This is a genomic window from Pseudomonas sp. MYb193 (genome assembly GCF_002966775.1).
Lineage (GTDB): Bacteria > Pseudomonadota > Gammaproteobacteria > Pseudomonadales > Pseudomonadaceae > Aquipseudomonas > Aquipseudomonas paracarnis.
In genome coordinates this window covers 1-56724 of record NZ_CP023269.1, presented here as the reverse complement: position 1 = coordinate 56724, position 56724 = coordinate 1, and the positions used below count along the sequence as shown (strand labels likewise).

At 60.3% G+C, this 56724-nt stretch carries 54 protein-coding genes (1 of these 54 only partly in view); 22 read left to right on the top strand and 32 right to left on the bottom strand.

Annotated elements, in window-relative coordinates; genetic code table 11:
- The 8 genes from CLM72_RS00270 to prlC all read right to left on the bottom strand — a co-directional run.
- Nucleotides 1-465, bottom strand: the 5' end (the start) of a protein-coding gene (locus tag CLM72_RS00270) for a SulP family inorganic anion transporter (RefSeq protein ID WP_105225288.1). Its footprint begins 1077 nt before the window's first position; 465 of the gene's 1542 nt are visible here — the first part of the coding sequence; the start codon lies at nucleotides 463-465; its stop codon lies off the left edge, out of view.
- 85 nt (nucleotides 466-550) lie between these two features.
- Nucleotides 551-1282, bottom strand: coding sequence for a carbonic anhydrase (locus CLM72_RS00265; protein ID WP_003187331.1), 732 nt, complete (start codon nucleotides 1280-1282; stop codon nucleotides 551-553).
- Between the two features lie 228 nt (nucleotides 1283-1510).
- Nucleotides 1511-2569, bottom strand: coding sequence for a PA0069 family radical SAM protein (locus CLM72_RS00260; protein ID WP_105225287.1), 1059 nt, complete (start codon nucleotides 2567-2569; stop codon nucleotides 1511-1513).
- A gap of 82 nt (nucleotides 2570-2651) precedes the next feature.
- Nucleotides 2652-3950 (bottom strand): cytochrome c, encoded by a 1299-nt coding sequence (locus CLM72_RS00255; RefSeq protein ID WP_105225286.1) that lies wholly within the window; start codon nucleotides 3948-3950, stop codon nucleotides 2652-2654.
- Between the two features lie 12 nt (nucleotides 3951-3962).
- A complete protein-coding gene (locus tag CLM72_RS00250) occupies nucleotides 3963-5747 on the bottom strand; it encodes a GMC family oxidoreductase (protein WP_105225285.1) in 1785 nt (594 codons plus the stop codon).
- Nucleotides 5748-5749: 2 nt separating this feature from the next.
- A complete protein-coding gene (locus CLM72_RS00245) occupies nucleotides 5750-6502 on the bottom strand; it encodes a gluconate 2-dehydrogenase subunit 3 family protein (RefSeq protein ID WP_105225284.1) in 753 nt (250 codons plus the stop codon).
- 302 nt (nucleotides 6503-6804) lie between these two features.
- Nucleotides 6805-7080 (bottom strand): YheV family putative zinc ribbon protein, encoded by a 276-nt coding sequence (locus CLM72_RS00240; RefSeq protein ID WP_105225283.1) that lies wholly within the window; start codon nucleotides 7078-7080, stop codon nucleotides 6805-6807.
- Entirely contained in the window at nucleotides 7077-9128 is a 2052-nt protein-coding gene (prlC, locus tag CLM72_RS00235; protein WP_105225282.1) for an oligopeptidase A, read from the bottom strand. The genes CLM72_RS00240 and prlC overlap by 4 nt, the downstream gene beginning before the upstream one ends.
- A 101-nt stretch (nucleotides 9129-9229) precedes the next feature.
- Between prlC and CLM72_RS00230 the strand changes: the two genes are divergently transcribed.
- Both CLM72_RS00230 and CLM72_RS00225 read left to right on the top strand, forming a co-directional pair.
- Nucleotides 9230-9772 (top strand): gamma carbonic anhydrase family protein, encoded by a 543-nt coding sequence (locus CLM72_RS00230; RefSeq protein ID WP_044270245.1) that lies wholly within the window; start codon nucleotides 9230-9232, stop codon nucleotides 9770-9772.
- Nucleotides 9769-10428 (top strand): HAD family hydrolase, encoded by a 660-nt coding sequence (locus CLM72_RS00225; RefSeq protein WP_105225281.1) that lies wholly within the window; start codon nucleotides 9769-9771, stop codon nucleotides 10426-10428. The genes CLM72_RS00230 and CLM72_RS00225 overlap by 4 nt, the downstream gene beginning before the upstream one ends.
- A gap of 95 nt (nucleotides 10429-10523) precedes the next feature.
- Here CLM72_RS00225 and CLM72_RS00220 read toward each other — a convergent pair whose 3' ends face one another.
- Nucleotides 10524-11567 carry an aminopeptidase gene (locus CLM72_RS00220; RefSeq protein ID WP_105225280.1) on the bottom strand — a complete coding sequence of 348 codons (1044 nt, stop codon included), beginning with the start codon at nucleotides 11565-11567 and terminating at the stop codon, nucleotides 10524-10526.
- A 110-nt stretch (nucleotides 11568-11677) separates the two neighbouring features.
- Here CLM72_RS00220 and CLM72_RS00215 point away from each other — a divergent pair, with 110 nt between their 5' ends.
- Entirely contained in the window at nucleotides 11678-12100 is a 423-nt protein-coding gene (locus tag CLM72_RS00215) for a hypothetical protein (protein ID WP_054920967.1), read from the top strand.
- A gap of 1 nt (nucleotide 12101) precedes the next feature.
- On the opposite strand, the gene CLM72_RS00210 is transcribed toward CLM72_RS00215, so the two are convergent.
- Both CLM72_RS00210 and CLM72_RS00205 read right to left on the bottom strand, forming a co-directional pair.
- The gene (locus CLM72_RS00210; RefSeq protein WP_047712795.1) at nucleotides 12102-12341 is read right to left on the bottom strand and encodes a DUF1161 domain-containing protein; all 240 of its coding nucleotides are present in this window, start codon (nucleotides 12339-12341) and stop codon (nucleotides 12102-12104) included.
- 211 nt (nucleotides 12342-12552) lie between these two features.
- Nucleotides 12553-12984: an OsmC family protein gene (locus tag CLM72_RS00205; RefSeq protein WP_003187311.1), complete on the bottom strand. Its 432-nt coding sequence runs from the start codon at nucleotides 12982-12984 to the stop codon at nucleotides 12553-12555.
- A 217-nt stretch (nucleotides 12985-13201) separates the two neighbouring features.
- On the opposite strand from CLM72_RS00205, the gene CLM72_RS00200 reads away from it, so the two are divergent.
- Entirely contained in the window at nucleotides 13202-14203 is a 1002-nt protein-coding gene (locus CLM72_RS00200) for an LLM class flavin-dependent oxidoreductase (protein ID WP_034129211.1), read from the top strand.
- A gap of 137 nt (nucleotides 14204-14340) precedes the next feature.
- On the opposite strand, the gene CLM72_RS00195 is transcribed toward CLM72_RS00200, so the two are convergent.
- Together CLM72_RS00195 and CLM72_RS00190 are read right to left on the bottom strand one after the other, a co-directional pair.
- Nucleotides 14341-14568, bottom strand: coding sequence for a DUF1161 domain-containing protein (locus CLM72_RS00195; RefSeq protein WP_105225279.1), 228 nt, complete (start codon nucleotides 14566-14568; stop codon nucleotides 14341-14343).
- A gap of 116 nt (nucleotides 14569-14684) precedes the next feature.
- Nucleotides 14685-14900, bottom strand: coding sequence for a dodecin (locus CLM72_RS00190; RefSeq protein ID WP_005783406.1), 216 nt, complete (start codon nucleotides 14898-14900; stop codon nucleotides 14685-14687).
- A 157-nt stretch (nucleotides 14901-15057) separates the two neighbouring features.
- Between CLM72_RS00190 and CLM72_RS00185 the strand changes: the two genes are divergently transcribed.
- A complete protein-coding gene (locus CLM72_RS00185; RefSeq protein ID WP_003187304.1) occupies nucleotides 15058-15384 on the top strand; it encodes a YqjD family protein in 327 nt (108 codons plus the stop codon).
- Between the two features lie 8 nt (nucleotides 15385-15392).
- Here CLM72_RS00185 and CLM72_RS00180 read toward each other — a convergent pair whose 3' ends face one another.
- Complete coding sequence (locus CLM72_RS00180; RefSeq protein WP_105225278.1) at nucleotides 15393-16289, bottom strand: LysR family transcriptional regulator; 897 nt, start codon at nucleotides 16287-16289, stop codon at nucleotides 15393-15395.
- A 108-nt stretch (nucleotides 16290-16397) separates the two neighbouring features.
- On the opposite strand from CLM72_RS00180, the gene trpB reads away from it, so the two are divergent.
- The 3 genes from trpB (at nucleotide 16398) to CLM72_RS00165 (ending at nucleotide 20279) form a co-directional block, all read left to right on the top strand.
- On the top strand, nucleotides 16398-17624 hold the full coding sequence (gene trpB / locus CLM72_RS00175; protein ID WP_014716306.1) for a tryptophan synthase subunit beta: 1227 nt from the start codon (nucleotides 16398-16400) through the stop codon (nucleotides 17622-17624).
- Nucleotides 17624-18433: a tryptophan synthase subunit alpha gene (gene trpA / locus CLM72_RS00170; RefSeq protein WP_014716305.1), complete on the top strand. Its 810-nt coding sequence runs from the start codon at nucleotides 17624-17626 to the stop codon at nucleotides 18431-18433. The genes trpB and trpA overlap by 1 nt, the downstream gene beginning before the upstream one ends.
- Before the next feature lie 187 nt (nucleotides 18434-18620).
- Nucleotides 18621-20279: a BBE domain-containing protein gene (locus CLM72_RS00165; protein WP_105225277.1), complete on the top strand. Its 1659-nt coding sequence runs from the start codon at nucleotides 18621-18623 to the stop codon at nucleotides 20277-20279.
- 33 nt (nucleotides 20280-20312) lie between these two features.
- Here CLM72_RS00165 and CLM72_RS00160 read toward each other — a convergent pair whose 3' ends face one another.
- From CLM72_RS00160 to CLM72_RS00135, 6 genes are all read right to left on the bottom strand, one after another.
- The gene (locus CLM72_RS00160) at nucleotides 20313-21617 is read right to left on the bottom strand and encodes an MFS transporter (RefSeq protein ID WP_032894350.1); all 1305 of its coding nucleotides are present in this window, start codon (nucleotides 21615-21617) and stop codon (nucleotides 20313-20315) included.
- Between the two features lie 162 nt (nucleotides 21618-21779).
- Nucleotides 21780-22928: a galactonate dehydratase gene (gene dgoD, locus CLM72_RS00155; protein WP_105225276.1), complete on the bottom strand. Its 1149-nt coding sequence runs from the start codon at nucleotides 22926-22928 to the stop codon at nucleotides 21780-21782.
- A 48-nt stretch (nucleotides 22929-22976) separates the two neighbouring features.
- Complete coding sequence (locus tag CLM72_RS00150; protein ID WP_105225275.1) at nucleotides 22977-23597, bottom strand: 2-dehydro-3-deoxy-6-phosphogalactonate aldolase; 621 nt, start codon at nucleotides 23595-23597, stop codon at nucleotides 22977-22979.
- Between the two features lies 1 nt (nucleotide 23598).
- Nucleotides 23599-24558, bottom strand: coding sequence for a 2-dehydro-3-deoxygalactonokinase (locus tag CLM72_RS00145; RefSeq protein WP_105225274.1), 960 nt, complete (start codon nucleotides 24556-24558; stop codon nucleotides 23599-23601).
- Between the two features lie 176 nt (nucleotides 24559-24734).
- Nucleotides 24735-25061: a DOPA 4,5-dioxygenase family protein gene (locus CLM72_RS00140; RefSeq protein WP_014716300.1), complete on the bottom strand. Its 327-nt coding sequence runs from the start codon at nucleotides 25059-25061 to the stop codon at nucleotides 24735-24737.
- Between the two features lie 30 nt (nucleotides 25062-25091).
- Complete coding sequence (locus tag CLM72_RS00135; RefSeq protein WP_105225273.1) at nucleotides 25092-26042, bottom strand: LysR family transcriptional regulator; 951 nt, start codon at nucleotides 26040-26042, stop codon at nucleotides 25092-25094.
- A 103-nt stretch (nucleotides 26043-26145) separates the two neighbouring features.
- Here CLM72_RS00135 and betC point away from each other — a divergent pair, with 103 nt between their 5' ends.
- The 3 genes from betC (at nucleotide 26146) to CLM72_RS00120 (ending at nucleotide 30314) form a co-directional block, all read left to right on the top strand.
- The gene (gene betC / locus CLM72_RS00130) at nucleotides 26146-27660 is read left to right on the top strand and encodes a choline-sulfatase (protein ID WP_105225272.1); all 1515 of its coding nucleotides are present in this window, start codon (nucleotides 26146-26148) and stop codon (nucleotides 27658-27660) included.
- Between the two features lie 18 nt (nucleotides 27661-27678).
- Nucleotides 27679-28593, top strand: coding sequence for a choline ABC transporter substrate-binding protein (gene choX, locus CLM72_RS00125; RefSeq protein ID WP_105225271.1), 915 nt, complete (start codon nucleotides 27679-27681; stop codon nucleotides 28591-28593).
- Nucleotides 28594-28745: 152 nt separating this feature from the next.
- Nucleotides 28746-30314 carry a SulP family inorganic anion transporter gene (locus CLM72_RS00120; protein ID WP_105225270.1) on the top strand — a complete coding sequence of 523 codons (1569 nt, stop codon included), beginning with the start codon at nucleotides 28746-28748 and terminating at the stop codon, nucleotides 30312-30314.
- 18 nt (nucleotides 30315-30332) lie between these two features.
- Here the strand turns inward: CLM72_RS00120 and aroE are convergent, their stop codons facing one another.
- A complete protein-coding gene (gene aroE / locus CLM72_RS00115) occupies nucleotides 30333-31151 on the bottom strand; it encodes a shikimate dehydrogenase (protein WP_105225269.1) in 819 nt (272 codons plus the stop codon).
- Complete coding sequence (gene hemF / locus CLM72_RS00110; RefSeq protein ID WP_105225268.1) at nucleotides 31151-32083, bottom strand: oxygen-dependent coproporphyrinogen oxidase; 933 nt, start codon at nucleotides 32081-32083, stop codon at nucleotides 31151-31153. The genes aroE and hemF overlap by 1 nt, the downstream gene beginning before the upstream one ends.
- A gap of 178 nt (nucleotides 32084-32261) precedes the next feature.
- On the opposite strand from hemF, the gene CLM72_RS00105 reads away from it, so the two are divergent.
- On the top strand, nucleotides 32262-33239 hold the full coding sequence (locus CLM72_RS00105) for a quinone oxidoreductase (protein WP_105225267.1): 978 nt from the start codon (nucleotides 32262-32264) through the stop codon (nucleotides 33237-33239).
- 93 nt (nucleotides 33240-33332) lie between these two features.
- Here the strand turns inward: CLM72_RS00105 and CLM72_RS00100 are convergent, their stop codons facing one another.
- The 3 genes from CLM72_RS00100 to CLM72_RS00090 form a co-directional block, all read right to left on the bottom strand.
- Complete coding sequence (locus CLM72_RS00100) at nucleotides 33333-33890, bottom strand: L-threonylcarbamoyladenylate synthase (protein WP_105225266.1); 558 nt, start codon at nucleotides 33888-33890, stop codon at nucleotides 33333-33335.
- A 74-nt stretch (nucleotides 33891-33964) separates the two neighbouring features.
- The gene (dprA, locus tag CLM72_RS00095) at nucleotides 33965-35068 is read right to left on the bottom strand and encodes a DNA-processing protein DprA (RefSeq protein ID WP_105225265.1); all 1104 of its coding nucleotides are present in this window, start codon (nucleotides 35066-35068) and stop codon (nucleotides 33965-33967) included.
- 63 nt (nucleotides 35069-35131) lie between these two features.
- Nucleotides 35132-35908, bottom strand: a complete 777-nt coding sequence (locus CLM72_RS00090; protein ID WP_105225264.1) for a peptidoglycan-binding protein — start codon at nucleotides 35906-35908, stop codon at nucleotides 35132-35134.
- Nucleotides 35909-36043: 135 nt separating this feature from the next.
- On the opposite strand from CLM72_RS00090, the gene def reads away from it, so the two are divergent.
- The 5 genes from def to CLM72_RS00065 all read left to right on the top strand — a co-directional run bounded on the left by def (nucleotide 36044) and on the right by CLM72_RS00065 (nucleotide 40723).
- Entirely contained in the window at nucleotides 36044-36550 is a 507-nt protein-coding gene (gene def, locus CLM72_RS00085) for a peptide deformylase (protein ID WP_105225263.1), read from the top strand.
- Between the two features lie 69 nt (nucleotides 36551-36619).
- Entirely contained in the window at nucleotides 36620-37573 is a 954-nt protein-coding gene (gene fmt / locus CLM72_RS00080; RefSeq protein ID WP_105225262.1) for a methionyl-tRNA formyltransferase, read from the top strand.
- Nucleotides 37570-38880, top strand: coding sequence for a 16S rRNA (cytosine(967)-C(5))-methyltransferase RsmB (gene rsmB / locus CLM72_RS00075; protein WP_105225261.1), 1311 nt, complete (start codon nucleotides 37570-37572; stop codon nucleotides 38878-38880). The genes fmt and rsmB overlap by 4 nt, the downstream gene beginning before the upstream one ends.
- Before the next feature lie 22 nt (nucleotides 38881-38902).
- The gene (trkA, locus tag CLM72_RS00070) at nucleotides 38903-40276 is read left to right on the top strand and encodes a Trk system potassium transporter TrkA (protein WP_014716287.1); all 1374 of its coding nucleotides are present in this window, start codon (nucleotides 38903-38905) and stop codon (nucleotides 40274-40276) included.
- A 135-nt stretch (nucleotides 40277-40411) separates the two neighbouring features.
- Nucleotides 40412-40723, top strand: a complete 312-nt coding sequence (locus CLM72_RS00065) for a lipopolysaccharide assembly protein LapB (protein WP_105225260.1) — start codon at nucleotides 40412-40414, stop codon at nucleotides 40721-40723.
- 131 nt (nucleotides 40724-40854) lie between these two features.
- Here CLM72_RS00065 and CLM72_RS00060 read toward each other — a convergent pair whose 3' ends face one another.
- Together CLM72_RS00060 and CLM72_RS00055 are read right to left on the bottom strand one after the other, a co-directional pair.
- Entirely contained in the window at nucleotides 40855-41742 is an 888-nt protein-coding gene (locus CLM72_RS00060) for a lysophospholipid acyltransferase (RefSeq protein WP_105225259.1), read from the bottom strand.
- A gap of 40 nt (nucleotides 41743-41782) precedes the next feature.
- Nucleotides 41783-42340 (bottom strand): DNA-3-methyladenine glycosylase I, encoded by a 558-nt coding sequence (locus tag CLM72_RS00055; protein WP_003187266.1) that lies wholly within the window; start codon nucleotides 42338-42340, stop codon nucleotides 41783-41785.
- A gap of 81 nt (nucleotides 42341-42421) precedes the next feature.
- Between CLM72_RS00055 and glyQ the strand changes: the two genes are divergently transcribed.
- From glyQ to CLM72_RS00035, 4 genes are all read left to right on the top strand, one after another.
- Entirely contained in the window at nucleotides 42422-43375 is a 954-nt protein-coding gene (glyQ, locus tag CLM72_RS00050; RefSeq protein WP_003187265.1) for a glycine--tRNA ligase subunit alpha, read from the top strand.
- Nucleotides 43372-45426 carry a glycine--tRNA ligase subunit beta gene (glyS, locus tag CLM72_RS00045; RefSeq protein ID WP_105225258.1) on the top strand — a complete coding sequence of 685 codons (2055 nt, stop codon included), beginning with the start codon at nucleotides 43372-43374 and terminating at the stop codon, nucleotides 45424-45426. The genes glyQ and glyS overlap by 4 nt, the downstream gene beginning before the upstream one ends.
- 2 nt (nucleotides 45427-45428) lie before the next feature.
- Nucleotides 45429-45965 carry a D-glycero-beta-D-manno-heptose 1,7-bisphosphate 7-phosphatase gene (gmhB, locus tag CLM72_RS00040; protein ID WP_161793233.1) on the top strand — a complete coding sequence of 179 codons (537 nt, stop codon included), beginning with the start codon at nucleotides 45429-45431 and terminating at the stop codon, nucleotides 45963-45965.
- Nucleotides 45966-46047: 82 nt separating this feature from the next.
- Nucleotides 46048-46818 carry a 1-acyl-sn-glycerol-3-phosphate acyltransferase gene (locus CLM72_RS00035; protein WP_003187258.1) on the top strand — a complete coding sequence of 257 codons (771 nt, stop codon included), beginning with the start codon at nucleotides 46048-46050 and terminating at the stop codon, nucleotides 46816-46818.
- A gap of 181 nt (nucleotides 46819-46999) precedes the next feature.
- Here the strand turns inward: CLM72_RS00035 and CLM72_RS00030 are convergent, their stop codons facing one another.
- Nucleotides 47000-49279, bottom strand: a complete 2280-nt coding sequence (locus CLM72_RS00030; RefSeq protein WP_105225257.1) for a CHASE2 domain-containing protein — start codon at nucleotides 49277-49279, stop codon at nucleotides 47000-47002.
- Nucleotides 49280-49691: 412 nt separating this feature from the next.
- Between CLM72_RS00030 and CLM72_RS00025 the strand changes: the two genes are divergently transcribed.
- Nucleotides 49692-50414, top strand: coding sequence for a response regulator transcription factor (locus CLM72_RS00025; RefSeq protein ID WP_073526337.1), 723 nt, complete (start codon nucleotides 49692-49694; stop codon nucleotides 50412-50414).
- Between the two features lie 104 nt (nucleotides 50415-50518).
- On the opposite strand, the gene gyrB is transcribed toward CLM72_RS00025, so the two are convergent.
- The 4 genes from gyrB to dnaA are packed head-to-tail and all read right to left on the bottom strand — an operon-like array spanning nucleotide 50519 to nucleotide 56724.
- Nucleotides 50519-52936, bottom strand: coding sequence for a DNA topoisomerase (ATP-hydrolyzing) subunit B (gene gyrB, locus CLM72_RS00020; RefSeq protein ID WP_017528682.1), 2418 nt, complete (start codon nucleotides 52934-52936; stop codon nucleotides 50519-50521).
- A 4-nt stretch (nucleotides 52937-52940) separates the two neighbouring features.
- Nucleotides 52941-54044 (bottom strand): DNA replication/repair protein RecF, encoded by a 1104-nt coding sequence (recF, locus tag CLM72_RS00015; RefSeq protein WP_020302573.1) that lies wholly within the window; start codon nucleotides 54042-54044, stop codon nucleotides 52941-52943.
- A gap of 20 nt (nucleotides 54045-54064) precedes the next feature.
- Nucleotides 54065-55168, bottom strand: a complete 1104-nt coding sequence (dnaN, locus tag CLM72_RS00010; protein WP_003187250.1) for a DNA polymerase III subunit beta — start codon at nucleotides 55166-55168, stop codon at nucleotides 54065-54067.
- A gap of 38 nt (nucleotides 55169-55206) precedes the next feature.
- The gene (gene dnaA / locus CLM72_RS00005; RefSeq protein WP_105225256.1) at nucleotides 55207-56724 is read right to left on the bottom strand and encodes a chromosomal replication initiator protein DnaA; all 1518 of its coding nucleotides are present in this window, start codon (nucleotides 56722-56724) and stop codon (nucleotides 55207-55209) included.

Sequence of the window (56724 nt, the reverse complement as noted above, 5' to 3'; positions counted from 1 at the left end):
CGCTGCCGGGAAGCCGGCCAGGTTATCCAGCCCTGATGGCTTGGGCGCGCCGTCGAGCATCACATGAACCTGCGACAGCACGATCAACACGCCAATCCCGGCCAACATGCCGTAGACCACCGCCGGCGCGGTGACGCGAAACCAGCAGCCCAGGCGCAAACGCCCGGCCACCAATTGCAGGAAGCCGGCCAACAACAGGATCGGCCCCAGCATCAGCATGCCGTGCTGGCGCACCAGCTCGAACACCAGCACCGCCAGACCCGCCGCCGGGCCGCTGACCTGCAGCGGCGAGCCGGCCAACCAGCCCACCACCAGGCCGCCGATGATGCCAGTGATCAGGCCCTTGGCCGGCGGCATGCCGGACGCAATCGCGATGCCCATGCACAGTGGCAAGGCGACCAGAAAAACAACCACCGAGGCAAGCAGCTCCCGTGGCAATACAGCTTTCAATTGAGCAGCACGCATGATGACTCTCCCGAGGCATTCGCCGGGCGCGGTAAAGCCTGGCTGCATCCATGGCAGCCACCGCATTACCCGGCAGGGAAGTGTTTTAGAAGCGCGCTTTAGGCGTCGCTGAAGGGATCGGCTCGGTGCCGTTCAGCGGTCGGAACGCCGCTTTGTCCGCATCGTAGGCCCGAATTTCGCTGGTCTCGATGTTGTAGATCCAACCATGGATAAACAAATGACCATTGGCCATGCGCGAAGCCACGGAGGGGTGTGTGCGCAAGTGTTGCAGTTGGGCGATGACGTTTTCTTCGGTCAGCACCGCCATGCTCTCGCCTTCGTTGGCGCAGTCGCAGTTGTCATGGACCATGGTCTTGGCGACCTCGGCGTGACGCAACCAGGCCTTGACCGTTGGCATCTTTTCCAGACTGTCGGGGTTGAGCACGGCACGCATGGCGCCGCAGTCCGAATGCCCGCACACGATGATGTGCTGTACGCCAAGGGCGAGCACAGCGTATTCGATAGCCGTGGAAACACCGCCGTTCATCTGGCCGTAGGGCGGCACCACGTTACCGACGTTACGGGTCACGAACAGGTCGCCTGGGGAGCTCTGGGTGATCAGCTCGGGCACGATGCGCGAGTCGGCGCAGGTGATGAACATCGCCCGTGGGCTCTGGGCGGTGGCGAGTTTCTTGAAGAGTTCTTCCTGCTGGGGGAAGACGTCGTGATGGAAATGCAAAAAGCCGTCAACGATATGCTGCAGCGCTGCATCGGCGGATTCCGCCACCTGAGGGGCTGAAGCCGACGCAGCCAACGGCTGTTTATCCTTGTCACTCATGATTCATCCTCTTGATCAATGCAGGGGAGGGTTCAGGTCAGTTCGACGCCATGGCGGTGAAATAGTTGTAAAACAAGCACCGGCCAGGCCGCCGACTCATCAGTCACTCGCTGAACAAGGTAACCGTCGAAACTTAACTCAAACTGAATGAACCGCTCTAGAACGCGGGTTTCAGTGATGTCAAAACGCGACTATTCCTACAGCAAAGGTGCACATCTCTCCCTCAGTCTACAACAAAGCCATCTGCCTGCCCGGTGGGCAAAACGCCGTGCAATCAAGGTTGAACCCTTCCCGCCGATTCAGCCCCAGACGCTTGATCGCCTTGCTGAAACGCTGCGCCAGCAAATCGGCAAACGGCCCTTCACCGCGCATACGCACGCCAAACCGGCTGTCATACACCTCACCCCCGCGTACTTGACGCACCAGGCTCATCACATGGGCGGCTCGCTGGGGGTAATGGGCCGCCAGCCACTCCTCGAACAACGGCGCCACCTCCAACGGCAGGCGCAGCATCATATACGCCGCGCTTTGTGCGCCGGCCGCGTGAGCTTCGGTAAGCAGGCTCTCCAGCTCGCTGTCGTTGATCATCGGGATCATTGGCGAACAAAGCACGCCCACCGGGATACCTGCGTCGCGCATTACCCGAATCGCCCGCAGCCGTGCCTTGGGGGCCGCCGTGCGCGGTTCCAGGATGCGCTTGAGCTCGTCGTCCAGGCTGGTGAGGCTGATCATCACCGCCACCAGCCGCTGGCGGGCCAACTCGGTCAGCAGGTCGAGGTCGCGCAGGATCAGCGAGCCCTTGGTGATGATCGTCACTGGGTGGCGGTAGCGCAGCAGTACTTCAAGGGTTTGCCGGGTGATCCGGTATTCGCGCTCGATTGGCTGGTACGGATCGGTATTGGAGCCCAGGTTGATCGGCGCACACACGTAGCCCGGCTTGGACAGCTGCTGTTCCAGCACATCGGCCGCATTGCTCTTGGCAATCAATCTGGTTTCAAAGTCCAGCCCGGGCGACATGTCCCAATAGGCATGGCTGGGCCGCGCATAGCAGTAGATGCAACCATGTTCACAACCACGATACGGGTTGATCGATCGATCAAACGGCAAGTCCGGCGAGTTGTTGCGGGTGATGATGGTCTTGGCCGTTTCGATACGCACTTCGGTGCCTTGGGTCGGCGGCACTTCCTGGTACCAACCGTCGTCCTCGGCCACGCTGACGGTGGGTGCAAAGCGATTATGCAGATTGGTGGCCGTACCCCGGCCACGGGGCGGCAGCGCAGTAGACATGAAAACGCCTCGATACTGTTTTTATATACAGTATCGAGGCGCGAGGTTTCTGACCAGTGCCGTTGGGCGGCCAGCGAACTTATCAGTGCTTTTGCGTCACCTGCCCCAGGTCATCGCCCGAGGTGGTGTGCAGATCGTTTTTGCGCAGGTCCGCCACATCGCTCGCCTTGACCGGCGCGCCCTGGTTGCCCCAGCTGCCACGGATAAAACTGACCACATCCGCCACTTCCTGGTCCGACAGACGCCAGGCGAACGCCGGCATGGTGAAGGTTGACGGCGCCGCATGGGTGGCCGGCAAGGTGCCGCCGTTCAACACAATGTTGATCAACGACGTGGCATCTGCCGTCTGCAACACCGGGTTGCCCGCCAGCGCCGGGAATACCCGCGTATAGCCATGGCCGTCGGTACGGTGGCAGGCCGCGCAGTTGTCGATATACACCGAGGCGCCCGGCTTGCTGTCATCACCTTTCCAGAGCGCTTCGGCTACCTGCTTGTCGTACTGGTGCGGCTGGTCCTTGGGATCGACCGCCGGCAGGCTCTTGAGGTATCGCGCGATAGCGGTCAGGTCATCTTCCGACATGTACTGCATGCTATGGACGACCACATCGCTCATACCGCCGAACACCGCACTGCGGTCACTGCGGCCGGTCTTGAGAAACTGCACCAACTGCTCCTCGCTCCAGCTGCCGAGGCCGTCCTTGTGGTCGCCGCGCAGGCTTTTCGCAATCCAGCCTTCCAACGGCGCACTGCCAGAGAGGAAAGCGCTGCCGTCCGTGGCACTCAGGGCTTTTTCCTGCATGGTCAGGGCACGCGGCGTATGGCAGGCGCCGCAATGTCCGAGACCTTCCACCAGGTAGGCACCGCGATCAATCACCGGGTCGGCAGCGGCTTGCGGCTGATGCGCCTCGACTGCCGGGGCAAACATCCAGCGCCAGGCCGCCAACGGCCAACGCATGCTCAGGGGCCAGGGAATATCGCTGTCCTTGTTTTCCTGGGCAACCGGTTCGACCCCCTTCATGAAGTACGCATACAGCGCTTGCATATCGCTGTCGCTGACACGTGCGTAAGACGGGTAGGGCATCGCCGGGTAAAGCGTACTACCGTTCTTGGCGACGCCATGGCGCACGGCCTTGTCGAAATCCTCGAAGCTGTAGTCGCCCAGACCGGTCTTGTCCGGGGTGATGTTGGTGGAGTAGATCACGCCAATGGGCGTTTCCATCGGCAGGCCGCCAGCGAAGGGCTTTCCACCCTTGGCGGTATGGCAGGCGACACAGTCGCCGGCGCGCGCCAGGTATTCACCCTGCTTGATCAGATCGGTTTCGGCGGCGCTGATCGAGCAGCTGCTGAACAGCGCCAGGGAGGCGATAACGAATGCTTTCATGGTCATCGCTCCTTATGCCTGAACCAGTGGGCCGGGGTTTTTGAGGTACTGCTCGCGAATCGCTCGTGCCGACCAATAGGTCAACGCTGCCACCAGGCCGGTCGGGTTGTAGCCCAAGCCTTGTGGGAAAGCGGAAGCACCAGGGACAAAGACGTTGTGCACATCCCAGCTCTGCAAGTAGCGGTTCAACGCACTGGTTTTCGGGTCGGTGCCCATGATCGCGCCGCCGTTGAGGTGGGTGGTCTGGTAGGAGGCGGTATTGAAATGCTCACCCACCTTTTTACCCAGCACGGCGATGGCCTTGGGGTTCATGGCCTGGGCCACTTTGCCCATTTTTTCCATCATGAAGCGGTTCATCTTGATGTCGTTTTCTTGCCAGTCGAAGGTCATGCGCAGCAGCGGCAGGCCGTAGGCATCGCGGTAAACCGGGTCCAGATCCAGGTAGTTGCTCCGGTAGGATTGATGGGCACCGTGAGAATCCATTGAGACCTGATGGGTGTAGTAATCGGCGGTGGCGCGCTTCCAGGCACTGCCCCAGGCCGGCGTACCCGGCGGGTTGGACGTACCGGCAATCGGCCGGCTGCCGGCCTGGTTGACCCACATCGGCGAACCACCCACGAAGCCGTGGGGGCCATGGTCAAAGTTGTCGGCGTTGAAGTCGTCGATGGCCACGCCATTGCCGCCCGCGCCGATAAAGTTGTTGGTGTGGGTGTCCTTGTCGAAGAACGCCTTGATGGTGCCCATGTTCTGGTAGGCGAAGTTGCGGCCTACCACACCCTCGTTGGTAATCGGGTCGTAGGGTTTGCCGATGCCGGACAGCAGCATCAGGCGCACGTTATGGAACTGGAAGGCGCCAAGAATCACCAGGTCGGCCGGTTGTTCACATTCGCGGCCCTGGGCGTCGATGTAGGTCACGCCGGTGGCTTTCTTCTTGGTGCTGTCGAGGTTGACCTTGAGCACGTGGGAATTGGGCCGCAGCTCGAAGTTGGGCACCTGCCGCAAGGCCGGCAGGATGTTCACGTTCGGCGAAGCCTTGGAGTACATGTAGCACACGTAGCCACTGCAAAACCCGCAGAAGTTGCACGGGCCCATCTGCGCACCATAGGGGTTGGTGTACGGCCCCGACGTATTGGCCGAAGGCAGGTTGTAAGGTCTGTAACCTACGTCGGTCGCCGCTTTCTGAAACAGCTGGGCGGAGACAGTATTTTTCTGCGCCTCCAGCGGGAACGGGTTGGAGCGATCCGGCGCGTAGGGGTTGCCGCCACGGCCTTCACCGACCAGTTGGCCCTTGACCGTCCAGGCTTGACCGGAGGTGCCAAAGACTTTTTCCGCATAGTCGAAAAACGGCTCCAGCTCTCCATAGCTGACGCCGAAGTCCTGGATGGTCATGTCCTTGGGAATGAAGTTCTTCCCGTAGCGCTCTTCGTAATGGCTGCGCATGCGCAGTTCGATGGGATCAACGCGAAAATGCACGCCCGACCAGTGCAGCCCCGCACCACCAACGCCATTACCCGGCAAGAACGCGCCCAACTGACGATTGGGCAGGGCGACGTCATTCACGCTGTGGCGAATGGTCACCGTTTCTTTGGAGATGTCTTGGAACAGCTTCTTACGCACGCTGTAGGTCAATTCATCGATGACCTGGGGATAGTTGCCGTCTGGGTAAGTGTCCTGCATCGGGCCGCGCTCCAGCGCTACCACGTTGAGGCCCGCTTCTGTCAGCTCTTTGGCCATGATCGCGCCCGTCCAGCCGAAGCCCACAATCACTGCATCCACTTTCTTCATGATGGTCGCCACGTTTACGCCCTCTCGCCGCGAATGGAAACAGCCGGGAAGGGGTATTGCTCGTTGCGTTCCACCCAATCCATGAAATCGGCGCGGGCGCCGGGAAAGCCGATCATGGTCCAGCCGACCATGCCTTTATTACCGCCGTGGATAGGGTCGCAGAAGAAACCTTCCTTGGTATTTTGCAGCAAAAGGTTAAAGAACATCTTGGGCGGCACGGCGTCGAAGTGCGCCGCCACTTCGCTGCCGCCCGCCTCAAGACGTCGCAGCATATCGTCTCGGGTAGCGCTGTCTTGCGCAGCAAAAGCTTTGCCGTTGAACGCTTTCGACCACGCATCCGTAGCAGCAATACCCAGGCGATAGATCTCCTTGGGCACCAATTTGCTCTGCCAGCCCATCTCCGGCGGTGCATCGGCGTTGAACGGGCCTTGCATGAACCACAGGGCGCCACTGGCGTAAGGGGTGCTCATCTGGCGGTCGATGTATTCCGGCGCGCCAGCCTCCAAGGCACCGGGGCCCTGGGCGTCAGCGGGAATCAAGCGCTCGACGGCGGCGTTGATAAACGCCCATTCCTCGGCCGTGAAATAGCTTGGCTCGTAGGCTTTGTCGCTGACCGCGGGTTTGGCCGGCTCGGCCTGGGCCGGTTCCGGCGTGGCCATCAACATCGAACCGCCAAGGCCGGTGCTGGCAACCGTGACCACCGGGATCAAGGTCAAGGATTTGCGTAAAAAGTCACGCCGGGGGTTGTCTTGATCTTGATCAGACATGGGTACACCTCATCATGTGGTCACGGGTTTGGCAGCCGCTTCTGGAGAGTGGCTTGTCTTTTTGAGCTGGCGCATTGGATCCAACCGATGCAAAGGATAGCTTGCAGCGGCAATCAACAGTTACAAATGATAGCAGGCTAATCATTCCCAGAAACAATTCTGCTGGGATATGAGACAAAACGCGGGCAAAAAAAGTGGGAGCGGGCTTGCTCGCGAAGGCGGTGGTCAGGCAATCATTCCATGACTGACATACCGTCTTCGCGAGCAAGCCCGCTCCCACATTTTCAGATTGCTTACGAGCGCTAGACTTTCTTGAGCTTGGGGTTCGGGAAGAACTGCACCGCTTGCACCTTAGGATCGGCCGGCGCTTTCAACGCGGAAGTATTGACCCTAGTGCCCAATTCCTTGGGCACCGACAGGCCTTGATCATTCAGCGTATCGGTATACCCGCAGGCCACGCATTCGCGGTGCGGCACGCTGTCTTCGGTCCACATCTTCAACTTGTCCGGCTCGCTGCACGCCGGGCAGACCGCCCCGGCGATAAATTGCTTTTTGGTAATCACAGGCCCTTCACTCATGCTGCCGCGTCCTCACTCAAACCGCTGTGGCGCAAGAGTGCGTCAATCGACGGCGCGCGTCCGCGGAAATCGACGAACAGCACCATCGGCGCCTGGGAGCCGCCACGGGCCAGGATGGCTTCACGGAAGGCACGCCCGGTCTGGGCGTTGAGCACGCCGTCTTCCTCAAACTTGGAGAACGCGTCCGCCGACAGCACTTCCGCCCATTTGTAGCTGTAGTAACCCGCCGCATAACCGCCGGCGAAGATGTGAGCGAAGCTGTTGGGGAAGCGGTTGTAGGCCGGTGGGCGCATGACCGAGACTTCATCGCGCACGCCTTCAAGTACCTGGGCCACGCTGCGACCATCGCCATGGGTGGCGTGTAGTTCAAAGTCGAACAGCGAGAACTCCAACTGACGCACCATCATCAGGCCGGACTGGAAATTTTTCGCCGCGAGCATTTTCTCCAGCAGGTCCTGGGGCAGTGGCTCGCCGGTTTCGTAGTGGCCGGAGATCAGCGCCAGGCCTTCAGGCTCCCAGCACCAGTTCTCCATGAATTGGCTCGGCAGTTCCACCGCGTCCCACGCCACACCGTTGATACCGGATACGCCGGCGTGCTCCACGCGGGTGAGCAGGTGATGCAGGCCGTGGCCGAATTCGTGGAACAGGGTGGTGACTTCATCGTGGGTCAGCAGGGCAGGCTTGCCACTGTCGGCCGGGGTGAAGTTGCACACCAGGTTGGCAACGGGGCTTTGCAGCACGCCATCAAGGGTACGGCGGCGGTCACGGGCACCGTCCATCCAGGCACCGCCACGCTTGTTGGCGCGGGCATACAGGTCGAAGAAGAAGCGTCCGACGTGCTCGCCGTTCTCCTTGATCTCGAACAAGCGCACATCCGGGTGCCAGGTGTCGAAGCCTTTAAGCTCAGCGATCTCGATGCCGTACAGGCGCTGCACAATGGCAAACAGGCCGCCCAGCACTTTGTCGATGGGGAAGTAGGCGCGCAGCGCTTCCTGGGACACGCTGTAGCGCTGCTCACGCAGTTTTTCGCCGTAGAAACCGCTGTCCCAGCTCTGCAGATCGGCGCAGCCTTGCTCGGCGGCGTAGGCCTTGAGTTGCTGCAGGTCCTGGGCGGCGAACGGCTTGCTGCGCTTGGCCAGGTCGCGCAGGAAGCTCAGCACCTGGTCGCTGGATTCGGCCATCTTGGTGGCCAGGCTCAGCTCGGAGAACGACGCATAACCCAACAATTGGGCCAGTTCCTGACGCAGGTCGAGGATCTGCTCCATCACCGGGCCGTTATCGTTCTGACCGGCATTCGGGCCCTGGTCCGACGCACGGGTGCAGTAGGCGGCATAAACCTCTTCACGCAGGGCGCGGTCCTGGGCGTAGGTCATGACGGCGTAGTAGCTGGGGAATTCCAACGTGATCAGCCAGCCGTCGAGGCCCTTGGCCTGGGCGGCGGCAGCCATTTGCGCCTTGGCCGAATCGGTCAGGCCGGCAAGTATCGCCTCATCAGTGACGTGCTTGGTCCAGGCCTGGGTGGCGTCCAGCAACTGGTTGGAGAATTTGCTGCCCAACTCGGACAGCTTGCTCTGCACCTCGGCGTAGCGTTTTTGCTGCTCCGGCGGCAAGTCGATACCCGACAGGCGGAAGTCACGCAGGGAGTGTTCCAGAATGGTTTTTTGCGCCACATCGAAACCGGCAGCTTCCGAGCTGTTGGCCAGGGCTTCGAAGGCCTGGAACAGCTCACGGTTCTGGCCCATTTCGGTGGAGTAGGCGCTCAATGCCGGCAGGCACGCCTCGTAGGCTTCGCGCAGTTCGGCGCTGTTGCACACGGCATTGAGGTGGCTGACCGGGCTCCAGGCCGCGCCAAGGCGATCATTGAGTTCATCCATGGCCAGGACCAGGCCTGCCCACGTCGGATTTTTACCCTGGCTTTGCAGGATCTCTGCGATTGCCACGCGGTTGTCGGCGAGGATCTGTTCGATGGCCGGCTGCACGTGCTCGGCACGGATCGCCGAGAACGGCGGCAGGTCGTAGGACTGCAAAAGAGGGTTGTTCGCGCTCACGGTGGGCACCTTGGCTGAAGAAACATGTAGAACAAAGATGGGGCCATCTTAATTACAATCAACACCCACCGCAGCTATCAGCAGAAGAGAGAGAGGCTATCGTGACCCTTCGCACCTATCAGAACCACACGCCAACCCTCGGCGCCGGGGCGTTTGTCGATATTTCGGCGGTGGTGATCGGCGATGTCGAAATCGGCACTGACAGCTCGGTTTGGCCGCTGACGGTGATTCGCGGCGATATGCACCGCATCCGCATCGGTGCGCGCACCAGCGTGCAAGACGGCTGCGTGCTGCACATTACCCATGCCGGGCCGTTCAATCCTGAGGGTTTCCCGTTGCTGATCGGCGACGATGTAACCATCGCCCATAAGGTCATGCTGCATGGCTGCACCGTGGGTAGCCGCGTCCTGATCGGCATGGGCAGTATCGTGATGGATGGCGCCGTGGTTGAAGACGACGTGATCATCGGTGCCGGCAGCCTGGTGCCGCCAGGCAAGAAACTCGACAGCGGCTTTTTATATGTGGGCAGCCCGGTCAAACAGGTTCGCGCATTGACTGACAAAGAACGCGCCTTTTTCACCTACAGCGCCGCGAACTACGTGAAGCTCAAAGACTTGCACCTGGCTGAAGGATTCGATCAATGACTCTGCATCACCCCACTGTCCTGTTCGACCTGGACGGCACTCTCACCGACCCACGGGAGGGCATTACCCGTTCGATCCAGTACGCCCTGGCCAAACTGGGCATTGATGAGCCCGACCTGACCAAACTCGAACACTTCATCGGCCCGCCCTTGCTGCAGGCGTTCATGCAGTTTTACGCCTTCGACGAGGCCAAGGCATGGGAGGCGGTGAATTTCTACCGCGAGCGCTTCAAGGTCACCGGACTGTATGAAAACCGCGTGTTCGACGGGGTCATGCCGTTATTGGAAGAGCTGAACAGCCAAGGGCGCCAGCTATACATCGCCACCTCCAAACCGTGGGAATTTGCCCGCGAGATTGCGCGACATTTCGACTTTGCCAAGCACTTCAAGGTGATCTACGGCAGCGAACTGGACGGTACGCGCACCAACAAGGTGGAATTGATCGCGCATTTGATGCGTGAGGAACGGCTGGACCCAGCCACCACCCTGATGATCGGTGATCGCAAGCATGACCTGATCGGCGCACGCAGTAATGGGCTGGATTCGGCCGCCGTGGGGTATGGGTTTGGTAGTTTTGAAGAGCTGAGTGCCGAGGCACCGACCTGGCATTTCGAGACGTTGGACCAGATGCATCAGGCGTTTTTGCAGCGTCCTTGAGACCGCTTTCGCAGGCAAGCCAGCTCCCACGGTTGACCGCATGCTCATGTTGAAAATCGGTCAACTGTGGGAGCTGGCTTGCCTGCGAAAAGGCCCTAACGACCAACCGTCTCCAACTGCCTCAACGCCGCTTTACGCTGCTCCACCGGCAGCCCACCCAACTTCTCCACCGCCGCATAAAACCTCACCCAATCCCCGCCTTCCCGCGCAAACAACGCCGCAAACGCCGGCACCCATTGGTCATACAACCCAAACGGCAAAAGCCGCGCGTTATTCATCGGCTGGTTGATCCAGGCGCCATAACGCTTGTCACCACCCCATTGGCTATCACGCAGGTGCCGGTATTCGCTGCGCAACTGCTCGAATTGCGCCGCTTTGGCACGGCGCATCGCGTCCGCTGCCAACGGCTGCGCGTACAACGCCTCCAGGCGTCTACGGGTATCGAGAATCAGCCGGATAAATTGATCGCGTTGCTTCAACGCCGCATCGCCGACAGGCGCCAGGCCCCGCGCCGCACGCCATTGGCGCGTGCCCTCCTGCTCGACAAAACTGGCATAGGACTCGTTGAACTCGGTGTCGTCCTTCACGTAGAAGCGCTGGTGAGCCAGCTCATGGAAGATCAGCGTGGCGAGGCGCTCATCGCCCCAGCTCATCATCGAACTCATGATCGGGTCGTTGAACCAGCCCAGGGTGGAATAGGCCTCCACGCCACCGATCGACACATCCATGCCCTGTTGCCGCAACAGCGCCGCCTCGCCCCGGGCCGCACCTTGGTTGTAGTAGCCGCGATAGGCGACGCAACCGGCGATGGGAAAGCAATGGTTCTGGGGTGACAGAGAAAATTCCTGCGTGGCGAAGACATTCCAGACCACATAGGGTCGGCCAATATCGGCATAGAGCCGGTAACTTTGATTGTCCGGCAGATGCAGGTGTTCACTGGCAAAGGTTCGGGCTTTCTGCGATTGAGCCAGATGCTCGCGTAGCAGTGGCGGGCGAGCAGGGTCGGCGATGACCTCGGCAACCGGCTCCCGGGCCCGCAACAGGTGCCACTGGCCACTCGCCAACTGGCTGTAATAACTGACACTGGAGCAGCCGCTGAGTAGCAAAACCATCAGTCCTGGAAGAAAACGCCTGATCATGCACTGACTGCTCCTGGGTGATGGGTTCGCCAGACTATCGCGCTTGCAGGGGATTTTTCCACGGCGTGGCGTGTTTATACTCAAGCCTCTTCTCGTGTTGAGTACTTGCCATGCGCCCGCTCTTGCTTCCCGTCGCCGCTGTGTTCCTCAGCGCTTGCGCCTCGACCCCCATCCCCCCCGTGGACCCGCAGCAGGCCTGGGTCGATTTCAGCACGCCGACACCGGGTTCCAAGTTGGTAATGGCTCAGCGCCTGGACGGGAAAAACCTCGACGACGGGCGCTTTTTTCAAATGCCTCCCGGCCCTCACGAGCTGATGGTGCGCTTTGATTTTGAAGTGCCCGCCGGCGGCGGCCTGGGTGGCCTCAGCCAGATGATGTATCGCACCTGCTTCATGACGCTGCAGTACGACCACTTTCAGGCCGGCCAGCGCTATGTGCTGGAAGGGCGCTCACTGGCGTTCACGCCCAACATCCGGCTGTACGACTCAACCCGCCAGCTATTGGCCGAAGAGCGCAGCGTGAACTGCATCTGAGTCAGTCGTTGTTTTTCTGGTAGATGATTGCCTTGGTACCGTTTTCACAGCTGCCGACGACCATAGCTATATCGTGCTTGTCGGCTTCTTCCTTGCTGACGATCTCGAGAGTGTAAGACGGCACGGCATTAGCCTGAATCTTCACTTCGATTTCTTTCCTGAGCTCTTCACAATCTTTTGGCGCGGCAACGGCCGAAGTGGCCAATACACCGCAGATGATTGCCAAGGCAAAACGTTTCATGTGTGGAGCTCCCTGAATGCGCTGCGCACGAGTGTGCGCCTAGGCTGCATGGGCTATTCGACCACATTTTGCAAACACGAGTTCTGATTTAACGCAGAACTAAACATGTGGGAGCGGGCTCGCTCGCCAATACGAAGTGTCAGCCACTGAAGATATCGGCTGATCCACCGCATTCGCGAGCAGGCCCGCTCCCACATGGATTACCGCTGTATCAGTTGACCAGCGTGGCATCCAAGGTGATGGTCGCATTCAGCACCTTGGACACCGGGCACCCTTCCTTGGCCTTTTTGCTCAGTTCATCGAACTGCGCCTGGCTCGCGCCTGGGATTTTGGCTTTCAGGATCAGATGCACTGCTGTAATCGCAAAGCCGCCCTCGACCTGGTCCAGAGTCACTTCGGCCTGGGTGTCGATGCTGTCAGCCTTGAGCCCGGCGTCGCCGAGAATCATGGAAAACGCCATGGAGAAACAGCCGGCGTGAGCCGCGCCGATCAATTCTTCAGGGTTGGTACCCTTGCCGCCCTCGAAGCGGGCCTTGAAGCCGTAGGGCGCTTCGCGCAGCACGCCGGTTTCCGTGGAAATGGAGCCCAGGCCAGTCTTCAGGTCGCCTTCCCAATGCGCGGATGCCTTTTTAACGATACTCATAGCTTTCTCCTCGAACGGTGGTTTTGCGTCGGTAAGGGTTCTGAGGATAGACGTCAAAACAAAGTTCATTCGTAAGAGAAACCTAGCAATCCAGTAGGAAATTTCAGAGCCGCCTATTGAATCTCGGGTATATGCCCTCATTGCATAGAACAAGCACATGAAGCAGCAGGTTTTGGTTCGTCTAGAAAGCCTGCGCCCCCATTGGAGAAGCAGGCTTATGAAATCGCTGTCCGACGTAAAGTTCTCGACCCTCGACCTGGTGCCCGTACGCGCCAACGGCAGCCCGGCGCAGTCGCTGCGCAATTCCCTGGACCTGGCTCAGCATGTGGAGAAGTTCGGCTACCACCGTTTCTGGGTAGCTGAGCACCACAATATGGACGGCATCGCCAGTTCGGCCACCTCGGTACTGCTCGGTTACCTGGCAGGCGGCACCTCGACTATTCGAGTGGGGTCTGGCGGGGTGATGTTGCCAAACCACGCGCCACTGGTGATCGCCGAGCAGTTCGGCACCCTGGAAAGCCTCTACCCCGGTCGTATTGACTTGGGCCTGGGGCGCGCGCCCGGTTCCGACCAGATGACTGCCCGCGCCCTGCGCCGTGAACGCTCCGGCAGTGCCGATGACTTCCCCGAAGATGTGGCCGAGCTGATGGCCTACTTGGGCCCGCGTACGCCCGACCAACGGGTTATCGCGGTACCGGGCACCGGCACCAATGTGCCGGTGTGGCTGCTGGGTTCAAGCCTGTTCAGCGCGCAATTGGCCGGTGAGCGTGGCTTGCCTTACGCCTTCGCCTCCCATTTCGCACCGCGCTTGATGCATGAGGCGATTCGCGTGTATCGCAATCACTTCAAGCCTTCGGCGGTGCTGGACAAGCCCTACGTGATGCTCGGCATTCCGCTGGTGGCGGCCGACACCGATGAGCAGGCCGATTACCTGGCCACCTCGGTGTACCAGCGTATTCTCGCGTTGATGCGCGGCCAGAGCCTGGTGCAGCGCCCTCCAGTGAAAACCATGGACGGCCTGTGGTTGCCCCATGAAAAAGATGCGGTCGGTAGCTTCCTCGGCTTGGCCATGGTGGGCAGCCCGGCGAAGATTCGCGGCAAGTTGGAGGTGTTGATCGAGCAGACCGGTGCCGATGAGCTGATTTTTACCAGTGACCTGTATGAGCACGCCGACCGGATTCATTCCTACGAGCTGCTTGCACAAGTGATGAAGGGCTGAATGGTAAAACGATAGACCTGTGGCGAGGGAGCTTGCTCCCGCTGGAGTGCGCAGCGCTCCCATTTTTTTGGGGCCGCTACGCAGCACAGCGGGAGTAAGCTCCCTCGCCACAGGTGCGTCGCTTATACAGCACGGGGTTAGCCGCGCTTGTAGGCAATTTCCTTGGTGTCACCTTCGCAGGTGCCAACTACTTTCTGGTCACTTGGCGTAGCACCTTTGTCCACCACTTCCAGCGAATACCCCGAAGCGCCGTTGGCGTCGATTTTCGCTGCGATTTCGCTTTTCAGCTCTTCACAAGGCTTGCCCGCCGCCATAGCGGTACCCGCAATGCTCAACAACCCTACCGCTAACAGAAACTTCTTCATCCGTTACTTTCCTTGCGCTGATCAAAAAGAGCGTGCCGACGCTCATCGCGTCGGCACCCGTTGTTTGTAGCGCAGGTTATGGCAATCGGCCAGCGGGCAAAGTTCAACTCTGCCGATCAACTACTGGCAATGCGGAATCCCACTTTGAGCGTGACCTGGAAGTGCGCAGCCTTGCCATCTTTGATGTGACCACGGGTTTCGGTCACCTCAAACCACTCCAGATGCTTGATGCTTTTGTTGGCTTCAGCCAGGGCATTGTTGATCGCGTCTTCGATGCTGGTGGTGGAAGAGCCTACCAGTTCGACTTTCTTGTACGTGTGATGATCACTCATGGCGTTTCTCCTTTAGGTCGTCAATCAAGACTAGCAGCGAATGTGCGTACTGCTTCAGGCGACCGTTGGGAGGCGAAAGTTCAGAATTACTGCACTTTCTGAAACCGGCGCAGTCGGTATCTACACACGCCACTCAATCACTTCAGGAGATGTCCACATGGCCAACACTTCTTTACGCAAAGCGTCGCTGGAAAGCATGGAAGCCGAGATTTCGAGCCTGCTCAAATCGCTGGAGAGCCTCAAGGACGACGCGTCCGATGAGTCGCGCAAAACGCTGAAGGCCTTGAAAAGCAACGCCGAGAACGCCCTCAAGCACTCTCGCCACCTGATCAGCGACGCCTACGAAGAAAGCAAAGTCAAAATCCGCGAAACCAGCGCTGCCACCCGTGACTACGCACAAGAGCACCCCTGGACGACCGCCGGTGTCGCCGTTGGCGCGCTGGGCCTGCTGGCGGCTTATCTGCTGTGCAAACGCGGTGACTGATCGACCGGTTACATCGGTTGACGCAACAGCTCAGCCTTGAGCCATCGTGCCAACTGCCCGGCGCGCCCGTCTGCGGCGCGCTTGGGTAGCCACAACGCCAGGTGCGCCGGGGTTTCACTGAACCCCCACGGCGCCACCAGGCGACCCGCTCGCAGGTCCTCTGCCACCAGCGGTTCTGGCGCAATTGCCACTCCCAAGCCGGCAACCGCCGCTTCCAGCAGATAATACAAATGCTCAAACCCCTGGCCGAGTTTCAGCGCGCCGGGCTCTAGGCCGTGTTGCCGTGCCCAACTGGGCCAGGCTTGCGGCCTTGAGGTGGTGTGAAGTAAGGGTTGCTCCAGCAGATCCGACGCTGGGGCCTGACGCAGGTGTTCAAAACCGGCGAAGCGGGGGCTCAAGACCGGGCCGATGCGCTCGCTGGCCAGCTCATACACCTGCATATCCGCCGGCCACGGCGGCTCAGCGAATACCAGCAAGGCATCCAGCCCCGGGCGGCGCGGGTCCAGATCGCCTTCGCCTGCCGACAGGTGCAAGCGTAAATCCGGCAAGTCGGCATTCAACCGCCCCAGTCGAGGGATAAACCAACGCGCCAGCAAGCTGCCTGAACAACCAAGAACGAAGGGCGCGTCAGCGCCGCGTTGGGTGAGTTCGGCGCACACGTCGCGCAACCGCTCGAAAGCCTCGCTGCTGGCATCTCGTAGCCTGACGCCGGCATCTGTGAGTTTAAGGCCGCGCCCATCTTTGACGAACAGGCTCACGCCCAAGTGCTCCTCCAGCACTTTCAACTGGCGGCTGACCGCGCCATGGGTCACGTGCAATAGCTCCGCAGCCTGGCTGACGCTGTTAAGGCGAGCGGTGGCTTCAAAAGCGCGCAGGGCATTGAGGGGAGGGAGGTCGCGGCTCATCTGTGAGTTTTCCTGACAGGTTGCGGCGATCTTATCGGTTTTCAGGCCAGAGCGTCACGAGTAGAGTGACCGTCATTGCCTTTAAACACATTTTTCCTGGAGCGTCCCATGACTCAGTCCCAGACCGATCTACGCAACGGCCCTGACGCCAACGGCCTGTTTGGTGCGTTCGGCGGCCGCTACGTCGCTGAAACCCTGATGCCGTTGATTCTCGACCTGGCCCGTGAATACGAAGCGGCGAAGGTAGATCCGGCGTTTAACGAAGAATTGGCCTACTTTCAGCGCGATTATGTCGGGCGCCCAAGCCCGCTGTATTTTGCCGAACGCCTGACCGAGTTCTGCGGCGGCGCCAAGATCTACCTCAAGCGCGAAGAGCTCAACCACACCGGCGCGCACAAGATCAACAACTGCATCGGCCAGATCCTGCTGGCCCGGCGCATGGGCAAGAAACGCATCATCGCCGAAACCGGCGCCGGCATGCACGGCGTGGCCACCGCAACCGTGGCGGCGCGCTTTGGCCTGCAATGCGTGATCTACATGGGCACCACCGACATCGAGCGCCAGCAGGCCAACGTGTTCCGCATGAAGCTGCTGGGCGCCGAGGTCATCCCCGTGGTCGCCGGCACCGGCACCCTCAAAGACGCCATGAACGAAGCCCTGCGCGACTGGGTAACCAATGTCGACAGCACCTTCTACCTGATCGGTACCGTGGCCGGGCCACACCCATACCCGGCGATGGTGCGCGACTTCCAGGCCGTGATCGGCAAGGAGACCCGCACCCAGTTGCAAGCCCAGGAAGGCCGCCTGCCGGACAGCCTGGTGGCGTGCATCGGCGGCGGTTCCAACGCCATGGGCCTGTTCCACCCATTCCTGGATGACACCAGCGTCGAGATCATCGGTGTTGAAGCCGCAGGCCATGGCATCGAAACCGGCAAGCACGCTGCCAGCCTCAACGGCGGCGTACCGGGCGTGCTGCACGGCAACCGCACCTTCCTGCTGCAGGACGACGACGGCCAGATCATCGACGCCCACTCGATTTCCGCAGGCCTGGACTACCCCGGCATCGGCCCGGAACACGCCTGGTTGCATGACATCGGCCGCGTCCAGTACACCTCGGTGACTGACGATGAGGCCCTGGAAGCCTTCCACAAATGCTGCCGCCTGGAAGGGATCATTCCGGCACTGGAAAGCGCCCACGCCCTGGCTGAAGTATTCAAGCGCGCGCCAAACTTGCCCAAGGATCACCTGATGGTGGTCAACCTCTCGGGCCGTGGCGACAAAGACATGCAGACCGTGATGCACCATATGGAACAGTCCAAGCAGGAGAAACACTGATGAGCCGCCTGCAAACCCGCTTTGCGCAACTTAAAGAACAAAATCGCGCCGCCCTGGTGACCTTCGTCACCGCTGGCGACCCCGGCTATGACACCTCACTGGCGATCCTCAAGGGCTTGCCGGCCGCCGGCGCCGACGTGATCGAGCTGGGCATGCCCTTCACCGACCCGATGGCCGATGGCCCGGCCATCCAGCTGGCCAATATCCGCGCGCTGGCCGCCAAGCAGAACCTGTTGAAAACCCTGCAGATGGTTCGCGAGTTCCGCCAGGACAACAACGACACGCCGCTGGTGTTGATGGGCTATTTCAACCCGATCCACAAATACGGCGTGTCGCAGTTCATTGCCGATGCCAAGGCAGCTGGCGTCGACGGCCTGATCGTGGTGGACATGCCCCCCGAGCACAACGGCGAGCTGTGCGACCCGGCCCAGGCCGCAGGCATCGATTTTATCCGCCTGACCACGCCGACCACCGATGACGTGCGCCTGCCTACTGTGCTCAATGGCAGCTCCGGGTTTGTGTATTACGTGTCGGTCGCCGGTGTCACCGGAGCGGGTGCCGCCACCCTGGAGCACGTCGAAGAAGCCGTGACCCGCCTGCGCCGCCATACCGACCTGCCTATCAGCATCGGCTTTGGTATCCGCACACCGGACCAGGCAGCGGCCATCGCACGCCTGGCGGACGGGGTGGTAGTGGGTTCGGCGCTGATCGATCACATCGCCACGGCCAAGAACGACCAGCAAGCCATTGATGGCGTGCTGACCCTGTGCGCGGCGCTGTCGGAAGGTGTGCGCAACGCACGCAAGTAAGCTATACGTCGCAACCGCCACAGCTTATACGCTAGGCTTCAAAGGAGGTGGGCATGTCGCCCACCTCCTTTTTTAACGCACTTCGTGCCCTTTGCCGTCTAACCACCTTCGCAAGCCCCGCAGTCCTTGCCCCTCGGTCGTTAAGTTAGCCGCATCAGAAGTCATTCTTGGCTCTCAGGAGTACATCATGGCATTTGATCTCATCACCGTTTCAGACCGTCGCCACTCAACCCTGCAAAAGGGTTTCAATCTGCGCTGGCCCTTGGGCAATGTGCAGGGCCAGTCTTCGCCCAATGGCGCCAACCTGATTTACCTTTGCCGCAGCCCGCAAGACATCATGGACGCCGCCGCCCAGGCATTGGCCCTGCCCAATGGGCGCATCACCGTACGCAGCGGCGGTCATTGCTACGAAGGGTTTGTCGCCAACAAGATGCCCGACAGCCCGGATGAGGTGCTGTCGATCCTGGATATCAGCGCGCTGAACCGAGTGGTCTACGATGCCAGTGGCCAGATCGGTTCCGAGCTGAGCCGCACGCAGCCTTTTCGCTACCGCTTTCGCCTGGAGGCCGGCGGCCAGAACTGGGACGCCTATGGCGCGTTGTACAAGCTGGCCAACAAAACCTTGCCCGGCGGCTCATGCTATAGCGTGGGCCTGGGCGGACACATTTGCGGTGGCGGCTATGGGCTGCTGTCGCGCAAGTATGGACTGGTGTGTGACTGGCTCAGCGGGGTCGACATCCTGGTGCCTGACAGCCAAGGCAAAGGGCTCGAACCGCGCCATGTCAGCAGGGACAGCACCCAACAGGACGAATTGGACCTGTTCGCCGCGTGCTGCGGTGCGGGGGGTGGTCAATTTGGCATTATCACCAGCTATTACTTCAAGGACCTGCCTCCGGCCCCCAAAGAAGTACTGTGGCTGGTGTTGGAATGGGATTGGTCAGTACTGACCCAGGATGCACTAAACAATCTGCTGGTGGCTTACCAGCTATGGTTCGCCAGTCATCAGAGCAACCCGGACACCTGGGGCCTGGCGACCAAACTGGAAATGCGCCACGAGCACACAGGCAATATCACCTTGGGCATCCATTATGTGGACAAGGAGGGTGAGCTGAACGACCTCGCGCCCTTCGATGATTTTGTCGACAAGATGCTCACGGCCATCGGCTTACCTGCCACCGAGTCGCTGGTGCCGTTTCATGTGGTCCATTTGCCGCCTGGCACAGCCGGCGGGCGCCCCATCGACTCAGTCTCATCCGCCCAGGCTGCAGCGCGGCGCCTGGATTGGCTGGTGTGCCAGCAAACCTTGAATGGTTCGGGAGACAATCAGCGTGGGCGCTATAAGTCGGCCTATCAGAAAGGTGAGTTCAGCCCCCAAGTGCTACAGGCCATCTGGACTACCCTGACCTGGCCGGACCCTGACAACCACCTGACACAAAGCCTGATCCAGATTCAGTCCTTCGGCGGCCAGATCAACGCCGCCAGCGCGCCCGTGCGCAAGGAGTCGTCGGCCGCCCAGCGTTCGTCCTTCCTCAAGTGGCAACCCCAGTGTTACTGGCACGGCGACAGCGCGGCCGCGGATCAAGCCCATGCCGACTGGATCCGAGGGCTGTACGTCAATGCGTTTGCCGATGCGCAAGGCGTACCGCTCAACAATGCGTTCGAAGGCTGCTACATCAATTACCCCGACCTCGACATGACCTACACAGGCGGTAATCCGGCCAACGGCAAAAACCCCCAGTGGTACAAAATCTTCTTTCCCGATCTGATGATCGAAAGCCGCTTGCGCCGTACCAAGCAGCGCTGGGACCCGCACAATATATTTCGCAACGAGATGTCGGTGCCGTAGAACGAAAAAAGGGCGACCCGAAGGTCGCCCTCTTTACAGTTCTATCCGCTCGACTTTGCCGACCAGCAATATGTAGGAAAGCGCGCCAAGCAGCGCCAGGACCGCAATGTAGGTAATGGCCGGCGCAAATGACGAGCCACTGGCCAGAAAGCCAATCACGATAGGCGTGGCAATTGCCGCCAGGTTGCCGATGAAGTTGAACACCCCGCCGGTCAGCCCCAGCAGACGGGCAGGCGCCAGGGTCGACACCAACGACCAGGTGATCGACGCCAGGCCATTGCCGAAAAACGCCACCGCCAGAAACGCGATAACCCACCCCGTCGAGTCCACATAGTTGGCCCCGATGATCGCCGTGGAAATCAGCAGCCCGCTGATGATGGGCAACTTGCGCGCAAAGCCCACCGACGCCCCACGACGAATCAGCCAATCGGAAAACACCCCCGAACACAGCACGCCCACAAACGCGGCCAGGAACGGCAAGGAGGCCAGCAAGCCAGACTGGATAAAGTCCATGCCGCGATATTTCACCAGGTACGTCGGGAACCAGGTCAGGAAGAACCACAGCGTGGAGTTCAGGCAAAACTGGCCCAGGTAGATGCCCCACAGCTTGCGTTTGCTCAGCACGATGCCGAGGTCGGTCCAGCTGAAGGGTGCCTTGACGGTTTTAGCCTGCATGTCCACCAGCCCGCCACCGTCGCGGATCAGTTGGATTTCGGCTTCGTTGGCGCCTTTGAAATCTTTGGGCTCGCGGTACACCGCGTACCAGATCGCGGCCCACAGGATGCCGACGCCACCGGTCACCACAAACACCATGTGCCAGCCGTACTGGTGCTGCAGCCACGCCAGCACCGGGGTGAGGAAGGCCAGGCCGACGAATTGCCCGGAGGTATAGACGCCGATAGCCGTGGCGCGCTCGCGCTCGGGAAACCAAGTGGTGACCACACGGCTGTTGATGGGATAGGCCGGCGCCTCCAACGCGCCCACGGCCATGCGCAGCACGAACAGCGCGATAAAGCTGGCGGCGAAACCGAGCATCACGGTGGCAATCGACCACAGCAGCAGGGCGGCCGTGTAGAGAATGCGCGGCGGCACCCGGTCTACCAGCCAGCCACCCGGGATTTGCATGGCGGCGTAGGTCCAACCGAAGGCAGAGAAAATCAGCCCGACTTGCACCGGGTCGATCCCCAGCTCGCTGGTCAGCGCGGGCGCGGCAATCGACAGGTTGCTACGGTCGAGGTAGTTGATGACCACGGTGATGAACAGCAGCACCATGATGAAAAAGCGCTTTCTGCTAGGCGTGACTAAAGAAGCCTGCCCGGTGAGGGATTCAGGGTGCATGGGGGTGCCTCTTTTTATATTTGTTGAGGAAGGAACGCGCTCAATGTGGGAGCTGGCTTGCCTGCGATGGCGGCATGAATGGCACCACTGCAGTGACTGACCCACCGCCATCGCAGGCAAGCCAGCTCCCACATTTTTTAGCGCGTTTCAATCAGGTGGAAATCACCACTCGGCAAAACTGCCATCGGCATGGCGCCAGATCGGGTTGCGCCAGCGATGGCCGATGGCCGCGCGCTCAACCACATACTCCTCGTTGATCTCAATGCCCAGACCCGGGCCGTTGGGGATTTTCACAAAGCCCTGGTTATAGTCGAACACGCCCGGATCTCGCACGTAGTCGAGCAAATCGTTGCTTTCATTGTAGTGAATGCCCAGGCTCTGCTCCTGGATAAACGCGTTGTAGCAAACCGCATCCAGTTGCAGGCATGCCGCCAAGGCAATCGGGCCCAGCGGGCAGTGCAGGGCCAAGGCCACGTCGTAGGCTTCGGCCATGTTGGCGATCTTGCGGGTTTCGGTGATACCACCCGCGTGGGAGGCGTCCGGCTGGATGATGTCGACGTAGCCTTCGCTGAGCACCCGCTTGAAATCCCAGCGCGAGAACAGGCGCTCGCCCAGGGCTATCGGCGTACTGGTCAGCGGGGCCAGTTCTTTGAGCGCCTCGTAGTTTTCGCTGAGCACCGGCTCTTCAATGAACATCAGTTTGTACGGGTCGAGCTCTTTCATCAGCACCTTGGCCATCGGCTTGTGCACGCGGCCATGGAAGTCGACGCCGATACCCACGTTAGGGCCGACCGCATCGCGCACGGCAGCGACGTTGGCCAGGGCCAGGTCGACTTTTTCGAAGCTGTCGACAAACTGCAATTCTTCGGTGCCATTCATCTTCACGGCTGTGAAGCCACGGGCCACCGCCTCTTTGGCGGCACGGGCAGTATCGGCGGGGCGGTCACCGCCGATCCATGAGTACACGCGGATTTTGTCACGCACCTGGCCGCCCAGCAGATCGCTGACCGATACACCGAGGGCCTTGCCCTTGATGTCCCACAACGCCTGGTCGATGCCGGCGAGGGCGCTCATGTGCACCGCGCCGCCTCGGTAGAAGCCACCGCGATAGAGCACGGTCCAGATATCTTCGATATTGCGAGGGTCTTTGCCGATCAGGTAGTCGGACAGTTCTTCGACGGCGGCGGCCACCGTGTGAGCGCGGCCCTCGACCACAGGCTCACCCCAGCCGGTCACACCCTGGTCGGTTTCGACCTTGAGGAAGCACCAGCGCGGCGGAACGATAAAGGTCGTCAGTTTGGTGATTTTCATCTCTTGTCTCTCTTATAGATGCAGCGCCTGTGGGCGCGGAATATGCTCTCAGCTCAGGGCTTTCCAGGCGGCGACATAAGCCTGGGCACGGCTCGCAACCTGATCCACTGTCATGCCCGGCTTGAACAGTCCGGAACCCAATCCGAAGCCCTTGGCGCCGACGTCGGTAAACACCTGCATGTTGTCCGGGGTAATGCCGCCCACCGGCAGCAGCAACGTGCCCGCCGGCAATACCGCCAGCCATGCCTTGATCACTGAAGGGCCCATCTGCTCGGCCGGGAACAGCTTCAACACATCGGCGCCTTCGGCCAGTGCGGCAAAGGCTTCGGTAGGCGTGGCTACCCCAGGCGACAAGTACAGGCCCGCCGCTTTGGCGGCACGCAGCACCTTGGCATCGCTGTGGGGCATGACGATCACCTGGCCTCCGGCCGCCTTGACCTGTTCGACCTGCTCAGGCGTCAACACCGTGCCGGCACCGATCAGGCAATCGGCGGGCAAGCTGTCGCGCAGGGTGCGAATGCTGGCGTAAGGGTCTGGCGAGTTGAGCGGCACTTCGATCACGCGAAAACCCGCGTCGTACAGCACCTGGCCGACCGCCTGGGCTTCGTCGGGGCGTAGGCCGCGCAGGATGGCGATCAAACCGTTTTGTGCGAGTGCTTGCTTGAGCATGTCAGGCCTCCAGTACAGGTCGAATGAGCCCGGCGGCTTGCGCCAGTTGCCACAGGCCACGCTCGGTGGCTTCTTGCTCCAGGCTGACGTGGGCAAATCCGCAAAGGGCGAGGGCGCGTTGATAGCGGGCGCAAAGTGCAGCAGCGCCGACCAGGATGATCGGCTGATGTTTGGCCGAGTCTGGCAAGCCGGCGAGCTCATGTCCGATGAGCAGGCCAGATAGGTAATCGGGTTGCTGGTCGGGCGCCAGCTGCGCCGTGAGCCCAAGGGTACGGGCACTGAACAGAGTCGAAAGCACGCCACGCTGGCCATCGTTGGACAGTGCCACGCGCACGCCTTGATCAAACGCCTCGGCCTGGAACTGCTCGCTCGCTTGTTGGGTACGCCCCAGGATGCTGTGCTTGCTCAACACCGCAAACACTTCGCCAGTCATGAAGGTATCGAAATGGGTAATGCGGCCTTCCACCACCTCGACCCACTTGGAATGGCTGCCGGGCAGGCCGATCAACACCTGGGGCCCAAGCCCTTGCAGTACGCCGAGCACTTGGGTTTCTTCGCCACGCATGACATTGGGCAGACCCACTTGCTCGATCACCCCCGGCACGATATGCACCTGCACCCCACGCAGGCTGCGTATGCCATGCAATGCCTGGCCGAGACTGGCGACATCCACGGGCGTGCTGCGATAGGCCGCCTCGCTCCAACCCTGTGCGCTGCCGACCATGCCGCAAGCGATCACCGGTAGCCCGGGCTGGGCATCAAGCCAATCGCCACAGGCGCTATCGAACGCCAGCTCAAAGCCGTCAGTGCATAGCACACCGGCTATTTCCCGGGGCTCTGTGGGCAAATGCATGATGCCCCAGGCTTGCGAGCGCTGTTCCAGCACAACGCCCGCGGGGCCGAGTTTGTAAGCACGAAGGGAGCTGGTCCCCCAATCGAGCGCGATCAATTGCGCCTGCATCGCTTCACCTGAAATGAGTGGGTGCTGAAAAAAGCAGATGGGCGAATATAAACCTAGGGGGCGCAATATCTCAATATATAAATATCAATCCCATATAATGAGACAAGACAAGATAAATCCTACAACTATTCTTGTTTTTACTTAGGGAAAGACACGGATTTATCGGGTAAGAAAGGTTAAAAAATCGACAAGTCCAGCTCGCGCATCGCGCCCATCCAGATGGCGTAATCGGTGTGGTCCTTGAGGTCGTCACCGGTTTCAGGGTGCAGGAACACCACCAGACCATTGCGATGCAGCGCCAGCCACGGCAACACCACACCGATATATTCCGGCTCGAACGCCAGCTGGCAACTCCAATCCGGGTGCGGGCCCACGGGCCGCTCGTGCACGCGGCCCATGCGCAGCGGGAACAACTTGGCGGCGTCTTCACAGAGCGTGCGCGCTTGCTCGATCGTGCTGGCGTCGAAGTAGATATGGGCGTGGTAGCCCTTGATACGTTGCATGACTGACTCCGGTTCCCCTGTGCGCCGATCCTAGACCGCAATCGACGGCAGGGCCAGCCCGGTCAAAGACTGCGCGCTGCTGGCCTGTTCCGCCACCAACCACTCGACAAAGCGGTCCACCAACTGCCCACGGCGTTTGCGCTGGGGCTGCACCACGTAATAGCCCAAGCGCGACGTCACTGTGGGGCTGATCGGCCGGCACAGCCAATTCTGCTCCAGCAGGTTATCCACCAGGTGGCGCCAGCCGATGGCGACGCCCTGGCCGGCAATCGCCGCCTGGATCAGCAAGGTGTAGTTGTCAAAGCGCAATTGCCCAGGGGTCGGCGCAGCCGTGATACCCAGTTCGCGGAACACGCCGTTCCAGTCAAACCACTGGCTGTTGTTTTCCTGGCGCAGGTGCAGCAACGGGCAGTCTTGCAAGGTCTGCACCGTCAGGGGCGCGACCTGCTCCTTGAGCCACTGTGGGCTGCACACCGGGAACACTTCCTCATTGAACAACCACAGGCTCTCGCCCTGCTTGAAACGGCCATCGCCGAACAGCACCGCCACATCAATATCGCTGCGCAGGGTGGCCGGGTTGCGCTCACTGGTGACCAGGCTGACATCCACCTGCGGGTTGGCCTGGTGAAAACGATGCAGGCGTGGCATCAGCCAATAGGCGGCGAAGGCAAAGTCGGTGGCGACTTGCAGCACTTCATGCTGGCTTTGTTGAGTGATGGCGCCGAGCCCCTGGTTGATGTTCTGCAAGCCGCCTTGCACATGCTCGAACAGCAGGGCACCGGCGTCGGTCAGTTCGATGCCGCGGTAAATGCGATCAAACAGGCGGATCGCCAGTTGCTCTTCAAGGCGTTTGATCTGCTGGCTGACCGCCGGTTGGGTGGTACCCAGCTCCATCGCGGCCGCAGTGAAACTGCGATGGCGCGCCGCCGCCTCAAAGGCGCGCAGCAAATCGAGAGAGAGGTCACCCAGCGCTTCATACATAAGCTCAACTTATCCTAGTCATTGCTTCGCATGGGCTTTACCCCATAATTCATGGACTGCATGCTCATTGGCATAAACACTGCCTATGGAATGCCGAGAAACCATGAAGCGCAAGAACATTCTTTTCATCATGGCCGATCAGATGGCCGCGCCGATGCTGCCGTTCTACGGGCCTTCCCCGATCAAGCTGCCCAACCTCAGCCGCCTGGCGGCACAAGGCGTGGTGTTCGACGCCGCCTATTGCAACAGCCCGCTGTGCGCACCGTCGCGCTTCACCTTGGTGAGTGGCCAATTGCCGAGCAAGATCGGCGCCTATGACAACGCCGCCGATTTCCCCGCCGATGTGCCAACCTATGCCCACTACTTGCGCCGCCTGGGCTACCGCACCGCACTGTCGGGCAAGATGCACTTCTGTGGCCCCGACCAGTTGCACGGCTATGAGGAACGCCTGACCAGCGACATCTACCCCGCCGACTATGGCTGGGCAGTGAACTGGGATGAGCCAGACGTACGCCCTACCTGGTATCACAACATGTCCTCGGTGCTGCAAGCCGGCCCGTGCGTGCGCACCAACCAGCTGGATTTCGACGAAGAGGTGGTGTTCAAGGCCCAGCAATATCTGTTCGACCATATCCGTGAGGAAGGTGACCAGCCATTTTGCCTGACGGTGTCGATGACCCATCCCCACGACCCTTACACCATTCCCAAGCCGTTCTGGGACTTGTACGCAGACACCGACATCCCAATGCCCGCGACGCCGCCCCAGGCCGACCTCGACCCGCATTCCCAGCGGCTGCTCAAGGTTTATGACTTGTGGGACAAACCGCTGCCTGTGGATAAGATCCGCGACGCCCGCCGCGCCTACTTCGGTGCCTGCAGCTACATCGACAGCAACGTCGGCAAGCTGCTGCAGACCCTGGAAGACACCGGCCTGGCCGACGACACCCTGATCATTTTCTCAGGCGACCACGGCGACATGCTTGGCGAGCGCGGCCTCTGGTACAAAATGCACTGGTTTGAAATGGCCGCCCGCGTGCCGCTGCTGATCAGTGCGCCGGGGCAGTTCGCCGCTGGCCGCGTCACCCAGGCCGTGTCGACCGCCGACTTGTTGCCCACCCTGGTGGAATTGGCCGGCGGGGAACTGGACCCGCACTTGCCGCTGGACGGCCGCTCACTGGTCCCGCACTTGCAGGGGCAGGGCGGGCATGACGAAGTGTTTGGCGAATACATGGCCGAAGGCACCGTCAGCCCATTGATGATGATTCGCCGGGGCGCCTACAAATTCATCTACAGCGAGGACGATCCTTGCCTATTGTTCGATGTTAACAACGACCCGAGCGAGCAGGAAAACCTCAGCCAGTCAGCTGAACATCGGCCATTGTTCGAGGCGTTCTTGCGTGAAGCGCGGGCTAAATGGGATATCCCGGCGATCCATCAACAGGTGCTCGCCAGCCAACGCCGTCGCCGCCTGGTGTTTGAAGCGCTGACCCATGGCAAGCTCAAGAGCTGGGATCACCAGCCACTGGTAGACGCCAGTCAGCAGTACATGCGCAACCATATCGACCTTGATGACCTGGAGCGCAAAGCACGTTTTCCACAACCCTGCCAAAACCAATAAGTAGACAGAGGGAAGGCCATGCAAAAGTTGACCGTGGTACTGAGTTTGGTGATGCTCAGCAGCGCCCAGGTGTACGCAGACACGCGCTGCGAAACGGTAAAGATGGCCGACCCAGGCTGGAGCGATATTGCCGCCACCAACGCTATCACCAGTTTCTTGCTGACGGGCATGGGCTATCAACCCAAGGTCGACACCCTGGCGGTGCCGATCATCTTCGGCGGGCTCAAGGACGGCCAGATGGATGTCTTCCTCGGCAACTGGATGCCGGCTCAGCAAGGCTTCTACGACAAGTTCGTGGCCAACGGCGATGTGGTGCAACTGGCGAAGAACCTGGAGGGCACCGAGTTCACCCTCGCCGTGCCGGACTATGTGTGGGACGCCGGGGTGCATGACTTCGCCGACCTGAACACATTTGCCGACAAGTTCGACAAGAAGATCTACGGCATCGGCTCCGGCGCGCCGGCCAATATCTCGTTGCAAGAAATCATCAAAAAGAATGATTTCAACCTGGGGCAGTGGAAGCTGATCGAGTCCAGCGAACAGGCGATGCTCGCAGAGGTCTCGCGAGCGGTGAAGAAACAGCGTTTCATCACCTTTCTCGGCTGGACCCCGCACCCGATGAACGTGCAACTGAAAATGCGCTACCTCAAGGGCGGCGAGCAGTACTTTGGTGCCACCGGCAGCGTCTATACCTTGACCCGCAAGGGTTACGCACAAGCGTGCCCCAATATCGGAAAACTGCTGACCAACCTGAGTTTTACCCAGGCCATGGAGAACAGCATCATGGCTGACGTGGCCAACAACAAGGTCAGCAATGCGCAGGCGGCGAAGGCGTGGATCAAGGCCAACCCGGCGGTGCTGGACCAGTGGCTGGAGGGCGTGAAAGCCCTGGATGGCCAGGAGGCGTTGCCGGCGGTAAAAGCCAAACTCTGATGCTTGCCGGCGACCCTGTGGGAGCTGGCTTGCCTGCGATAGCGTCACCCCGGTATGCCTGTCACACCGAGGCGCCAGCATCGCAGGCAAGCCAGCTCCCACACGTACCCATGCATTGATACTCTTGCCAAAACCCTTTACCCGAGCCTGCGATGCCCCGGCCCAACCGCCATACACTTTTGCCCTTCCTGCGCTGGCTGCCGCGCCAAACCCGCGCCAGCGTCGGCCGGGATGCCATCGTCGGCCTCAGCGGCGCGGTGCTTGCGCTGCCGCAGTCGATTGCCTACGCACTGATCGCCGGTCTCCCACCCGAATACGGGCTCTACGCCGCCATCATCCCGGTATTGATCGCTTGCCTGTGGGGCTCGTCCTGGCACCTGATCTGCGGGCCCACGGCCGCCATCTCCATCGTGCTTTACGCCAGCATCAGCCCATTGGCCGTGCCAGGTTCACAGGACTACATCACCCTCATCCTGTTACTGACCTTCCTCGCCGGGGTGTTCCAGTGGTTGCTCGGCCTGCTGCGCTTCGGCGCGTTGGTGAACTTTGTCTCCCATTCGGTGGTGCTGGGATTCACCCTGGGCGCCGCCGTAGTGATCGCCTTGGGGCAACTGCCCAACCTGCTCGGCTTGGATTTACCGAGCCAGGCCACGGCTATCAATGGCCTGCTGGCGCTGATCGACCATCGTGGCGAGTGGGACCACGCGTCCCTGGCCTTGGGGCTGGGTACGTTGCTGGCAGGTATGCTGCTCAAGTACCTGGTACCACGCTGGCCGACACTGTTGATCGCCTTGGTGTTGGGCAGCGTGGCGGCATGGCTGTGGCCGGCGATGTTCGGGCATGTGGCACGGGTCAGTTCGTTTATTGGCAAACTACCGCCGTTCAGCCCGTTGCCAATGGATCTGGATCTGGTGCTGCGCCTGCTGCCCAGTGCCGTGGCGGTGGGGATGTTGGGGTTGGTGACCAGCCTGTCGATTGCCCGTTCGCTGTCCGCCCGCTCGCAACAACTGCTCGACGCCAACCAGGAAGTACGCGCCCAGGGTTTATCCAACATCGTGGGCGGATTTTTTTCCGGCTACTTGTCAGCCGGATCGTTCACCCGCTCGGGTCTCAGTTATGAGGCGGGTGCCTGTTCGCCATTGGCGGGGGTGTTTTCGGCCCTGTGGGTGGCGCTATTCGCGTTATTTGGCGCAGCGTTGATTGCGCATATTCCGATCCCGAGCATGGCGGCGAGCATCCTGCTGATCTGCTGGGGCCTGGTGGACCACCGCGGCATTCGTGCGCTGTTCCGGGTCAGCCGCGCCGAATTTGTGGTGATGAGCCTGACCTGTGTCGCCACCTTGTTGTTGGAGCTGCAAACGGCGATCTATGCCGGGGTACTGGCGTCGCTGTTTTTCTACCTCAAGCGCACCTCGCAGCCACGGGTGCAACACTGGCGCGACGGTGAAGCGGATGTGTTGCGGGTGGGCGGCTCGATCTTTTTTGGCGCCAGCCATTACCTGCAAGTGCGCCTGCAACGTCTGCAGGGTGAGCGGGTGGTGATCGAGGCGCAGCAGATCAACTTTATCGACTATTCCGGGGTGGAGATGCTGCACCAGGAGGCGCGGCGGTTGGCGGGGTTGGGCCGTAGCTTGACGTTGCGTGGGGCCAGGCCGCAGGTGGTTGAGGAGTTAATGAAGCTGGAGGGGCCGGATAACTGCCCCCTCCATTTCGAAGACTAAACCCGATCAACTGTGGGATCAGGCCAATTGCCGGCGCAGTTCGGCCAGTACGGGCACCGAATCCGGACGCACACCGCGCCACAGCAAGAAGGCTTCCGCCGCTTGTTCCACCAGCATGCCCAAGCCATCCATCGCCACCGCCGCGCCTTGCTCGCTCGCCCAGCGGCAGAATGCGGTGGGTTCCTTGGCGTACATCATGTCGTAGCAGAAGGTCTTGCCCGGCTCGATCAGGCTGCCGGCAATCGGCGGTACATCGCCTGACAGGCTGGCCGACGTGGCATTGATGATCACGTCCACCGGCTCACGCAACCAGTCGAAACCACTGGCAGACACCGGGCCCAGGTCATCGAACAGCTCAGCCAGTCGCTCGGCCTTTTCCACGGTACGGTTGGCGATGATCAACGACGAGGGTTGCTGCGCCAGCAATGGCTCCAGCGCACCGCGCACCGCGCCACCGGCGCCCAATAACAGGATGCGTTTGCCTTGCAGGCTCAGCCCGGCATTGACCGTCAAGTCGCGCACCAGGCCCGCGCCGTCTGTGTTGTCGCCCAACAACGTGCCGTCAGCCAATTTGCTCAAAGTGTTCACGGCGCCGGCGCGCTGGGCCCGTTCGGTCAGGGTATTGGCCAAACGATAGGCCTCTTCCTTGAACGGCACGGTCACGTTGGCGCCACGGCCCTGTTGGAAAAACTCACGGGCACAAGCGGTGAAGTCCTCCAACGGCGCGAGCATCGTGCTGTAGTCCAGTTGCTCGCCGGTCTGGGCGGCGAACAGACGGTGAATCAACGGCGACTTGCTGTGGCCGATGGGGTTACCGAACACGACATAACGGTCCATCACACCGCCGCCTTGGGCGCGGCAACGCCGAGCCAGTCACGGTCTTGCAGGAAGTAGTCGGTGAGGCGCGCCTCTTCGCTGCCGGCTTCGGCCTTCCAGTCGTAGCTCCAGCGTACCTGAGGTGGCAGCGACATCAGGATCGACTCCGTACGCCCGCCCGATTGCAGGCCGAACAGGGTGCCACGGTCATAGACCAGGTTGAACTCAACGTAGCGGCCCCGGCGGAACTCCTGGAACTGGCGTTGTTGCTCGGTGTACGCCATGGCCTTGCGACGCTGCACAATTGGCAGGTAGGCATCGATGTAGGCATCGCCGATGGCGCGGATGAAGGCGAAGCAGGTGTCAAAGCCCCACTCGTTCAAGTCATCGAAGAACAGCCCACCGATACCACGGGGCTCGTTGCGGTGCTTGATGTGGAAGTAGGTGTCACACCAGGCCTTGTAGCGGGGGTACACGTCCGGGCCAAACGGTGCACAGGCCTGCTCGGCCACGCGGTGCCAATGAATACAGTCTTCTTCATTGCCGTAATACGGGGTGAGATCGAAGCCACCACCGAACCACCACACCGGTTCTTCGCCTTCTTTTTCAGCGATGAAAAACCGCACATTGGCGTGGGAAGTCGGTACATGCGGGTTATGCGGATGGATCACCAGCGACACACCCAGGGCCTCAAACCCACGGCCCGCCAGTTCAGGGCGATGGGCACTGGCAGACGGTGGCAAACCGCTGCCGAACACGTGGGAAAAGTTGACACCGCCTTTTTCGATAACCGCACCGTTTTCCATCACTCGGGTACGACCGCCACCGCCGGCTGGCCGGGTCCAGGCGTCTTCGATAAAGCGAGTGTCCGTCTCGAAGGTTTCCAGGGCGCTGCAAATGCGGTCTTGCAGGTCAAGCAGGTAGGCTTTAACGGCCTCGGTGCGGGTAGTCATGGCATCACCTTGAATCGGGCAAAGCTACGCGAGGCCCATGGGGCGTCGGCGGCAAATGGGCGCACAGGATACCACTGCGCCTACATGCCACTGCACTTAGGTGCGCAGCAGTTGACGAGGATCAAGCTTAGGAGTCCGATAGGGGGCTACGCAGATTCGAACCCAAGGAGAAGTGCAGATGGCCAAACGTATCCAGTTCAGCGCCCATGGCGGCCCCGAAGTACTTGAATATGTGGACTACACGCCAGCGGAGCCTGGCCCACAGCAGGTTCGGGTACGCAACGAGGCCATCGGCCTGAACTTCATCGACACCTACTTCCGCAGTGGCCTCTACGCGCCGCCCGCCCTGCCATCGGGCCTGGGTGCGGAAGGCGCTGGCGTGGTGGACGCGGTGGGCAGTGAAGTCAGCCAATTCAAAGTTGGCGACCGCGTGGCCTACGGCAGCGGCCCGCTGGGTGCCTACAGCGAGCTGCATGTGTTGCCTGCCGCCAACCTGGTGCACCTGCCGGATGAGATCAGCTTCGAACAGGCCGCCGGTGCCATGCTCAAAGGCCTGACCGTGCAATACCTGTTGCGCCAGACCTATGAGCTCAAAGGCGGTGAAACCATTTTGTTCCACGCCGCTGCGGGTGGCGTGGGTTCCCTGGCGTGCCAATGGGCCAAGTCCCTGGGGGTGAAGTTGATCGGCACGGTCAGTTCCCCGGAAAAAGCCGCCCTGGCCAAATCACTCGGCGCCTGGGAAACCATCGACTACAGCAAGGAAGATGTCGCACAACGCGTACTGGAATTGACTGACGGCAAGAAGTGCCCGGTGGTGTACGACGGCGTCGGCAAGGATACCTGGCTGACCTCACTGGATAGTGTGGCGCCGCGGGGTTTGGTGGTGAGCTTCGGCAACGCATCGGGTGCGGTGGATGGGGTGAACCTGGGGATTCTGTCGGCGAAGGGTTCGCTGTACGTAACCCGGCCAACGTTGGCGACCTACGCCAACAATGCTGCAAACTTGCAGGCGATGGCGGACGATCTGTTTTCGATGATCAAGAGCGGCAAGGTGCGCATTGATATCAACCAGCGCTACCCGCTGGCGGAGGCGGCCAAAGCGCAGACGGAGTTGTCGGGGCGGCGCACGACTGGCTCAACCATCCTGCTGCCTTAAGGGCCTCATCGCAGGCAAGCCAGCTCCCACATTTGACGGCGAACACTGATCAAATGTGGGAGCTGGCTTGCCTGCGATGAGTGCACTGCGGTCTCAGGAGGGGCGCACCACATCACCCGTCACCAGGTCCCGAATCAGGCTCGGGTTCTTGCGCCCACCCAGGGCGCCGCCCAGCACCAAGTCCACTTGCCCGCGAAAATACTGCTCCACGCGAAGCCGCGTGCGGGCCGCCGGGCGGCCCTGAGGGTTGGCCGAGGTGGAAATCAACGGGCCGACCTGGGCGCACAAATCCCTCACCAACGGGTGATCACTGACCCGCAGCGCAACGGTTTCATGCACACCCGTGACCCATTCGGGCAGCAAGTCTTGATGGGGCACCAGCCAGGTATTCGGCCCTGGCCAGGTGCTGGCCATGCGTTCGATCCACGTTTGCGGGAAATCTTCAAACAGAAAGTCGAACTGACGAATATTGTCCGCCACCAGGATCAGGCCTTTGTCGACCGAGCGGTTCTTGATCGCCAGCAGTCGATCCACTGCTTCTTCGTTCCACGGGTCGCAGCCCAGGCCCCAAACCGCTTCGGTCGGATAGGCGATCACTGCGCCTGCGCGAATTTCCCGTGCGGCTTCCAGCACACGCCACCTGTTGACCATTGTTTACTCTCCGGACTAAAGCTCTGGGCAGTTTACCGATCTTCGTTACAAAACCTAGCGCCAAAAACGGGCCACTACAAAAGCGGACACCGCGCCAGCCAACGCCCGCTTTCGCAAATCACCTGGCCCTCCAACTCCAGCTCTGTCAGGGTGGCCAGTACTTGGGACAACGGCCGACCGCTGGCAATCGCCAAGGCTTCGCTGCTATGCGGTGCCGCGTGCAGCAGCGCCACCAACGGATGGGTCACGGGCACCGGCGCAGCATGGGACAACCGCTGCCAACCGCGCAGGCTTTCAAGAATGTGCTCGATGGTTTCCACAAGCACCGCGCCATCACGGATCAGTTGATGACAGCCCTTGGCGGCGGGGTGGTGGATGGAGCCTGGAATCGCGTACACCTCGCGCCCTTGCTCCGCCGCCAGGCGTGCGGTGATCAGCGAGCCGCTGGCCATACTGGCCTCCACCACCAGCACGCCTAACGACAGCCCGCTGATAATCCGGTTGCGCCGTGGGAAATTGCCGGCCTGGGGCGCTGCATCCAGCGGAAATTCGGAAACCACGGCGCTGCCTTGGGCAATCATCGCGGCGGCGAGCCTGCGATGGCGCTGTGGATAAAAATTTTCCAGGCCAGTGCCGAGCACGCCGATGGTATGGCCGCCTACGTCCAATGCCGCCTGGTGCGCCGCGCCGTCAATGCCCACCGCCAGCCCACTGGTGATGACAAAACCGGCGCTCGCCAGGCTACGGGAAAAGGCCGCTGCCGTGTCCATGCCCGGGCGAGAGGCACGCCGGCTTCCGACCATGGCCAACTGTGGTTTTTCCAGAATACCAGGGTCGCCCGCCACGAATAACAACGGCGGCGCATCGTCGATCTGCGCGAGCAACGCCGGGTAATCAGGTTGGTCCCACATCAGCAAATGCTGGGCCGGGCGCGCCAGCCAGGCCAACGCTTCACTGGCACCGTCACGGACTTTGGGGCTACGTCGGGCCTCGGCACTGACGGCGGGTAAACCGAGGGAACGCCAGGCGCTGGCGGGAGCACTCAGGGCCTTGGAAGCGCAGCCAAAGGCTTCGACCAATACGTGAAAACGCTTGGGCCCCAGTTCTGGCAGCCTGTGCAAGCGTAGCCGGGCTTCCAGCTCTGCCGGGGAAATATCGCTACTGTTTATCGGATTCATATGATCATCCTTGACCGGAACAAGCTGTGGATAACTCTGTTGGTAACTTATTTAGCCGGCTATTTATTGCGCTTGATCAGCCGTCTCGAAACGGTCTTGCACGGCTAGCGACCGTGAAGCGCTGAGCACCAGGGCATAGCTGAGCTTTTCATAGGTGCGAAACACCAGAAGGGTGCCTGCTCGCTCATCCGGGAGTGGTGTGGGCGTGCCGGTGAGGGCGTCTCGCACGGTGGCGCCAGCCTTAATTACCGTCAGCAGTTGGCCCTCCACCAGGCCATCGCGGCGGCCCTTGTTCAGGGTCACAGCGTCGAGCACGCCAATCTGCGTGACGCCCTTGGGGATGTCGATGATGTGCCCTGTAATCAAGGGTGCAGGTTTGCACGGCTCCAGGTTCGCCAAAGCAACGGGAGGCTCGGCGCGCAACAAGCGGTCGCCTGGGCGGATTTCCTGGGTCACCCGTTGCACTGCGAGGGTGCTGAGGCTGTCGGCAAGCACAAAGCGCGCAGTGCCGATGTCGTCGGCATTGATGCCGAGTAACTCCTGGGTAACGGGGTCGGTGTAGGCCTTGCCTCGCCGAAAGATCCCGTAGCTCGGCTGGGCCGGGTCCAGACGCCCGCGCGCATGCACACGCTCGTCGTTGGCACCCAGCACGCGCCCGCCTTGCGCCGCAATAATGTAAGGCGCGTTATCCAGGTCCTCGGGCGAGTCAAAAATACGGTTGTGCAGTAAAAAGTGCTGGATGGCCTGTTGCGCTGCCTGATCCAGGCGCTCAGTGGGTTGCGCAATCAAAGCCGTAGCGAACGGGGCCCACAGCAGCAAGACGAGTAGCGATTTCCTCATGGGGTGAATCTCCTTTATTATGTGCGTTCGCGTGAAATGCCATGGCCTTCGCGGCTTCCGAGCGTTTCACACCGGCCGTATGGGTCCATCCCACCGCCGATTTGTCTCTTCCTCACATGTGCAGCAATTACGCTTATGGCTATTTTGAACATCCTCGAATTTCCCGACTCGCGCCTGCGCACGATCGCCAAGCCGGTGGTCGTAGTGGACGACAAGGTTCGTCAGTTGGTCGATGACATGTTTGAAACAATGTATGAAGCCCCGGGCATCGGCCTCGCCGCTACCCAGGTCAACGTGCATCTGCGCGTCGTGGTCATGGACCTGTCGGAAGATCGCAGCGAACCTCGGGTGTACATCAACCCTGAGTTCGAACCGCTGACCGAAGAGATGGGCGAATACCAGGAAGGCTGCCTGTCGGTGCCGGAGTTCTACGAAAATGTGGAACGCCCGCTACGCGTGAAGATCAAGGCGCTGGACCGTGACGGCAAGCCGTTTGAGCTGATTGCCGAAGGTTTGTTGGCGGTGTGCATCCAACATGAATGCGACCACCTCAACGGCAAGCTGTTTGTCGATTATCTGTCCACGCTCAAGCGTGACCGCATCAAGAAGAAGCTGGAAAAAAAGCATCGCCAGCAAGCTTGATGCCCTTCTTCCAAAGGCTTGCTGCGGCAAGCCTTTTTCTTTTGTGACTGTTTTTAACCGAGAACTCCCATGACCGAGCCATTGCGCATTGTTTTTGCCGGCACCCCTGAATTCGCCGCCGAACACCTCAAGGCGCTGCTTGCCAGCCCTTATGACATCGTCGCGGTGTACACCCAGCCGGATCGCCCGGCCGGTCGCGGGCAAAAACTGATGCCGAGCCCGGTCAAGCAATTGGCGCTGGAGCACAACATTCCCGTGCTGCAACCGCCGACGCTGCGTAACGCCGAGGCCCAGGCAGAACTGGCCGCGCTGAAGCCGGACCTGCTGGTGGTGGTGGCTTACGGTTTGATCCTGCCTCAGGCTGTGCTGGATATCCCGCGCCTGGGTTGCATCAACAGTCATGCTTCACTGCTGCCACGCTGGCGTGGTGCGGCGCCGATTCAGCGCGCCGTTGAAGCGGGCGATCAAGAGAGCGGCGTGACCGTGATGCGCATGGAAGCCGGCCTGGATACCGGGCCGATGCTGCTCAAAGTCACCACGCCGATCTCCGCCCAAGACACCGGTGGCAGCCTGCACGACCGCCTGGCTGAGCTGGGGCCGCCCGCCGTGATCCAGGCCATCGCCGGCCTGGCTGCCGGCACCCTGCAAGGTGAAATCCAAGACGACAGCCTGGCCACCTACGCCCACAAGCTGAACAAGGACGAAGCGCGCATTGACTGGAGCCGCCCAGCCGTGGAGCTGGAGCGCCTGGTACGTGCCTTCAACCCATGGCCGATCTGCCACAGCACCCTGAACGGTGAAGCCTTGAAAGTGTTGGCCGCGACCCTGGCCGATGGCGCAGGCGCTCCCGGCGAGATCATCGGCGCCAGCAAAGACGGCCTGTTGGTGGCTTGCGGTGAACAGGCGCTGTGCCTGACGCGCCTGCAATTGCCCGGCGGCAAGGCGCTGAACTTCAGCGATTTGTTCAACAGTCGTCGTGAGAAATTCGCCCTGGGTACCACGCTTGGAGTGGTCACTCAATGAACCCACGTCTGGCCGCCGCCAAGGCTCTCGCCGCCGTGCTCAACGGCAAGGCTTCGCTGAACAGTTCTCTGCCGACGCAGTTGGATAAGGTTGAAGACCGCGACCGCGGGTTTACGCAGGACCTGGCCTTTGGCACCGCCCGTTGGCAGCCACGGTTGTCTGCGTTGGCCGCCAAGCTGCTGCAAAAACCGTTCAAAGCGGCGGACGCGGATGTCGAGGCGCTGTTGCTGGTGGGTCTCTACCAGTTGCTCTACACCCGCGTGCCGGCCCACGCCGCTATCGGTGAAACCGTCGGTTGCGCCGACAAGCTGAAAAAGCCCTGGGCCAAGGCCCTGCTCAATGCCGTGCTGCGCCGCGCCCAGCGTGAAAGCGAAGCGCTGTTGGCCGAGCTGGAACATGATCCGGTGGTGCGCACCGCCCACCCGCGCTGGCTGCAAAAATCCCTGAAGGCCTTTTGGCCCGAGCAATGGGAGGCTATCTGCGCGGCCAACAACGCGCACCCGCCGATGATCCTGCGGGTCAACCGTCGCCACCACAGCCGGGATGCATACTTGCAATTACTTGCCGACGCGGCCATCAACGCCACCCCGTGCGTTTACAGCACGGACGGTATCGTGCTGGAAGCCGCCGCCGATGTACGCAGCCTGCCGGGCTTTGCCGAAGGCTGGATCAGCGTGCAGGACGAGGCCGCGCAGTTGGCTGCCGACCTGCTCGATTTGGCCCCCGGCCAGCGCGTACTCGACGCCTGCTGCGCGCCAGGCGGTAAGACGTGTCACATCCTTGAGGTTGAAAAAGACTTGGCCGGGGTGGTGGCTGTGGACCTTGAGGCCAAGCGCCTGGTGCGCGTGCGGGAAAACCTTGCCCGCCTGGGCCTCAGCGCCGACCTGATCGCCGCCGACGGCCGCGACACCGCCACCTGGTGGGACGGCAAGCCATTCCAGCGCATCCTGCTGGACGCTCCCTGCTCGGCCACCGGCGTGATCCGACGTCATCCGGACATCAAGCTGACCCGCCAGCCCGACGACATCGCCGCCCTGGCGGTGTTGCAAGGCGAACTGCTCGACGCGCTGTGGCCGACTCTGGAAGTCGGCGGCATCCTGCTTTACGCCACCTGCTCCACCTTGCCCACCGAAAATACCGAGGTCATCCAAGCCTTCCTCGCCCGCACCAGCGGCGCGCGTGAACTGGACCTCGCTACCACCGCGGGCATCAAGCAGCCCCACGGTCGCCAACTGCTCGCGCAGGAAGGCGGGCATGATGGCTTCTACTACGCCAAACTGATCAAGATTGCCGCCGCGCGCGGCTGAATGGTTTTAAGGGAGTGACCGGATGAAAATCATCATCCTTGGAGCAGGGCAGGTCGGTGGCACGCTGGCCGAACATTTGGCCGGTGAAGCCAACGACATCACCGTGGTCGACACCGATGCCGAGCGCCTGCGCAACCTGGGCGACCGCCTGGACATCCGCACGGTACAAGGCCGGGCGTCGTTTCCGACGGTGCTGCGCCAGGCCGGTGCCGACGATGCCGACATGCTGGTGGCTGTGACCAACAGCGACGAGACCAACATGGTCGCCTGCCAGGTCGCCCACACCCTGTTCCACACCCCGACCAAGATCGCTCGGGTGCGCGAAGCGGCCTACCTGACCCGCGCCGGTCTGTTCGATAACGACGCCATCCCGGTTGACGTACTGATCAGCCCGGAACAGGTGGTGACCCACTACATCAAGCGCCTGATCGAAATTCCAGGTGCGCTACAGGTTATCGACTTCGCCGAAGGCAAAGCGCAACTGGTGGCAGTGAAGGCCTATTACGGCGGGCCGCTGGTGGGCCAGCAACTGCGCCAGCTGCGTGAGCACATGCCAAACGTGGAAACCCGCGTCGCCGCGATTTTCCGCCGTGACCGGCCGATCCTGCCCCAGGGCGATACGGTGATCGAGGCTGACGACGAAGTGTTTTTCATCGCCGCCAAGGCGAACATTCGTGCGGTCATGAGCGAAATGCGCAGGCTCGACGAGAGCTACAAACGCATCGTCATCGCCGGCGGTGGGCAGATTGGCGAGCGTTTGGCCGAAGCCATCGAAAGCCGCTATCAGGTGAAGATCATCGAGATGAGCCCGACGCGGTGCCGGCATTTGTCCGATACCCTCGACAGCACTGTCGTACTGCAAGGCAGCGCCTCGGACCGTGATCTCCTGATGGAAGAGAACATCGCCGACGCCGATATCTTCCTGGCCCTGACCAACGATGACGAAGCCAATATCATGTCGTCCTTGCTCGCCAAGCGGCTGGGGGCGAAGAAGGTGATGACCATCATCAACAACCCGGCCTATGTGGACCTGATCCAGGGCGGCGATATCGACATTGCCATCAGCCCGCAGTTGGCGACCATCGGTACCTTGCTCGCCCACGTGCGCCGTGGCGACATTGTCAGCGTGCACTCGTTGCGCCGTGGCGCAGCGGAAGCCATCGAGGCGATTGCCCACGGTGACTCCAAGTCCAGCAAAGTGATTGGCAAGGCGATCCGCGATATCGGCCTGCCGCCCGGTACCACCATTGGCGCGATCATTCGCGATGAAGAAGTCATCATCGCCCACGACGACACGGTGATCGCCACCGGAGACCATGTGATTTTGTTCCTTGTGGACAAAAAACATATTCGCGATGTGGAGAAGCTGTTCCACGTGGGGTTGAGTTTTTTCTGATTAAAAAATTGTGTGAGCCTGCCGCCGCCATCGCAGGCAAGCCCGCTCCCACATGTGATCGCGCTCCAAGTATGGGAGCGGGCTTGCCCGCGATGACGATATCGAAACCGCTATGTAGCTAAAGGATGCACAGCCATGCTCGAATCCCTGGAAAAAATGCTCGCCAAGGGTGTGGATAATTCATTGCTGCGCTTTGGCCTGGGCAAGGGTTATCTGGACCTGAAGGACAACGCAAAGGCGGCCGAGCATTTGCAGCGATGCGTCGAGTTCGATCCGAAGTACTCGGCGGCGTGGAAGTTGTTGGGCAAGGCGCGGCTGGGATTGGAAGATCGCGCGGCAGCACGCCTGGCATGGGAGAAGGGCATCGAAGCCGCCCAGGCCCATGGCGACAAACAGGCCGAAAAAGAAATGACGGTGTTCCTGAAGAAACTTGATCGCCAAACCTGAGGTGATCACCTGTGGGAGCTGGCTTGCCTGCGATGCAGACACCTCGGTATATCAGGCACTCCGAGGTGATGCTATCGCAGGCAAGCCAGCTCCCACATTTGATCTCCATTGGGCTGGAGGTCAGCGGTGAGTCAATACCACCGCGCCTCACCCGGTGGGCGTTTCTTGAAGCGCTTCATGCTCCACATGTACTGGCTTGGGTAAGCACCTACATAGCGCTCAACTACCTTGCTCATCGCCGCACAGGACGTCGCGGTGTCGGTGCTGTACATATCTTCCGGCGCCGCCTCCAGGATCACCTTGTAGCCCGAGCCGTCCGGCAGCCGCAGGGCATGCAGGAACACACCGACTGCCTTGTGGCCCGCAAGCATGTTCGGAACGAACTTGCTGGTAAGCGCCTGGGTGGCAAAAAACGGTACGAAGATCCCGGCGGACTCAGCCGGCTCCGGGTCGGCAGGAATGCCCACCTGGCCGCCTTTGCGCACTTCCTTGATCACGCTGAGAATGCCTTCCTTGGTGGAAGCCGCCACGCGGTTGCCCAACTGCACGCGCTGCTTGCGCAGCAACTCGTCCACGGCCTTGAGCTTGGGCGGGCGATAGAAAATGATCGGTTTACACTGGCTGCAGTAGAAGTGGTTCAACACTTCCCAATTGCCTAGATGGCTGGTGATGCCCACCACGCCTTTGCCAGAAGCCAGGGCCTCGTGCAGCACTTCCAGGCCCTCGACTTCGCGGACCAGGTCGATGGAGCGCTGCGCCGGCCAGATCCACGCACAGGCGCTTTCAGTGAGGGACTTGCCGATATCCATCAGGCTGCGGCCCACCAGGCGCTCGCGCTCTGCCGGGTCCATGTCCGGGAAGCATTTGGAGAGGTTTATCCGCACTGTATCGCGGGAACGGTTGGGGGTTTTCCACATGATCCAGCCGATCCCTGTGCCGACGGCTTGTACAGCGCGCCAGGGCAGCAGGGCAAACAACCGAAGAGCGCCTACCAGCAAGACGCCTTTAAACTTTTCCACAGTTCACTCCTGATCGTGTGTGGTGCGCAAAGCCGACATTCTAACCGGCGTTGACCAAGTCCGCGTAACGGTCGCAGTCCTGGGTGTGGTCCATGACCATGCCCGAGGCCTGCATGAAGGCGTAGCAGATGGTCGGCCCGACGAAGGTGAAGCCGGCCTTTTTCAAGGCTTTGCTCATGGCTTCGGCTTCGGGCGTGATCGCCGGGACGTCGCTGCGATCCTTGAAGTGATTGACCTTGGGTTTGCCGCCGACAAACGACCACAGCAACCCCACCGGGTCTTCCAGCGCCAGCCAGGCCGCGGCGTTGCGCCGGGTAGCGTTGAGCTTCAAGCGATTGCGCACGATGCCCGGGTCCTGCATCAGCACCTCGATTTCTTCATCGCTCAATTGCGCCAGACGCTGCGCGTCAAAGCCGAACAACACCTTTCGATAATGCTCGCGTTTGCGTAAAACGGTGATCCAGGACAGGCCTGCCTGGAACCCTTCGAGCAAAAGCAACTCGAACAAACCCTGCGCATCGCGCAGCGGCGTTCCCCACTCTTGATCGTGATATGCCATGTACAGCGGATCTTCAGAACACCAAAAGCAGCGTGGCATAAGGCTCCAGGGAGTGGTGGCGGGGCCGAATCGGGTATACTCCCGCTCTTTAAATCGCAGCCCAAGTAACAGGTGAATTTCGTGAGCCAGCCTACGCCAGCCGTGCGTACCTTCCAAGACTTGATCCTCGCCCTCCAGCAATACTGGGCCGAGCAAGGTTGTGTGGTACTTCAGCCCTACGATATGGAAGTAGGCGCCGGCACTTTCCACACCGCTACATTCCTGCGGGCCATCGGCCCGGAAACCTGGAACGCCGCTTATGTGCAGCCCAGTCGCCGCCCGACTGACGGCCGCTACGGCGAAAACCCGAACCGTCTGCAGCACTACTACCAGTTCCAGGTGGTATTGAAGCCCAACCCGGACAACTTCCAGGAGCTGTACCTGGGCTCGCTCAAGCATGTGGGCCTGGACCCACTGGTGCACGACATTCGTTTCGTCGAAGACAACTGGGAATCGCCAACCCTGGGCGCCTGGGGCCTGGGCTGGGAAGTCTGGCTCAATGGCATGGAAGTGACGCAGTTCACCTACTTCCAGCAAGCCGGCGGCATCGAGTGCTACCCGGTCACCGGCGAAATCACCTATGGCCTTGAGCGCCTGGCCATGTACCTGCAAGGCGTGGACTCGGTCTACGACCTGGTGTGGGCTGACGGCCCGTTCGGCAAGGTGACCTACGGCGATGTGTTCCACCAGAACGAGGTGGAGCAGTCCACCTACAACTTCGAACACGCCAACGTCGACAAGCTGTTCGAACTGTTCGACTTCTATGAAAGCGAAGCCAAGCGCCTGATCGAACTCGACCAGCCGCTGCCGTTGCCAAGCTATGAAATGGTGTTGAAGGCGTCCCATACCTTCAACCTGCTGGATGCCCGCCGTGCCATCTCGGTTACTGCGCGCCAGCAATACATCCTGCGTGTGCGCACCCTGGCGCGTTCCGTCGCCCAAGCCTACCTGCTGGCTCGCGCCAAGCTGGGCTTCCCGATGGCAACCCCGGATTTGCGTGATGAAGTGTTGGCTAAGCTGGAGGCTGCACAATGAGTGCTCAAGATTTCCTGGTTGAACTGGGCACCGAAGAGCTGCCACCCAAGGCCCTCAATACCCTGGCCGATGCATTCCTGGCCGGTATCGAAAAAGGCCTGCAGACCACAGGCCTGAAGTTTCAAGCCAAGAAGGTCTATGCCGCGCCGCGCCGCCTGGCGGTACTGTTGACCGCGCTGGAAACCCAGCAGCCGGACCGCAGCATCAACCTGGACGGCCCACCGCGCCAGGCGGCTTTCGACGCCGAAGGCAACCCGACCCAAGCCGCCCTTGGCTTTGCCAAGAAGTGTGGCGTGGAGTTGAGCGAGATCGACCAGAGCGGCCCGAAACTGCGTTTCAGCCAGGTCATCACCGGCAAGCCGACCGCCAGCCTGTTGCCGACCATCGTTGAAGATTCCCTGAACGACCTGCCTATCCCCAAGCGCATGCGCTGGGGGGCGCGCAAGGAAGAGTTCGTGCGTCCGACCCAATGGCTGGTGATGCTGCTCGGTGACCAGGTCATCGATTGCACCATCCTCGCCCAGAAGGCAGGTCGTGAGTCCCGTGGTCACCGCTTCCATCATCCAGAAAGCGTGCGTATCACTTCGCCGGCCAACTACCTCAACGACCTGCGCGCTGCTTATGTGCTGGCCGACGCCAGTGAGCGTCGCGAGCTGATCAGCAAGCGCACCGAAGAATTGGCCCGCCTGCAGGAAGGCACCGCCATCGTGCCGCCAAGCCTGCTGGACGAAGTGACCGCCCTGGTGGAATGGCCGGTGCCGCTGGTGTGCTCGTTCGAAGAGCGTTTCCTCGATGTGCCGCAAGAAGCCTTGATCACCACCATGCAGGACAACCAGAAATACTTCTGCCTGCTGGATGTGGACGGTAAGTTGTTGCCGCGTTTTATCACCGTGGCCAACATCGAAAGCAAAGACCCGCAGCAGATCATCGCCGGTAACGAAAAAGTCGTGCGCCCGCGCCTGACCGACGCCGAGTTCTTCTTCAAGCAAGACAAGAAGCAGAAGCTGGAAGACTTCAACCTGCGCCTGCAAAACGTGGTGTTCCAGGAAAAACTCGGCAGCGTCTACGACAAGGCCGTGCGTGTGTCCAAGCTGGCGGCCTACATTGCCCCACGTATTGGCGGTGATGCCGCATGGGCTGCGCGTGCCGGCTTGCTGTCCAAGTGCGATCTGGCCACCGAGATGGTCGGCGAGTTCCCAGAGATGCAAGGCGTGGCCGGTTACTACTACGCCCTCAACGACGGCGAGCCGGATGATGTCGCCCTGGCCCTGAACGAGCAGTACATGCCGCGCGGTGCCGGTGCAGAACTGCCGACCACCCTGACCGGTGCAGCCGTGGCGATTGCCGACAAGCTGGACACTCTCGTTGGTATCTTCGGTATCGGCATGCTGCCCACCGGCAGTAAAGACCCATATGCCCTGCGCCGTGCGGCCTTGGGCGTGCTGCGTATCCTGATCGACAAAAAGCTGGACCTCGACCTGACCCAGGCCGTGGTATTTGCTGTCAGCCAGTTCGGCACCAAGGTCAAGCAAGCCGGCCTGGCCGAGCAAGTGCTGGAGTTCGTGTTCGACCGCCTGCGTGCGCGTTACGAAGACGAAGGCGTGGACGTTTCCGTCTACCTGTCGGTACGTGCCCTGCAACCGGGTTCGGCACTGGACTTCGACCAGCGTGTACAAGCCGTGCAAGCGTTCCGCAAGCTGCCGGAAGCCGATGCCCTGGCCGCCGTGAACAAGCGCGTGTCGAACCTGCTGAGCAAGGCCGATAACCTCGGCAGTGCCGAAGTCGACCCTGGCCTGTTTGCCGACGCCAAGGAGTTCTCGCTGAACTCGGCCATCGCCAAGGCAGAGAACGCCGTGAAGCCGCTGATCGCCGAGCGTGACTACGCGCAAGCGTTGGCGCGCCTGGCGTCGTTGCGTGAGCCCGTGGATGCGTTCTTCGAAGCAGTGATGATCAATGCCGACGATGCCGGCGTGCGCAAAAACCGCTACGCGATGCTCGCGCGCCTGCGTGGTTTGTTCATCAATATCGCCGACATCTCCGTACTGGGCTGACCATGTTGAAACTGCTGATTCTCGATCGGGACGGGGTGATCAACTACGACTCCGACGCTTACATCAAGTCGGTGGAGGAGTGGATCCCGCTGCCCGGTTCGATCGAGGCCATCGCGCAGTTGAGCAAAGCCGGCTGGACAGTGGCCATCGCCACCAACCAGTCCGGCATCGCCCGCGGTTACTACGACATCGCCACCCTGGACGCCATGCACGCGCGGTTGCGCACGTTAGTGGCCGAACAGGGCGGTGAGGTGGGGCTGGTGGTCTACTGCCCCCACGGGCCGGACGAAGGCTGCGATTGCCGCAAGCCCAAGCCTGGCATGTTGAAAATTATTGCAGAACATTACAAGGTGCCCTTGGCTGGGATATGGTTCGTCGGGGACAGCCTCGGTGACCTGGAGGCGGCCAAAGCCGTCGACTCTCAGCCAGTTTTGGTTAAAACCGGAAAAGGCGAAAAGACCCAGGCTAAAAACCTGCCGGTAGGCACCTTGATTTTTGACGATCTGGCGGCCGTTGCCGCAGAACTTATCAACAACTAGCCGCCCTCGACTTCCTGACCAAGGACTGTTCGGGAGTGCGCTTTTAACAGGCGGGCCGTGTCCCGCAACGGTAAATGCCGCCATGTCGATCTTGCAGGCCATCAGAACCTTTTTCTTTTACCTGCTGCTGGGCACCAGTTCGTTTCTCTGGTGCACCCTGAGCTTTTTTATTGCACCGTTCCTGCCCTTCAAGGCGCGCTATCGCTTCATCAACGTTTACTGGTGCCGCTGCGCGTTGTGGCTGAGCAAGGTGTTCCTGAATATTCGTTTCGAGGTCAAGGGCGCTGAAAACGTTCCTGATCAGCCGTGCGTGATTCTCTCGAACCACCAGAGCACTTGGGAGACGTTCTTCCTCTCTGCGTATTTCTCGCCGTTGAGCCAGGTGCTCAAGCGCGAGTTGCTGTATGTGCCATTCTTCGGCTGGGCCATGGCCATGTTGCGTCCGATCGCCATCGACCGGGACAACCCCAAGGCTGCGCTCAAGCATGTCGCCAAGAAGGGCGATGAGTTGCTCAAGGACGGCGTCTGGGTGCTGATCTTCCCTGAGGGCACGCGGGTCCCCTACGGCACAGTGGGCAAGTTCTCACGCGGTGGTACCGCCCTGGCGGTCAACGCCAACCTGCCTGTGCTGCCGATTGCGCATAACGCTGGCAAGTTCTGGCCCAAGACTGGCTGGGCTAAACGCCCAGGCACTATCACTGTAGTGATCGGCGAGCCGATGTACGCAGAAGGCGAAGGACCACGTGCCATCGCCGCCCTGAACGACCGCGCTGCGGCGTGGAATGAGGCGCAGCAACGGGCCATGGGCTCCCTGCCTCCGGAACCGGTGGTGGTGGAGACGCCGGCCGTTTGAGCATCTGTGGATAACCTGTGTACGCTTTGTTGGCGAATTGGCTTTTTTGCTTCATAACAAGCTGATTTACTTACATATTTCTGAAGCTCATAAAATTCAGAAAAACGTGCATAAGTTTTTTCTTCATAAAAAAACCGGTCCTTGTGACCGGTTTTTTATGCACAGCAGAAAAGCCGCTTTTTCAGTCCTCCAATAGCGGCAGCAACAGGATAAACGTCGAGCCCTTGCCTAGCTCACTTTCGCACACGATCCGCCCTCCATGCCGTTCTACTACCGCCTTGACCATGGTCAGGCCCAACCCAAGACCTTCACTGCCCTGGGCCGAATCGAAACGTCGGTATTGGTTGAACAACTCCGGTAGATCTTTAGGCGCAATCCCCGGTCCCTGATCGCTTATCCCGCATTCCAACCAGCCTTGCGCACTGCCATGCCTCAACGTGACGGTGGTGCCGGACGGGGAGTATTTGATCGCGTTCTCAAGCACATTGAACAACGCCCGGGTGAGCAGCGATTGGTCGGCATAGACCATGGCCTCATCCGCCTCATCCAGGTCGTGGACCAAATGGATGCCCTTCAACTGCGCAATCACCGCCACTTGGTCAAAGGCGTCCATCACCAGCATGGCAAACAGGGTGGGCTGGAACTGGTAACCGTCCGCTTCAGCCTTGGCCAATTGCACAAAGGATTCGGTCAGGCTCAAGGCCCGCCGTACCTGCTGTTCGATCTGAGTAAACACCGGGGACTCCCCGTTGTGCACGTCCAGCAGGGCGAGGATCGCTGAATGCGGTGCACGCAGGTCGTGGGAAAGGAAACGCAGCATGGTCTCGCGGTGCTGCTGGGCTTCACGCTCCTTGCTCAGGTCCGTGAGGCTCAACAACCAGCCGAGGGCGAAATCCCCTTCGGCAGGCAGCAAAGGTGCCAGTTCCATGCGCAAACTGCGTTGGTGGATATCGCGAAACTCGACCAGTTCCAACGCCGACAGGGTAGGGCGTACGCCATTGTGCAGCGGGGGATAACCCAGATCGGCGAGCTGTTCGACGAGGTTTTCGCCGACCAGGTCATTGCCGAATACTTCACGGGCCACGCGGTTGGCCAACAGGATACTGCCCTGGGGATCGGTAATCAGGGTCGCTACCGGCAGGCACTCCAAGCCATCAGCCATAAAGCGCCGCGTATCGCGGGTACGGCTGACGGCTTGTTCAAGGGCAAAGATCCGCCCTTGCAGCACATCGCCCTTACTGGCGGGCGCGCGACGACGTTCCGGAAGCACCTTGGGCTCGTTATCCAGGCGTGCCAGTTCCCAGCCAAAGTAGGCGAGGATCACGCTCAGACGTCGCCAATTCCAGATCAGGTAACTCAGCAACAAACCGATCAGGCACGCTGCGGGGCTCCACCAGTGGCCCAGGCGCAATAAGGCCCATGAGCCCAGCAAAGCCACGGCCATGCCTGCCAAGGTCATCCACAGGGCGTAGCGTGGGCGCACAAGCAGAAGGCCCAACAGCAGGGCCACCAGGGACGTTGCCAGCAACGCCGCCAGCCAGCCGGGCAAATCGACGATGCTGCGGCCCTGCAATAAACCATTCAGTACGTCCGCCTGGATCTCAACGCCCGCTGTGGTACCTACGGTGGAAGAGAGCGGCGTCACGAACCGATCGGCCATGCCATAGGCTGAGGCGCCGATCAGAACCAGCCGACCACGCAGCGACTCGGGAGGTACCTCGCCGCGCAATACGCTGACGTAGGACACACTGGGAAAATGGCCTGGTTCCGAAGTGAACGGCACACGGATTTCATGTTCCTGGTGCCAGTGACCTCCAGTAGGCTCTTGCGGCAGGCCCGGCATCGTCTCGGCTTGCTCGCTCATGGCGAATGCCAGCCACGCCAACTGAGGAAGCGTGCTTCCCGGCGGGCCTTCACGTAGATACACGCTGCGCACCACTCCGTCGTTATCCGCTTCGACGTTGATGTGCCCGACGCCCTTGGCGCACTTGAGCAGTGGCGACAACGGCGTTACCTGGGCCTTGGGGCTGACGCTGCTGTCCCCGGCGATGGGCAGCAATACATTGCCGGCTTTGCAGACGGCATCGGCCAGTTGTTGGTCGTCATTATTGTCGCCGGGCTCACTGAAGATCACGTCAAACAAAATGCCCGCTGGCTGTGCGGCGTTCAGGCGTTCAATCAGTTCGGCATGCACGTTGCGCGGCCAGGGCCACGGGCCGAGTGCTTCCAGGCTGGGCGTATCAATGGTCACCAGAACGATGCGTGGGTCTACCGGTAACGGCGTGAGGCGGCGCAGGCTGTCATAGAGCGGATTGTTGAGTGCCAGGCCCGCGCTCAAGGATAAGTAGGCGGTGAAGGGCAGGAGCACCAAACCGATCAACAGCCATTCACGAACCAGCCCATGAAACAAAAGCTGGGCCTGGGTAGGTTGGCGTTTTTCGGCTTTGCGCCAAAGGTTCACAGGGCTACCGCCAAGTGGGTGCCAAGAAGTTGATGGTCATTGAGTAAAGGTGTCATAAGCCCAGGATCCCTCTCCATGGGGTTGCGATGAAGTGCATACGGTGTTCTGAAACCAGTGAAGCTTATTTGGGTCTCATTGGAGGACTTCCCGCGACCTCGCAATGAACGATACCGTACATTGAAGCAGGCATAACGCACCGGCGAGGCGATCGGCACCGACCCTTTTCCTGACCGACAGGAGCCGGTATCTTTCTTTGAGGATCGTAGTGGGTGGAGTGTACGGCGCTTTCAGCGTATCGAGAGATCCGAGCAACGTAGAATCCGTCCATAATTATTCAGATTCAGAGGCAGGCACTTGTACAGCATGTGCCTCCCATTCAAGCTCTCGTATTTTTGTAGGAAGGACCCCACCCATGCGTGTCGCAATACTGGATGACGAACCCGCGGAATTGCGACGGGTGGAACAGACACTGCGACAGATTCCCGGCCCGGCTGAACAGCCTTGGTCCCTGCATTTCTTTGAGCGCGGTGAAGATCTGCTGCGCCAGTTACGCCGGGAAACCTTTGACCTGCTGATTCTTGACTGGCAACTGCCGGACATCTCCGGGATCGCGTTATTGCGCTGGACTCGCGAGCACATGGAATCGCCTCCCGCCGTCATCATGCTCACCAGTCGCGACGCCGAGAGTGACATCGTGACAGCGTTGAATAGCGGGGCGGATGATTATGTCAGCAAGCCGTTTCGGCCCAACGAACTCAAAGCCCGAGTCAGCGCCGTCCTGCGGCGCCACGGATTGCAGAAGTCGGCTACCCAAGAAGTGCAGAGCTTTAACGATTTGACGTTCGACGATGCAGAACTGACCGTCACCCGTGCGGGCAAACCCATCAACCTGACAGAACGGGAATACCGTTTGGCAAGCTGTCTATTTGCCAACCTGGCCCGACCGTTGTCTCGCGAGTACCTGTATGAACGGTTCTGGAGCCACGAAGAAATGGTGTCGTCGCGGCCGTTGGACACGCATATCTACCGCCTGCGTAACAAGCTAGGGCTGACAGCTGATCGCGGTTGGCAGTTGTTGACGATCTATGGGTACGGGTATCGTTTGGAGAGTGTGACACCCGCCGCGCAAAGTTGAGTACGCCGATGTTCCACGTGGAGCATTTAAGAATTCGAGTCTGCAGACCAATAAAAAAGGCCAACGCTAAGCGTTGGCCTTTTGTTTTTAGCTGATGTGCCTGATCAGAAGTCCAGGTTAGACACCGCCAAGGCATTGCTCTCAATGAAGTCACGACGAGGCTCGACCGCATCACCCATCAGGGTGTTGAAGATCTGGTCTGCGCCAATGGCGTCTTCAATGGTCACGCGCAGCATGCGACGCTGAGCAGGGTCCATGGTGGTTTCCCACAGCTGATCAGGGTTCATCTCGCCCAGACCTTTATAGCGCTGGATGGTATGACGCTTGGTGCTTTCCGCCATCAACCAGTCCAAGGCTTCCTTGAACTCCTTGACCTGCTTCTTGCGTTCGCCACGCTGAATGTAAGCACCGTCGTCCAGCAGGGTGCTCAGTTGAGCCCCTAGGGTGACTACGGTCTTGTAGTCGTTGCTGCCGAAGAAGTCGCGGTTGAAGGTGACGTAGTTGGACAGGCCGTGGGAGATCAGTTCGACCTCTGGCAGCCATACGTTACGTTCACGGTCTTCACGCAGGCTGGCTTTGTATACCAGGCCAGACTTCTCCACCGTACGCAGGCGCACTTCGTACTGGGCCAGCCAATCTTGCATGGCGGCGTGATCGCCCAACTGCTCCAGGCTCACGGCTGGCAGGTAGATGAAGTGCTCGGTCAGCTCCTGAGGGTACAGGCGCGACAAACGCTTGAGCGTCTTCATGACCATACGGAAGTCGTTGACCAGGCGCTCCAGCGACTCACCCGAGATGCCCGGCGCTTCGTCATTCAGGTGCAGGCTCGCATCTTCAAGGGCCGATTGCGTCATGTACTCTTCCATGGCGTCGTCGTCTTTGATGTATTGCTCTTGCTTGCCCTTTTTCACTTTGTACAACGGCGGCTGGGCGATGTAGATATAGCCACGCTCAATCAGCTCCGGCAACTGACGGAAGAAGAAGGTCAGCAGCAGGGTACGGATGTGTGAACCGTCGACGTCAGCATCGGTCATGATGATGATGTTGTGGTAACGCAGCTTGTCGATGTTGTACTCATCGCGGCCAATACCGCAACCCAATGCCGTGATCAAGGTGCCGACTTCCTGGGAGGAAATCATCTTGTCGAAGCGGGCCTTCTCAACGTTGAGGATCTTGCCCTTCAACGGCAGGATGGCCTGGGTGCGACGGTTACGACCCTGCTTGGCGGAACCGCCAGCAGAGTCACCTTCCACCAGGTACAGTTCGGAGAGGGCAGGGTCTTTCTCTTGGCAGTCAGCCAGTTTGCCTGGCAGGCCGGCGATATCCAACGCACCTTTACGGCGTGTCATCTCACGGGCCTTACGTGCGGCTTCACGGGCGCGGGCAGCATCGATCATCTTGCCGACGACCAGCTTGGCTTCGTTCGGGTTTTCCAACAGGAAGTCGGAGAAGTATTTACCCATTTCCTGTTCAACCGCGGTCTTCACTTCGGAAGACACCAGCTTGTCTTTGGTCTGGGAGCTGAACTTCGGATCCGGTACCTTGACCGAGATAATCGCCGTCAGGCCTTCACGGGCATCGTCACCGGTGGTGGCGACTTTATGTTTCTTCGCCAAGCCTTCCGCTTCGATGTAGGTGTTCAGGTTACGCGTCAGCGCGGAACGGAAACCCACCAGGTGAGTACCGCCATCGCGTTGTGGAATGTTGTTGGTGAAGCACAACAGGTTCTCGTTGAAGCTGTCGTTCCACTGCAGGGCGATTTCCACGCCGATGCCGTCTTCGCGCTGAATGTTGAAGTGGAACACCTGGTTGACCGCGGTCTTGTTGGTGTTCAGGTATTCAACGAACGCACGCAGGCCACCCTCGTACTTGAACAGCTCTTCTTTGCCGCTGCGCTCATCCTTGAGGACGATGCCGACACCGGAGTTAAGGAAAGACAGTTCACGAATCCGCTTCGCCAGGATGTCCCAGCTGAAGTGGATGTTCTTGAAGGTTTCAGCCGATGGCTTGAAGTGGATCTGGGTACCGGTGGTTTCACTGTCACCGACGATTTTCATCGGTTCCTGTGGTACGCCGTGGACGTAGGTCTGCTCCCAAATCTTGCCGCTACGGCGGACAGTGAGGATCAGTTCTTCGGACAGGGCGTTCACTACCGACACACCTACACCGTGCAAACCACCGGATACTTTATAGGAGTTGTCGTCGAACTTACCGCCAGCGTGGAGCACGGTCATGATGACCTCTGCCGCCGAAACGCCTTCTTCTTTGTGCACGTCTACCGGGATGCCACGACCGTTGTCACGCACGGTGATGGATTCATCCGGATGGATGATAATGCTGATGTCGTCGCAGTGACCGGCCAGAGCTTCGTCGATGGAGTTATCGACCACCTCGAACACCATGTGGTGCAGACCGCTACCATCATCGGTGTCGCCAATGTACATACCGGGACGTTTGCGTACGGCATCCAAACCTTTCAGCACTTTAATGCTGGTCGAGTCGTACGTGTTTTCTTCGCTCATGCCTTCACTCCCGATGGTCGTGGGTCTGGGTGATACGGCCTTGTTCCACGTGGAACAAAGCGACTGGCGTTTCCGTCTGCCAGCCTTCCCTCAATAATTCGTGGTCTACACAGGTGATAAACACCTGGCAGCGTAAGTCTTCCAACAAGCGGCATAGCGAGCGGCGGTGCTGCTCGTCGAGTTCCGACGGCAAGTCATCCACCAAATAAATACATTGACCGCGTCGAGCCTGGCTAACCAAATGGCCTTGCGCGATACGCAACGCACAGACCACCAACTTCTGCTGGCCGCGGGACAATATATCCGCAGCATTGTGTGCACCTAATCTAAGGCGCAAGTCAGCGCGCTGGGGGCCGGCCTGGGTGTGTCCGATTTGCTGATCCCGTTGCAAGGACGTTGCGAGCACCGCATTCAGCTCACGTTCTTTGTCCCAACCCCGGTAATAACTCAGCGTCAGCCCCTCAAGGTCCAATAACTCGCTCAAGGTCTGCTCAAAGACTGGTTTCAAGGCTTTGATATAGGCGCGGCGGTATTCATCTATTTCGTCGCTGGCCAGGCACAGTTCACGGTCCCAGGCTGCTTGCGAAGCGGCGTCAAGTGTACCATGCCGCAGCCATGAGTTCCGCTGCCGCAGGGCCTTCTGCAGGCGCTGCCAAGTGGCCATGAAGCGTGGTTCCACGTGGAACACGCCCCAGTCGAGAAACTGCCGGCGGATTTTCGGGGCCCCCTCCAGCAATCGAAAGCTGTCGGGGTTGATCAGTTGCAACGGCAGGATCTCTGCCAGTTGCGCTGCGCTGCGCGCATTTTGCCCGTCGATTCGGATCTGAAATTCGCCACCGCGATCACGCGATATCCCCAGGCTGCTATGACCGCCCTCAGCCAGTTCCACTTGGCCAAATACGGTACAGGCCAATTGTTCGTACTGAATCACGGGTAACAGACGGGCACTGCGGAAGGAACGCGCAAGCCCCAGCAGGTGGATGGCTTCCAGCACGCTGGTTTTACCACTGCCGTTGGCGCCATGGAGGATGTTGATGCGGGGGGAAGGGGAGAAGGTCACCGGGTGCAGATTGCGCACCGCGGTGACCGAGACGCGACTAAGGGACATCTAGCTTCTGCTGAGCATGATTACAGGCGCATCGGCATGACAACGTAAGCCGAGTCGTCGTTGTCAGATTCTTGCACCAAGGCGCTGCTGTTGGAGTCCGACAGGATCAAACGAACCTGTTCGGTGGTCATGACACCCAGCACGTCCAACAGGTAGCTCACGTTAAAGCCGATTTCCAGCGATGCGCCGTTGTAGTCGACACCCACTTCTTCTTCCGCCTCTTCCTGTTCCGGGTTGTTGGCCTGGATTTTCAGTTGGCCGTTGGCCAGCTGCAGGCGAATACCACGGTACTTTTCGTTGGACAGAATCGCAGTACGGCTGAAGGCTTCACGCAGGGCCTGACGATCACCGACCACCAGCTTGTCGCCACCTTTAGGCAACACACGCTCGTAGTCCGGGAACTTGCCGTCGACCAGCTTGGAGGTGAAGGTGAACTCGCCGGTGGTGGCACGAATGTGGTGCTGGCCCAACACGATGCTGACGTTGCCGTCCGGCTCGGTGAGCAAACGCGCCAGTTCAAGGATACCTTTGCGTGGAACAATCACCTGGTGCCGATCTGGCTGACCGATATCGGCACGCATCGAGCACATTGCCAGACGGTGACCGTCGGTGGCCACGGCGCGGATGATGCCTTCCGATACTTCCAGCAGCATACCGTTGAGGTAGTAACGCACGTCCTGCTGAGCCATAGCGAAGCTGGTGCGCTCGATCAAACGACGCAGCTTGCTTTGCTCCAGGCTGCACGTCAGCGAGCCCGGGCCTTCTTCTACGGTTGGAAAGTCATTGGCCGGCAAGGTCGACAGGGTGAAACGGCTACGGCCTGCCTTGACCACCAACTTCTGCTCATCCACCTTGATGTCGATCAGCGCATCGTTGGGCAGGCTTTTGCAGATATCCATCAGCTTGCGCGCCGGCACGGTGATCTCGCCCGGTTCGGCGGGCTCTTCGAGCTGGACGCGACCCACCAGTTCGACTTCCAGGTCGGTACCGGTCAAGGACAACTGCTGCCCCTCGACCACCAGTAATACGTTGGAAAGCACCGGCAAGGTCTGTCGGCGCTCGACGACGCCTGCGACCAGTTGCAGGGGTTTCAACAGGGCTTCGCGTTGAATGGTGAAATGCATGGTCTAGTCCCTTGCCTTAATAAGCTGCGCTGGTGTCATCACGTAGTCAGTGTACGCAGCAGGTTCTTGTAGTCCTCGCGAATATCCGCGTCGGATTCCTTAAGTTCATTGATCTTGCGGCATGCATGCAAGACCGTGGTGTGGTCGCGTCCGCCAAACACATCACCGATTTCCGGCAGGCTGTGGTTGGTCAACTCTTTGGAGAGGGCCATGGCAACTTGGCGTGGACGTGCGACCGAGCGCGAACGGCGCTTGGACAGCAGGTCGGAAATCTTGATCTTGTAGTACTCGGCCACGGTGCGCTGGATGTTATCCACACTCACCAGCTTGTCCTGCAAGGCCAACAAGTCTTTCAAGGACTCGCGAATCAGCTCGATGGTGATATCGCGGCCCATGAAGTGCGAGTGGGCGATGACCCGCTTGAGCGCGCCTTCCAGCTCACGCACGTTAGAACGGATGCGTTGGGCGATGAAGAACGCAGCATCGTGCGGCAGATCGACTTTAGCCTGGTCGGCTTTCTTCATCAGGATCGCAACGCGGGTTTCCAGCTCGGGTGGCTCGACTGCAACCGTCAGGCCCCAGCCGAAACGCGACTTCAGACGTTCTTCCAGGCCTTCGATTTCCTTCGGGTAACGGTCACTGGTCAAGATGACCTGCTGGCCACCTTCGAGCAGGGCGTTGAAGGTGTGGAAGAACTCCTCTTGGGAACGTTCCTTGCGAGCGAAGAACTGAATGTCATCGATCAACAAGGCATCAACGGAGCGGTAGAAACGTTTGAACTCGTTGATTGCGTTGAGCTGCAAAGCCTTGACCATGTCGGCCACGAAGCGCTCCGAATGCAGGTAAACCACCTTGGCATTCGGGTTCTTCTTTAATAGGTGGTTACCGACGGCGTGCATCAAGTGCGTCTTACCCAAGCCTACGCCGCCATAAAGGAAGAGCGGGTTGTAACCATGCTTGGGGTTATCGGCGACCTGCCAGGCGGCCGCTCGGGCCAGCTGGTTGGACTTGCCTTCGACAAAGTTCTCGAAGGTAAACGTGCGGTTCAGGTAACTGGTGTGCTTGAGCGCGCCTTCTACCTGCACAGTACGTTGTTCGGAGCGCACAGGCGCCTGTTGGGAGCTGGCACCGGCCATCGGGTCGAAGCTGTCGCGGGACGGCTCCTCATTCTCTGGCGCATTTTTGCGCGACGACGGCTTGGACGGCGCAGCTGCCGGTGCAGGTGCTGCGGCGACAGGCGCCACTGCGGCCTGGGCTTGCGACGCGGCGGCGGCCAATGGCGCATTCGGCGCGGCGCGGGGAGCCGAGCTGCGCTTGCTGCCTATTAACAAAGAGAGAGCAGGCGCCAGACCGTTGCCATGTTCATCGAGCAATTCGAGAACGCGGCTCAGGTACTTCTCGTTGACCCAGTCGAGGACAAAACGATTGGGCGCATAGACACGCAACTCGTCGCCTTCGGCTTCGACCTGTAGCGGACGGATCCAGGTGTTGAATTGCTGGGCAGGCAGCTCATCGCGCAAAAGCTCCACGCACTGCTGCCAAAGTTCCACTGACAC

Bases quoted from the DNA above. Each gene is read 5' to 3' on its own strand.
- CLM72_RS00265 (WP_003187331.1), bottom strand. From the start codon at position 1,282: ATGAGTGACAAGGATAAACAGCCGTTGGCTGCGTCGGCTTCAGCCCCT.
- CLM72_RS00260 (WP_105225287.1), bottom strand. From the start codon at position 2,569: ATGTCTACTGCGCTGCCGCCCCGTGGCCGGGGTACGGCCACCAATCTG.
- CLM72_RS00255 (WP_105225286.1), bottom strand. From the start codon at position 3,950: ATGAAAGCATTCGTTATCGCCTCCCTGGCGCTGTTCAGCAGCTGCTCG.
- CLM72_RS00245 (WP_105225284.1), bottom strand. From the start codon at position 6,502: ATGTCTGATCAAGATCAAGACAACCCCCGGCGTGACTTTTTACGCAAA.
- CLM72_RS00240 (WP_105225283.1), bottom strand. From the start codon at position 7,080: ATGAGTGAAGGGCCTGTGATTACCAAAAAGCAATTTATCGCCGGGGCG.
- CLM72_RS00225 (WP_105225281.1), top strand. From the start codon at position 9,769: ATGACTCTGCATCACCCCACTGTCCTGTTCGACCTGGACGGCACTCTC.
- CLM72_RS00220 (WP_105225280.1), bottom strand. From the start codon at position 11,567: ATGATCAGGCGTTTTCTTCCAGGACTGATGGTTTTGCTACTCAGCGGC.
- CLM72_RS00215 (WP_054920967.1), top strand. From the start codon at position 11,678: ATGCGCCCGCTCTTGCTTCCCGTCGCCGCTGTGTTCCTCAGCGCTTGC.
- CLM72_RS00210 (WP_047712795.1), bottom strand. From the start codon at position 12,341: ATGAAACGTTTTGCCTTGGCAATCATCTGCGGTGTATTGGCCACTTCG.
- CLM72_RS00205 (WP_003187311.1), bottom strand. From the start codon at position 12,984: ATGAGTATCGTTAAAAAGGCATCCGCGCATTGGGAAGGCGACCTGAAG.
- CLM72_RS00200 (WP_034129211.1), top strand. From the start codon at position 13,202: ATGAAATCGCTGTCCGACGTAAAGTTCTCGACCCTCGACCTGGTGCCC.
- CLM72_RS00195 (WP_105225279.1), bottom strand. From the start codon at position 14,568: ATGAAGAAGTTTCTGTTAGCGGTAGGGTTGTTGAGCATTGCGGGTACC.
- CLM72_RS00190 (WP_005783406.1), bottom strand. From the start codon at position 14,900: ATGAGTGATCATCACACGTACAAGAAAGTCGAACTGGTAGGCTCTTCC.
- CLM72_RS00185 (WP_003187304.1), top strand. From the start codon at position 15,058: ATGGCCAACACTTCTTTACGCAAAGCGTCGCTGGAAAGCATGGAAGCC.
- CLM72_RS00180 (WP_105225278.1), bottom strand. From the start codon at position 16,289: ATGAGCCGCGACCTCCCTCCCCTCAATGCCCTGCGCGCTTTTGAAGCC.
- trpB (WP_014716306.1), top strand. From the start codon at position 16,398: ATGACTCAGTCCCAGACCGATCTACGCAACGGCCCTGACGCCAACGGC.
- trpA (WP_014716305.1), top strand. From the start codon at position 17,624: ATGAGCCGCCTGCAAACCCGCTTTGCGCAACTTAAAGAACAAAATCGC.
- CLM72_RS00165 (WP_105225277.1), top strand. From the start codon at position 18,621: ATGGCATTTGATCTCATCACCGTTTCAGACCGTCGCCACTCAACCCTG.
- CLM72_RS00160 (WP_032894350.1), bottom strand. From the start codon at position 21,617: ATGCACCCTGAATCCCTCACCGGGCAGGCTTCTTTAGTCACGCCTAGC.
- dgoD (WP_105225276.1), bottom strand. From the start codon at position 22,928: ATGAAAATCACCAAACTGACGACCTTTATCGTTCCGCCGCGCTGGTGC.
- CLM72_RS00150 (WP_105225275.1), bottom strand. From the start codon at position 23,597: ATGCTCAAGCAAGCACTCGCACAAAACGGTTTGATCGCCATCCTGCGC.
- CLM72_RS00145 (WP_105225274.1), bottom strand. From the start codon at position 24,558: ATGCAGGCGCAATTGATCGCGCTCGATTGGGGGACCAGCTCCCTTCGT.
- CLM72_RS00140 (WP_014716300.1), bottom strand. From the start codon at position 25,061: ATGCAACGTATCAAGGGCTACCACGCCCATATCTACTTCGACGCCAGC.
- CLM72_RS00135 (WP_105225273.1), bottom strand. From the start codon at position 26,042: ATGTATGAAGCGCTGGGTGACCTCTCTCTCGATTTGCTGCGCGCCTTT.
- betC (WP_105225272.1), top strand. From the start codon at position 26,146: ATGAAGCGCAAGAACATTCTTTTCATCATGGCCGATCAGATGGCCGCG.
- choX (WP_105225271.1), top strand. From the start codon at position 27,679: ATGCAAAAGTTGACCGTGGTACTGAGTTTGGTGATGCTCAGCAGCGCC.
- CLM72_RS00120 (WP_105225270.1), top strand. From the start codon at position 28,746: ATGCCCCGGCCCAACCGCCATACACTTTTGCCCTTCCTGCGCTGGCTG.
- aroE (WP_105225269.1), bottom strand. From the start codon at position 31,151: ATGGACCGTTATGTCGTGTTCGGTAACCCCATCGGCCACAGCAAGTCG.
- hemF (WP_105225268.1), bottom strand. From the start codon at position 32,083: ATGACTACCCGCACCGAGGCCGTTAAAGCCTACCTGCTTGACCTGCAA.
- CLM72_RS00105 (WP_105225267.1), top strand. From the start codon at position 32,262: ATGGCCAAACGTATCCAGTTCAGCGCCCATGGCGGCCCCGAAGTACTT.
- CLM72_RS00100 (WP_105225266.1), bottom strand. From the start codon at position 33,890: ATGGTCAACAGGTGGCGTGTGCTGGAAGCCGCACGGGAAATTCGCGCA.
- dprA (WP_105225265.1), bottom strand. From the start codon at position 35,068: ATGAATCCGATAAACAGTAGCGATATTTCCCCGGCAGAGCTGGAAGCC.
- CLM72_RS00090 (WP_105225264.1), bottom strand. From the start codon at position 35,908: ATGAGGAAATCGCTACTCGTCTTGCTGCTGTGGGCCCCGTTCGCTACG.
- def (WP_105225263.1), top strand. From the start codon at position 36,044: ATGGCTATTTTGAACATCCTCGAATTTCCCGACTCGCGCCTGCGCACG.
- fmt (WP_105225262.1), top strand. From the start codon at position 36,620: ATGACCGAGCCATTGCGCATTGTTTTTGCCGGCACCCCTGAATTCGCC.
- rsmB (WP_105225261.1), top strand. From the start codon at position 37,570: ATGAACCCACGTCTGGCCGCCGCCAAGGCTCTCGCCGCCGTGCTCAAC.
- trkA (WP_014716287.1), top strand. From the start codon at position 38,903: ATGAAAATCATCATCCTTGGAGCAGGGCAGGTCGGTGGCACGCTGGCC.
- CLM72_RS00065 (WP_105225260.1), top strand. From the start codon at position 40,412: ATGCTCGAATCCCTGGAAAAAATGCTCGCCAAGGGTGTGGATAATTCA.
- CLM72_RS00055 (WP_003187266.1), bottom strand. From the start codon at position 42,340: ATGCCACGCTGCTTTTGGTGTTCTGAAGATCCGCTGTACATGGCATAT.
- glyS (WP_105225258.1), top strand. From the start codon at position 43,372: ATGAGTGCTCAAGATTTCCTGGTTGAACTGGGCACCGAAGAGCTGCCA.
- gmhB (WP_161793233.1), top strand. From the start codon at position 45,429: ATGTTGAAACTGCTGATTCTCGATCGGGACGGGGTGATCAACTACGAC.
- CLM72_RS00035 (WP_003187258.1), top strand. From the start codon at position 46,048: ATGTCGATCTTGCAGGCCATCAGAACCTTTTTCTTTTACCTGCTGCTG.
- CLM72_RS00025 (WP_073526337.1), top strand. From the start codon at position 49,692: ATGCGTGTCGCAATACTGGATGACGAACCCGCGGAATTGCGACGGGTG.
- gyrB (WP_017528682.1), bottom strand. From the start codon at position 52,936: ATGAGCGAAGAAAACACGTACGACTCGACCAGCATTAAAGTGCTGAAA.
- recF (WP_020302573.1), bottom strand. From the start codon at position 54,044: ATGTCCCTTAGTCGCGTCTCGGTCACCGCGGTGCGCAATCTGCACCCG.
- dnaN (WP_003187250.1), bottom strand. From the start codon at position 55,168: ATGCATTTCACCATTCAACGCGAAGCCCTGTTGAAACCCCTGCAACTG.